Source organism: Spirillospora sp. NPDC029432 (genome assembly GCF_040703975.1).
Classification (GTDB): domain Bacteria; phylum Actinomycetota; class Actinomycetes; order Streptosporangiales; family Streptosporangiaceae; genus Spirillospora.
In genome coordinates this window covers 1-56,605 of the sequence record NZ_JBEZWH010000014.1, presented here as the reverse complement: position 1 = coordinate 56,605, position 56,605 = coordinate 1, and the positions used below count along the sequence as shown (strand labels likewise).

Sequence of the window (56,605 nt, the reverse complement as noted above, 5' to 3'; positions counted from 1 at the left end):
GCCGGGCATGCATCCTGGCCGCCTTGCAGACCCGGGCGGACGCGGCCGGGCTGATCGGCTGGGAGGTGACATCGATTCCGCCATCGTGCGCGCCCACCAGCACGCCGCCGGTGCCAGGCGGCGGGGGATCTGCAGTGGGAGCCACCCGGCGGGGTGGCCACCGAGCCCGACGATCACGCGATGGCCGCTCTCGCGGCGGGGGTGTCGACCAAGGTGCATCTGGCGTGTGAACAAGGCCAGAAGCCGTTGTCGCCGGTGGTGACGGCCGGGCAGCGCGGGGACGCTCCGCAGTTCGAGGCGGTGATGGCCGGCATCCGCATCGCCCGGCCCGCACGGGGCCGTCCCCGGACACGGCCCGATCGGGTCCGGGGCGACAAGGCCTACTCCTCCCGGGCGATCCGTGCTCACCTGCGCAGACGCGGGATCGCGGCCACGATCCCGGTGCCAGACGACCAGGCCGGCCACCGGCACCGGCGAGGCAACTGTGGCGGCCGTCCACCGGCTTTCGACCCGATCGACTACCGCGGCCGCCACGCCGTCGAGTGCGGCATCAACCGTCTCAAGCGCCACCGGGCCGTGGCCACCAGGTACGTATGAGAAGCCTTCGTTCAAGCGCTGGTGAATAAGGCAGGCTGCGAGAGCGGGGGTACCGTCCGCGCGCCGTGGCGCCTACGGGGCACAGCAGGTGGTCGCTACCGGTAGGTATGCCGAGGGATCACGTGGCGGCCTTCCCTAGATCGATGTCCTCCTTGAGCCTGTTGCCCACGCTGTAGCCGAGGTGTCCGTCGCGCTGCATACGGCCGACGACGATACCTGGAGCTATGCCGATCTCCATCGCGAAGCGCCGCACCTCGTCGAGCGACGCCAGTGACGACAGTCGCGATGCCTTCGTGGGCGGGATCAGGAGGTCCCGCGCGAAACTGTCGGCCTCCTGTTCGGAGGGGTCTTCTCGGTTCTGGCTGTTCTCGATCCAGACGTCCTTCTTGCTGTGCTTGATGACGTGGCCGAGCTCGTGGAAGAAGGTGAACCACAGCTGGTCGTTCTTCTTGTAGCGGCCGCTGAGCATGACCATGGCCTTGTCCGGCGACAGCCATTTGGTCGCCCCGCACGCGCGGGCTCCTGTGATCTCCGGGATCACCACGACCGCGATGCCGTTGGCCGCGCAGATGTCCCGGGTGAGTCTGAAGAAAATCTCCGAGGGCTGCACGGTCAACTGCCTGAGCTGAGGGAGAGCGGCTTCGATGCCGGCCTTGCTGTACGGCTCGCAGCGGACGTCCTGAGCCGCCAGTTCGCCCAGGCGTAGCCATGCGGCGACCGCGCCGGGCTCGGCCTTGAACGCCTTGCTCTGTCGGAAATCCGCGGCTGGTGACTCGTACAGCTCCCGGTAGGTCTCCAGGTGCGCCACGCCGAAGAACGCCAGTACCTGTTGGACGCGGCTGGTCGGGTCCTTGGGGGTGCTCGGCAGTGCGCCCCGCTTGACGAGTTCCTTCACCGGGATCTCGTTCTGGACCCACGCCGCGAGTTCGGCGAAGTCCTGTCGCTGCCGCAGGCGGGTGAGGGTGGTCTGGTAGTCGGCCTCCAGGCGGTTCCACATCCGTGCCGACATCCCGGTTACCAGTTCCAGCCGGGCGGCGACGTCGGGGGACAGTGGCACCAGCCCCTGGATGAGCTGGTTGACGTGCTTGGGAGTGAGGCCGAGCCGAGCGGCCAACTGCCGCTGCGTCATGCCCAGATCGTCCAGGAACTCGCGGACGGTCTCACCTGGCGGCACGGCATAGTCCGGCTCGGTGGCCGGGTGCATCTCCTGGGACGTCGCCATCGTTCTCACTCCTTCCCCAGTCCGGTTCGGTCAGCCACGGTGGTAATCGATGATCTCAATGACCAGCGCGGCCGAGTCATCCGGGATGTCCTGCTCCTCTCTCTCCTCGGCCGTCAACAATCGGAACACCAGGCGCATACCCCCGTGGAGGCAGAAGGCGTAACACCCCTTGTACTCGTGATCGAGCGGGTGGCACCGGCCTGGTGCGCGCATGAGATCGTCGAGGCTCTCCGCCGCGTCGAAAGCCCTGAGCCGCACCCCGATCTTCTTGGCGCAATCGGCGCCGAACCTCCTGCGGAGCTCCCGGTCGGATGCGCAGAGGTCGCGTAGGGCTGGGTCGGCATACCGCACCTCCAATCGCGTTCCCCCCTCTGAGTATTAACCAATCAGGTAAACGCTGTCCCCCCATACCGGGAAAACTCTGCCACAGCCCGATCAAGATCGCTTGCTCGCTGAGCGAGATGGGGGCTTTGTACTGGGGTGATGTGCTCGAAACGTGGCAAAGTACCAGTTCGCTGTCCAGGGTCGGCCACCAAGTGCTAGCTAGCTGGTACGGGACCGACACTTCAGGTGACGGGCTCGCTTGCGGCAGTCGTGCCGCGACCGCCCACCGTGCCCGGAGTAAGCTCTGTCCCCGGCCACCGGTGGCCGCACTCGACCAGGGCGTCGATCTCGTCCCGGGGAGAGGACGCGCTGCTTGCCCTCCTAAAGTGCCCAACCGGCGGGCATCGACCAGCAGGTGCGCCCTGTTGCTGCCGGCATCCGGCTGGTGCTATTCCTGAGGCTCCAGATCATCGCCGGGTCAGGACGATGATCTACTGCTACGTCCGTGGCGCCGACGCCGGTCGTTCCTGTGCCAACCTGGTGGTTCAACTCGTCAGCGACCGTACCCGTGGCATCGTGGACGTGTGGCGCAGGCGGAGAAAGAGGCGGCGGGTTCGTTCGGTCTGTGGTTGGCCGGGCTGAGCCAGAAGGAGCTGGCCGGGCTGCTGGCCGAGCGTCCGGAAACGATGGCCGCCCCGGAGCCGTTGACGCTGGGCGAACTGGCGGAGCGGCTGTCCGGTGCTCACGGGGTCCTGGTGGCACTGGCCACGTGCGATCTGCCGTCGTTGCAGCTCGCGGAGGCTCTCGCGGCTCTCGGCGGTACTGCGGCGACGGCCGATGTCGAGGAATTGCTGGATGCCGAGCGGGGCGACTTCGAGAACGTGCGGAACGGTCTGTCCCGCCGCGGCCTCGTGTGGCCGGAGGGCGATCTGCTGCATCTCGCGGAGGCGCTGAGGCAGTGGCCGCTCGGGAACGGACCGCTCGGTCTGGGGCCGCCGTCCGCCGTTGTGCTGCCGCTTCTGAGAGCCGATGACCTGCGCCGGATCGTCCGCGGACTGGGCGTCGAGGCGCTCGGAAAGCGCAAGGCCGAGCTGCTGGACGCGGCGCTGGCGGGCCTGGGAGACGCGGACCGGGTGCGGCGAGTCGTCGCCGCAGCACCGCAGCGGGAGAGGCGTCAGCTAGAGAAGGTCGCGCGCGATGGCCACATAGACGGCCACGAGGGCATCTATCTCTTCGGTCGTGAGGGACCGTACACCTGGGCGCTGGAGAGGGGGCTTCTCGTCCAGCCTGACTGGCTGGGGCCGGTCATGCCGGCGGAGGTGGCGATGGCGCTGCGCGGCCCGTCCTACCGGGCGCCTTTCATGCCGTCCGCGCCGTCGGTCGGTACGGACAAGGTGCCCGAGAGCGTGGTGGCGGCGGAGTTCGCCGCGATGTCGGCATGCGCTGTGGAGGAGATGAGCGTGGTCCTCCGGTCCTGCGCCTCGCAACCGCCGGCCCGTCTCAAGACCGGTGGCGTCGGCGTCCGGGAGCTGCGGCGGATGGCGAAGCGGACAGGGGGATCGGAGGACGCGGCCCGGCTCTGGTTTGAGCTGGCCGTGGCCGAGGGCCTGCTGGACTGGCGGGACGGTGCGCTCGTTCCGGCCGCCGAAGGCGACGAACCGCCGGCGGCCGAGCGCCTGGCGTCGATGCTGCGTACCTGGGTGCGGATGCCGCGCCTGCCGCTCCTGGAGGATCCTGAGCAGGGCCGTGGAGCGCCGCTGCATCCTCGGGGGCACGATCCGGCGGCTCCGCGCCTTCGCGCCGCCGTACTGCAGAGCCTCGCGGACCTTCCTCCCGGACACGGCGCCGACGGACCCGGGCAACTGGTCGCGGCGGTGACGTGGCGGCGCCCGCTTCTCTTCGAGGATGCCGAGCTGGCACCGCCTTACCTCAAGGCCGTCTGGCAGGAGGCCGAGCTGCTCGGCGTCCTTGCTCGCGGCGCGCTCACCCCGACCGGCCTCGCACTGGCCGACGTCAACAGCCCGACATCGCTGGATGCAGCCGCTGCGGACGCACTACAAGCGGCATGCGACGAGGTGCTCCTGCAGGCAGACCTCACCGCCGTGGTCCCCGGCCCGCCCTCGCCGCGGCTGGCCGCCCTCCTTGACTCGGCCGCCGATCGGGAGTCCCGGGGCACCGCCTCGGTCTGGAGATTCAGCCCGGCGAGCGTGCGCCGTGCCCTGGACGCGGGCCGTTCCGCAGGAGGGCTCCGCGCCGATCTGCTGGCGGCGGGCACCGACCTGCCGCAGCCTTTGGCGTATCTGATCGACGATGTCGCCCGCAGACACGGCGAGGTCACCGTCACCGCACTCGCCTGCGCGGTCTGCTGCTCCCGTCCCGCCCTGCTCGTCGAGATCCTGGCGCACCGCGGACTGCGCAGGCTCGGACTCCGCGAGCTGGCGCCCACGGTGCTGGCCAGCGCCGAGCCGGTGGACGAGACTCTGGACGCCCTCCGGGAGGCCGGATACCTACCGGTCGGGACCGGCGGCGGCCCACCCGTGATCGAACGTGCGGCGCCCCGCCCGTCGCGCCGCAGGAAGCGTCCGGCCCCTTCGGCCGGACGCTCTCGGCCGAGCACCCCGATCGACCTGGCCGCCCGGCTACACGGAACCTCCTTGGGGGTGCCGGCCGGGACGGACGACGTCGCGGCGGGCTTGGCGGAGCTCGCCCCGCACCTATCGGCCTCCGAACGGCGCATCCTGGCACATGCGGTGGAGACGGGCACCGCCATCTGCATCGACTACGTCAACGGCGAGGCAACCCGTCCACCCGCGTGATCGAGAGGGCCCGGCTCGACGCCCCCTTCCTCACCGCCTGGTGCCGGCTCCGCGACGATGACAGGGTGTTCCATGCCGGTCGGATCCAGGCCGTGGCCCCGGCCTTCCTCACATCCTGAAACAAGCCGTCGGCTCAGTGTCATAGGGGACTCTGCGGTGCGGGCCCGCATCCGCCGAACATCCGGTTCGTCCCGACCGTCCAGGGCCGGTCATCGTGTCTCGTGGTCAGGCACCCCAGCGCCGGTACGCCTCGATCCATTCGGCGCCCTCCGGCGGCGGCGTGGGCAGCGGGAGGTCCAGGATGCCGATCGCCTGGCGATGCCGTCCTCGGGCGCAGATCGCGACGATGCCGCTGCCGGGCAGCAGATCGATCCCCACGGCGGTCACCTCGACGCCCAGGACGGTGGTACGGAAGGGCACTCCGAGGTTGTCCCCGATCACGACGTGGAAGGCCGCGAGCTGCTCGTACTCGTCGTAGGCGTCCACGATCGCCTCATCAACAAAGGCGTCCAGCTCGGCCCTGCTCAAACGCGCCATGGCCCGGCGCCCGGTGAAGCGGCGACCGTCCTGGAAGCCGTGGCGGCATCTGGTCGTGTGGACGCGCGATATCGCTGGACACCAAGCCGTCCGCGGCGTGACGCGACGAGATCCCGATCAGGCAGCCCCGGCCATGCCGGGTGAAGACCGGTCCATTGATCGCTCACGGCCCGGTGGTGTGGGCGGAAGCGATCCACGCCGGTCACGGGCCGGGCCTACCGGTCTGAGTGTTGTCGGAGGCGCGGGCCCGGCGGGGTGGAGTGACCCCCGGAACGACATCGAGGTCCAGATGCTCTTTGATCAGATGCTTGAGCTCAGCGCCGTTGATGAGCTTGATGCGGTTGCGCTGCGCGAACTGTTCGCTGGCGCGCCCGAACCACGATGTCGTCACCAGGACACCGGTGGTGGCGTTGTGATCGGCCATGACGCCGGTGAGAGCATGTACGGCTTCCAAACCCACCACATTGGACCACCGTTTGGCCTGGATCAGGCATACGCCGCCGAAGAACATGTTCCTGCTGGTGGCGACCGCGTCGACGCCGCCGTCCTTGGACGGGATGGTGGTCCAAGCCTCGGCGCCCATCGCGATGAACAGCTGGCGGACGAGGTGCTCGAACTCCGTCGGTGACAGCTTGACGAGGTTGCGCCGGGAATCCAGGTTCGAGACCACGTCCATGTCCTCGCTGAACCGGAAGCGCTTGAGGTCGAAGGTGATGAACGGCTCGATGGCCTCCAGATCGAAGGGATTGGGCGACACCAGCGCGTTGAGCCGCTTCAAGCATGCCGCCGGGTCGACCTTGGCCAGTACGAGGTCCTCGAAGACGCCGCGTTCGGCCTCCACGCTGAGAAGATGGAGCCGTACCGTCTTGCCGGTGGCGCGGTCGACCGTGGTGAGTCGTCCGTTGAAGACCACCGCCTCCACCACCGCAGGCGGCGTCGCGCCGAAGATCTCGTGCAGACTACGAAGCGTGATCTGGGCGATGAGCTGCGCGTACCACTTCTTGGTCTCAGCGACCGGACGGGGAAGGGGATCGATGGCGTCACGTGTCTTGACGTACTTGTAGCCCCGGACACTTGGGACCGTGGTATTGGGCGGGAACTCGAAGTCCACCACGACATCGCGATTCTCCGGCCGGTAGGCGATCTGGACGCGGCGAGGGAAGTCGTCCGGGTACCGGGAGGCCTGCAGCACCTGATCGACGAACCACTCGACCGCCTCGACCTCCCCGGCGTCCAGACCGGCTCGACGCCGGCCCAGTTCGGCGTTCGCGGCCTCTGCCCGTGCCTTCAACGCCTGCACACGGCCGGTGTGCTCGGCTCGTGCCCGATCCAGCGCACCGAGCCGCTGCGACTCGCGTTGCCCGTGGGCGGCGAGATCTTGCTCGTACCTTCGTTGCGCATCCGCGCGGGCCTGCTCGTAGCGGTTGGCGCCGCCGAGAAGCCGTCCCACCCGCCCCGGCGGTGCAGGCGAATAGTCGTCCCATTCGGGAGCGGGCTCCGCCAGCGCGAGACGGCCCGGGCTGAAGGACGGGAGACGCGGCGTGACGAGCAGGTCGTCAACGCGCAGCGGCTTCTTCGAGAGGGCGTCAGCGAGGATCGACCCGAGTTGCCCGACGCGTTGATCGATTTCCGTCGTCTTGTGTTCGGCCAGTTCCTGCTGGGCCGTGATGTGCTGCTCCTTGCGGCGCTTCTCGGCTTCCTTCTCCTGCCGTACTCGCTCGCGCTCTGCCCGCTCGGCCTCGCGCCGCATCGCCGCCTGCCGCCGTTCCCACTCCGAGCGACCGCCCCCACGCTGCGCCACGCCACGACCCCCAGTCAGTCCCTGACCAAAGCCCCTGACCACTGTAAGTTGATGTCTCCCGCAGAGGAAGAGGTGAGTAGCACACCACCCCGCGGCGGCTCTTCAGAAAGCAGCGACCGGGCTCGGCGCACAGCGCTCCCCCCCCGGCCACGGTGGCGCAGCGGCCAGCCGCCGAGGTCAGACTGGACAGATGCTGATCGTGCGTGCGACCAAGAAGCTGCGTGACCGTGTCGGCGGGCAGAGCCTGAAAGAGGGCGACGAGCCCACGACCGTGCTGGGCCAGTGGTACGCGACGGCGCTGTTCTGGCAACCCCAGGTGGCGCTGTTGGTCAACGAGCCGACGCTGCTGCCGGTGCTCATGCCGCTGGCTCCCGCTGCGACGCTGCTGATCCGGTTCCCCGATCACCTCGCCACTGTGCTGGCCGCGCATGGAGTGCAAGAGACGTTCATCAACGAGGAGGCGCGGCGAATGAAGCGCGGCAATCGTGTGGGCAAGACCGCCAACCGCAGCGTCGTGGGCATCATGAACGAGTTCAGCCACCTGGCCGAGGCCTACCGCGGCCGTACCGAAGCACCGGACCTGCTTGAGATGGCGCTGCGCCTGGCGGCCACCCCGTGCAGCCCCCTCAACCGCAGGCACGTCAGCCCCGACCGGGAACTTCACGCGCACCTGAGCCGCGCGCAAGGCTGATAACGAGTGCCAGGAACTCATGGCACGTCCGCGGGGAGCAGCGAGGCGGTGAACCGCCTCGGCAGGTGGATCGGCGAGCCGCAGAACTGGGGACCATCCCCGCGCGCGGGGAGCAGCACTCATCTCGCGTTCGATCCGCTTCATGTGGGGGACCATCCCCGCGTGCGCGGGGAGCAGTCGCCGTAGGCGGCGGCGCGCGCCTCCATCGGGGGACCATCCCCGCGTGCGCGGGGAGCAGGCTGCCTGACCTGGTGTTCTACCGGCGAGTAACACGATTTTGGAGCGCTTTGGGAGAGTTGGACATTTCGGGCATCGGGTTTGTGTGGCGGCTGCGTCTCCTGGACTTGTGCGGCGTCCAAGGTCCGCGCAGGACTGGCCGGTACTGGGCCGGTCCTCTGTCCGCTCATACGCCGGAATGCTCCCATGTCGCGGGTGGTGAGGTCGATGTCGCCGGTGGGGCGCAGCCAGGGAATCCCGCGGGTAGGACGTTGACGACGGTTCCTTCCTGAAGGCCGCGACGAGGTCGCTTGCGCGTGCCGACGTCTGCTGATGCGGTGGAGGATCGGCTGTTGCCGCCTTGGCCGGCGCAGACCCAGATGGGCCTCCTGTACGGCTTGTCCTGGTCGCAAGGGCCAGCACGGTTCTTTGGTCTGATGGCCGCGGGAAACCTTGCTCTGGCCGTGAGGGCGCTGTGCGTCGATCTGCCGGTCCGGCGTCGCTGCCGTTCGGCTGCTGGCCGTGCCCTCGGAACCGCTGATGCCGACCATCTCGGGGAGGCGTCAGGTAGACCTGCGGCTTCGCCGCACCGTTTTGCTCGGGGTGAGGATTCCGGTGGCCTTGCCTGGCTTGCTGGGCGACGGCGTTGTACAGGGCGCCCCCCGGCGCAGTGTCCGCTGCGTCGATCCGGGCGGGCGGTGGTGGCCTGCGTAGCGGCGTGCTGGTGCCGGTGGGGGCATGATCGTCCCCGGTTTGGCCCCGCGAGCCAACATCGAGCCAACACGGGAACGAAGCGGGACGAAACCGGCGGGAGACCTACCCGGGCAAACTCGCGTTTGCGCAGGTCAAGCGTGGTGGGTCGCGTGGGACTCGAACCCACAACCTACGGATTAAAAGTCCGGAGCTCTGCCAATTGAGCTAGCGACCCGCACGGTAAGGGTATCGAGATCGTCCAGTGGTTCGCATCGGGGTTCTTCGCGGGCCAGGGGCGGGGCTTGGAGACAGCGCTCGGTGGAGGGATCGTCCACGGTGAGCGGTACGCCGTGGCCTTGATGGGGTGGATGGACCAGTCGGAGCTGGGCGGTGGCGGGTCCAGATGTCGAGGGCGGCAGGCCCGACGATCTCGCCTTGTGGGTTGTGGAGGAAGGTGCGGGCGGCGGGATGGGGTAGCGGGGGGTGAGTCTTTGACGTGATCGTCGTGGTCGCTGAGGAGGTGGAGCGGTTGTAGGTCGACGACCTACGGGCTGTTCGACGACGGTGGCAGGTAGGTCAGCGACGTTCGGAACAGCGCAGTCAGCCGGGCTTGCCTGGGGTGGAGAAAGCTCCTTGCGAACGGGGCTTGGCGTCGTGTCGTCGCCGTAGCGGGTTCCTGGGTTGAGGTTGTGATCTGGTGAGTGCGGGCGGGGACCGTGCGAGCTGATCAGTGAATCGCCATCGGACGGCTGGGGGCTGGAGTGGCCAGAAGCGGACGGGGGAGGGCCGCGGTCGGAGGGGCGCACTCTCGAGCTTGCTGAGGTTGGGGCGGGGCGGGCGCTTGTACTGGGGAATTCTGCGGGACGGTTGGGGTCGAACCTTGGCAAGGTGCGGGGGTTGGGGGCCGGGGACGCTCGCGGGGTGAGTGTGCGGTTCTCGCGCAGTTGGCGATTGAGCGAGATCGGCCGCCGAGCCGCTCGGTCGGGCGCCGGTACGGCCGGGAGCGGAACGCGCGTCGCCGCGCCAGCCGTACCTGGTCCGGTCGGTCGGAGAGGTGGCGTTTCGTCCGGTTGCGGGGGCGGTGCCGCGGGCGGCGCCGCGCCATCCGTCGTCGGCGAAGGGCTGCCGGACGTTACCGGCTCGCGGAACCGCCGGGCCGGGACGATACGGGTTCGCGGTGGCAGGGGTTCCAAGCCGGGGCCACGCGCCGCGGCCACCGCCGGGGACCGGCCCGCCCCGGACGAAGCCGAGCCCGCCCCGGCGCCCCTCGCCGGCCCGCCACCCGTAGCCTCGCGACCACGAAGATCTGTCGAGCTTCTCCGCCTTGTCGACGGTCTTGAGGACGTTCAGATTGGCCCGGGTCAGGCGGGCGTTCGCCGCCCTGCGCGCGGCGGGGGTGCCGGCGCGGTCCGCCGCCGCCCGCGCGGCGTCCAGGCGTGCCCAGGCCCTGGGCAGTGCCGTCCTGATCCGGGCGATGTGCGCTCGGCGCGCCCGGTCCAGGGCACGGTTGGCCGCGACGAGCTCCCCCTGCGCCATCTGCCTGGCCCAGGGACTCTTGTCCTGCGCTTGGATCACCTGCCGCCGGGCGCTGAGGACACGCTGCTCGGCGCGCGCCAGGTCGGTCTTCCAGCCCGTTTCCTTCATGGCCTTGTAGAGCTCCCCGGACGCCACGAGGGCCCTCGCCGCGTTCCCGACGTTGCGGTTGAGCATGAAGGCGCGCAGCGCCGATTCCAGGGTGGCGGCCTTGTCACCGGCCACGAAGACCGGAAGCGACGCCGCCCGGTGCTGGAGCAGGTACCACTGCTGCTTCAGCGGGCCGATCGTTCTCGGCTCGCGGCTCAGCGGCGGGGGCGGGGGCAGGGCGGGCCCGCGCCCGATCGGCGGGGACCGGCGCGGCGCCGGCTCTCGGCCGCCCGGCTCGGTCCCCGGTGCGGGGCGGGCGAGGGGACCGGGGGTCCGCGGCGCCCCGGACGGCCGGTCGTCGCCGCTGCCGGGGCTGGACGCGTTCGTCCGCCCCGGCCCGGGGACGACGACGGGCACGCCGGTGATCGGGGGGAGGACCGGGGGCGTCGGGGTGCTCGGAGCCAGGGGACGGCGCACGGGAGGCACCAGAGGCACGGGACCGTCCGGCCTGTCGTCACTCCCTGGCCGCTTGGGCTGGGCGGGTTCCGGCGCGGGCCGTTCGGGGGCGGGCCGCCGGGGTCGCGTTCGTTCCTGGGATCGCGGCGCCGGACGGCTCTTCGGCGTCGAACGGGACTTGGGCGGGGACGAGCGGGGCTCCGTTGACTGCTTGCGCTGCGTGGCCGGCTGCTCGGCCCGCGGCCGGGGCGGCGGCTTCGGGTTCTTCGGAATCCAGTGATGCGGGTCGCAGTACTCCGCGGGAAACCAGGGTTGTCGCTGGCAGCCGGGCTTCGGTGCCGCGTGCGCTTCCCCGGCGGTGAGCGTGTCGTAGACCAATCCGCCGAATACGGCGAGGGAGAGGCCCCCCACGGAGGTGAGCCCCACTCGGGCGAGTCTGATCATGGCGCCCACAGTAAGACAGCAGTGTCTATATGAGAATTGCCATCGGAAGTGTTCGAGCGCCGTTAACGACCGCGTCACCGCACGCAGCTGCCCGCAGTCCTCTGGTCAGGTCTCCGGGTGGACCATGAGGAGGACGGCGCGGTTGTGCTCGGCGTGTCCCTGGTAGAGGTGCGGGCGGGCGGCGTCGAACCGGATGGAGTCGCGTTCGGCCAGGTCGGCGGGGGAAGCGGCCGGTCCGGCGGTGACGCTTCCGCGGGTGACTACGAGGCATTCCTCGACGCCGGGCAGGTGGGCTTCGGAGTGCTGCGTGTTCTGGGCGATGGCGATGTCGTAGACCTCCACGGTGCCGCGCAGGCTGATGCGGTGCAGCAGGCGTGCACTGACCGCGTCGCCCTCGACCTGCGGCCGCGTGTCGTCGAGGCGTACCACCTCGACAGTGGAGGCGGGCGTTTCCAGCAGTTCGCCGAGGGACGCCTTCAGTGCCGTGGCCAGGGCCCACAGGGTGCTCAGGGTCGGGTTGCCCTGGCCCTGCTCTATGCCGTGCAACGTGGTCTTGCTGATGCCGCTGGCGGACGCCAGGTCCGCCAGGGACGTTCCGGCCGCGGTTCGCAGTCGGTGCACGTTCTGCCCGACCACTTGCGTGAGGTCCATGCGTATCAGCATAGTGATATGTACGTACCGGTAAAGTGTCCACGCTTGGAGGGCGACATGACGGTGACGCGGTTGCGCGACATCCCGGGCATCGGCGTGGACACCGTCGGCGACGCGGCCGACGCCGCGGGAGACCCGGAGTTCCTGCGCCTGGAGAACCTCGACACCGACCTGCGGCCGCCCGCCGTGGCCCTCGCCGCCACGCGCGCCGCGATCGACGACGACGCGGCCAACAGCTACCTCCCCTTCCACGGGCACCGCTCTCTTCGCGCGGCCGCCGCGGCGCACGTCGGGCGCGTCAGCGGACGGTCCTACGACGCCGACACCGAATGCGTCGGCGTGGCAGGCGGGCTCAACGGCATCCTCAACACGCTGCTGGCGACCGTGGAACCCGGCCAGGAGGTCGTACTGTGCGACCCCATCTATGCCGGCCTGGTCAACCGGGTCCGGCTGGCGGGCGGTGTCCCCCGTTTCGTTCCCGCACGGCCCGCCGCGGACGGCTGGACCGTCGACCCCGAACGGCTCGCCGGCGCCGTCGGACCCGGCACGGCGGCGGTCCTGATGATGGGGCCGGCCATGCCGACCGGTCTGGTCCTGGACGACCGCCACTGGTCCGCCCTCGCCGAGGCCTGCGAACGCCACGACGCGTGGGTGATCTATGACGCCGCGATGGAGCGCATCCGCTTCGACGGCCGTCCTCCCAGCCATCCGGCGGCCCATGACGGCCTGGCCCGGCGCACCATCACCGTGGGGTCGGCCTCCAAGGAGCTGCGGCTCATCGGCTGGCGCGTCGGCTGGGTCGCCGGCCCCGCCGGCATCGTCGCCGACATCCGCCTCGTCGGCCTGACCAATGTCGTCTGCCAGACCGGCCTGGCCCAGAACGCCGTCGCCGCCGCCCTGGACGCCCCCGGCGCCGACGCCGATGTCGCCGCAGCAACGGCCGAATGGCGGCGGCGCTGCGAGACGGTCATCGGGGAACTCGCCGGCTACCCGGTCGTCCGGCCGCACGGCGGGTGGTCGCTCCTCGTCGACGCCAGGCCGCTGGAGCTGCCGGCCGCCGAGCTGTCCCGGCGCCTGTTCGACCGGGCGAAGGTCGCCGCCACGCCCATGGACGGCTGGGGCCCCAGCGGTGAGCACTACCTGCGGATCGTGTTCGCCAACGAGCCCGTCGAACGCCTCACCGGCCTCGGCGAACGTTTCCGCCTGGCCCTTCGATGACCTGGAGCGAGGCCGGCGCGAGCGCGCCCGGAGGGGTCTGGACGTGAGTACGCGAGCTCTGCGCCCCGAGGACCCGCGTGCCATCGGCCCGTACCGGCTGCTGGCCAGGCTGGGCGCGGGCGGCATGGGCTCGGTGTTCGCGGGGCGTTCGGCGGGCGGCCGGACGGTGGCGATCAAGCTGGTGCATCCGGAACTGGCCCGCGATGCCGGGTTCCGCCGCCGCTTCCGGCAGGAGGTGGAGGCCGCGCGGCAGGTGGGCGGGGAGTTCACCGCCTCCGTCCTGGACGCCGATCCCGACGCCGATGTTCCGTGGCTGGCCACGGCGTACATCGCCGGCCCTTCCCTGCACGAGGTGGTGGACGGCGGGTACGGGCCGCTGCCCGAGCGTTCGCTGCGCCAGCTGGCCGCCGGGCTGGGCCGGGCACTGCGCGCGGTGCACGCCCGCGGGCTGGTGCACCGCGATCTCAAGCCCGCCAACGTGCTGCTCACCCTGGACGGGCCGCGCGTGATCGACTTCGGTATCGCGCGGGCCGTCGACTCCACCATCGCGACCCGTACCGGGGCGGTCGTCGGCACGCCGGCGTTCATGTCGCCCGAGCAGGTCCGGGGCGAGCGGGTGACACCGGCCGGGGACGTGTTCTCGCTGGGCTCGGTGCTGGCGTTCGCGGCGACGGGACGGCTGCCGTTCGCGGCCGGCGAGGGCGGCGTGCACGCGCTGATGATGCGGATCGTCTCGGCCGAGCCCGACCTGGCGGGCCTGGACGGTCCGCTGCGGGACCTGGTCGGGGCGTGCCTGGCGAAGCGGCCGGAGGAGCGTCCCTCACCAGAAGAGATCGTCGAACGGGCCGGCGACGGCGGCGGCCCGTGGCTTCCCGATGAGGTGGTGCACCGGATCGGGCGGCACGCGGTCGCGCTGCTCGACCTGGAGGGCCCCGAAGCTCCTGGTATGTCCGGCACCGGGCCGACCGGCGTTCCGGCGCCCGCGCTCCGGCAACCCTCCGGCTCGCCGCTCGGAACACCACCGGCTCCGCCGCCGTCCCCAGAGCGGCGCACAGAGTACTGGCCGACACAGCCGCCCAATCCTGGCAGCCCAGGCAGCACGGGCTTTCCGGTCGTTCCTGCGGTACTGGCGGCGGTCGCGTTGCTCGCGGTAGCCCTGATCATCGTGGTCGTCGCCGTGTCCCTGGAGACGGCGGATGGCACCCCGGCAGGTTCCCAGCCTTCGGCCGCGTCCGATGGGAGCACCAGCGCGACGCGGAGGTCCGCCGCCCCGCCGCCGGCCACCGGCGACGTCCGCCCGGACTTCATCGGCACCTGGCAGGGCCCGGCCGACGGGTCACGGAACGTTCAGCTGATCATCCGGCAGGGGCGACGGGGCGCGGACGTCGCCGCCGTCAGGGTCACCGGCCGGGGGTACGTCTGCCACGGAGTGGGACGGCTCGTCCGGGCCGAAGGCATGGGCCTCACCCTCGACACCCGCGTCACCCGGAGCGAGCCGCCGGGCCGCTGCGACGGCACCGGGGTGCTCACCGGCAGGCTGATCACCGACGACCTCATGTTCATCCGGGACGGCGGCCTCAAGGGCAATCTGCGCCGCCTGGACTGAGCATCGCCACGGCGGTGTCGACGACCTCCTCCAGGGAGGCGGTGGAAGCGCCGGCGGGCCGGCGGACGGCGCTCCACCACAGGCCGTCGAGGACGACCAGGATCAGTTCCGCCAGGGCTTCGGGGGAACGGTCGGAGATGACCTCGCCGGCCTGCCTGCCCTGGACGATGGCCGCGCGCAGGTTGGCACGCGCCTCGCCGTCGAGCGCGTCCAGCGACGCGGCGAAGGAAGGCCGTACGGCGGCCTCGGCGTAGAAGGCCGCCCAGACCCGGGCCTCGGCGAGCCGGCGGTCGTCGGTCGGCAGGAAGGCCAGCAGGGCACGCCGCAGCGCCTCGGGGAACGTCTGGCCGCCGGACTGCGGCCGGATCTCGCGCAGCCGGGCCCGGGCGGCCTGGACGGCCTGGTCGAACGCGAAGTGCAGCATCTCGTCCTTGGTCTGGAAGTAGCGCTGCACCGCGCCCAGGGACAGGCCCGCCTCGGTGGCGACCGTGCGCATGCTGACGCCGTCCAGGCCCTCGCGCGCGGCGATGCGGAACAGCGCGTCCGCCACGTCGAGGCGCCGCGCCTCCTTGTCCACCCGCCTCGGCACGGGCCTATTCTGCCGCACCCCATGGCGATACGATCGTATCGATACGATCGTATTCGGAGGTTGGTGATGGCTCCTTCCCTTCGGCCGGTACGGGCGGCCGTCCGCTTGGCCGTTCTCGCCGGTGCGACAGGTACGGCGGTGGTAGGCATCGCGGCGGCGGCGCTGACCGTCGTCCCCCCGCCTTCGTGGTCGGCATGGCAGTACGGTCTCCTGGTCACCGAGTTCGGGCTGCTGCTGGCGGCCCTGGCCGGTGCGGGGCTGCTGCTGTCGTTGTTCGCGCGACGGCGGCGCCGGGACTGTTCACGAGCAGTGGCGACGACCGCCGCGGTCGTCAACGCCGCGGTACTGGCGGGCGCGCTGCTCCCTGCCGCGAGCGCCTGGCGGGACGCGCGGGCGACCGGCATGGACCTGTCGCTCGGCGGCTACCACGCGGGCCTGGCCACCGGCACCGGCCGCGAGCCCACGACCGTCCGGTACGTCCGGCTCGACGGCACGGACCTGGAACTGGACGTCTGGCAGCCCCCGCGGCGCCGCGACCACCGGCCGCTTCCCAACGTGGTCAACGTGCACGGCGGTTCCGAGGACCTCCCGCAGAGCCTCCTCCCCCGCTGGGACGCCTGGCTCGCCGGCCTCGGGTACGTGGTGTTCGACGTCGACTACCGGATCGCGCCGCCCGGCCGGTGGCGGGTCCCGGCGGCCGACCTGAAGTGCGCGCTCGGCTGGATCGCCGCGCACGCCGCCGCGTACGGCGCCGACCCGAGCCGCATCGCGGTCATGGGCCAGTCCGCCGGCGGGCTCGCCACCCTGCTCGCGACCTACACCGACCCCGGCCGGATCGCCCCCAGCTGCCCCGCTGCCGGGGTGCCGGTGAAGGCGGTCGCCGCCTGGTACTCGATCACCGACCTGGCCGCGCCCGAGGTGCCGTGGCGGCAGCGCCACTCACCGATCGGCGACGAACTGGCCACGGCGACCCGCACCATGATGGGTGGCACGTTCCGGGAGCATCCCGACCGGTACCGGGCCGCCTCACCCGTGTCCCACGTACGCCCCGGCCTGCCCCCGACCCTGCTGATCCAGGGCGGCCGCGACCTGTTCGTACCGGTCGAGGACAACCGGCGGTTCGCCGCGCGGCTGGCCCGCGCCGGCGTACCGCACCGGCTGGTCGAGATCCGCCACGCCGACCACATGTTCGATCTGAACTGGGGCGGTTTCGCCAGCCAGTTCGCCCGGCAGGCGATCACCCGATTCCTGCGCGAACGGCTGTGACTCCCCCGCACCGGCGACGATGACCACGGCCTCGACCCCAACGGAAGCCCTCGGCTGTTTGTCCACGGAGTGACGGGCATGCTAACGACGGGGAACTGAGAAGGAGCGCTATGAACACCATCTCGGGGGAAGCGACGAGGCGGCGGCACGCGCCCGCGCCGCCGCAGGAACCGAAACCGGCGAGAGCGCTCGCGATCCACGCGCGCCGGCAGGGCCGCTGGGCGGTCCTCAGCCTGGACGGCGTGCTGGACCTGGTCACGGCACCCGCACTGGTACACGCGGTGACCAGGCTCTTCGCACTGCTGAACGCGCAGGGCACCGCACTCGCGCTGGCCCTGGACCTGCGGCGCCTGCGGTTCTGCGACTCCTCGGGCCTCAACGCCCTCGTCCGGATCTGGCGCATCACCACCGCCGCCAGAGGCGAACTGGTGATCCTGGATCCCGCCCCGCAACCAGCCCGCGTCCTGCGGACCACAGGCCTGGACCGGCGCCTGGACATCCGCCCCGCCCTGCCCTAGAGCACCCGCTCCCGGTAGGTCAGGACGACTTCACGGTGCCCGCGATCGCCGCCGCGGTCGCCGTCAGAACGCTGAAGATGACCGCCAGCGCCACGGCGACGCCGTCGCCGCCCTCGAAGCCGAAGACGAACTTGAGCTGGGCGCCCAGGCCCGTGCCCCGAAGCAGCGGCGCCACGAAGACCGTCGCCACCACGTAGAGCAGGCAAAGCGCGAACCAGACGAGCGCGCCGGCGGTGAGCAGCGCCAGGATCCCGGCACTCACTGCTGCTGCGGTGTTCGCCCTCGGCTTGGGCGGTGCCGCCCTTGGGCTCGGCCCGCCACTCCACGGCGCGGGCCCGCCGGCCATCGGCGGCCGACCGGGCTGAGGCAGCCCGGGCTGCGGTCGATCCGGCTGCATCCGCACTCCTCGCGCGTATCGGCGACTCGAACCTGCCGTCCAGCACAGTCCGCGATCATCGTAGCGACAGGTCTTGTTCCGTGGCCGGTCGGTGACAGCTCTTGCGGAAGGCGAAGCAGTGACCAGAAGGTCACGATCGCGGACCCTGGCGCCCGAGCGGATGGCTCCTCGGCGGCATCGGGGCCGGGGGTTAGATCGCGAGCTCAGCGGCGACAACGGCCGGTAGCCGAGCACTTGCCGAAAAACTTCCGAAGAAACTTCGTCGGCCATGTCGAAGACGCGGTGAGGGCTCCGACCACATGGTGAAGCCCCCACAAAGGGGGCCCTACCAGGGGAGCACGACCATGCGGAAGATCATCCACTTCGTCCACGTCTCGCTCGACGGCTACATCGAGGGCCCGAACGGCGAGTTCGACTGGCCCTCCATGGGGCCGGAGCTGTCGGAGCACTCCTTCGGCCTGCTGGAGCGGGCCGACACGCTGCTGTACGGGCGTCCGGTCTGGGAGATGATGGCCGGCTACTGGCCGAACGCCGAGTCCATCTCCGACGACCCCCACGACCTCAAGTTCGCCCCGATCTGGCGGAATACCCCGAAGGTGGTGTTCTCCCGCACGCTGCGCGAGCCCGGCCACGGCGCACGGGTCATCGACGGGGCGAACCTGACCGAGCAGGTCACCGCGCTCAAGGCCGAGCCGGGCAAGGACCTGCTGCTGATGGGCGGCGCATCTTTGGCGGCCGAGCTCACCGCCCACGGCCTGATCGACGAATACCAGGTGGTGGTGCACCCGGTCGTCCTCGGCGGCGGCAAGGCCCTGTTCCCCGAGAGCAAGCAGAGGCTCAACCTGCACCTCGTCGAATCGCGGACCTACGACTCCCGGGCCGTTCTGCTGGCCTACCGGCCCGCGTCCAGCTGACGACCGTCCCGAACGTCCACACAAGGCGACCGCCGGCGGCCAGTTAGGCCCGTGCTACTGGCCGCCGGGAAATGCCGATCGGCCGCTGCCCCTCAGCGGTCGCCAAGAATGCCAACAAAGGACGCACGCTCCTTTAGGGTGCCGGGATGGTCTCTCCCTATGAAGGACTCCTGGACCACGCCGAGCGCTACCTGGGTGCCGTCACCCACGGCGAGCCGCCGGACGTCCTCGGGTACAACCGCGGTTTCGCGATCGGCTTTCACCGGCATCCCGAGCACGACATGGTGTCCGCGGCCAGCACCGGCCTGCGGTTCCAGGACCTGGAGTTCGAGATCCCCGAAGAGATCGTGTGCTCCGCTCGTCCGGGCCAGGAACAGGAGGCGAGCTACCTCGTCCACGTCGGCGCCCAACTCGCACTGAAGAACGGCAGGGGCCTCGGCCATGGCGCCGGATACCGCAACGCCGAGCCGCTGATCCCCGAGACGCGGATTTCGAGCCTCGCCTTCTCCGCGCATCCTCGGCTGCCCGAAGAGTTCGACCATTACCGTGACGCCGACGGCGAGCCGGTGCTCAGATTCGTCACGCTCATCCCGATGACCGAGCCCGAGTTCCGCTTCGTCACGGACGAGAAGGAGGGCCTGCACGGGCTCATGGAGGTGTGGCGACTCAACCGCACCGACATCCTCGACCTGTACCGGGAGTCAGCCGTCTGAGCCGGGGGGACGGGCGCGCCGCACCTAACGTTCACCTTCACACCATTGCAATGAAGTATCGATCATTCGTTGCATTGAGCTTGAAAATGATCGCAACGATTTAACGGCTCTCACCTGCACACATGCCACCACCCGCACACCCAGAAGCTTGAACAAACTTTAAACACAACGTAGCGTTTCCTGCATCAGAAACAAAAGGCCGCAACATCAGGCGGCGGATCACGCCGTGAGCCTAAGAATGAAGGCAGGAACCATGAGAGAGGTCCCAACTCGTCCGGCCGCCCGCCGCAGGGCCTTCCGGCGCGTGGCGGTCACGGCACTGGCGTCCGTGCTGCTGGCCGGGACGGCCATGCCCGGCGTGGCCGCGGCGGACGGCGAGCAGGACCGCTCCGAGTTGCGGCAGGCCACGCAGGCGTTCGTGGACGCCGGTTTCACCGGGGTGCAGGTCCGCGTCCGCGATGAGCGGGGCGAGTGGGCCGGCAGTGCCGGGGTGCGCAAGCTGGGCCAGAGCGCCAAGCCGTCCACGAACGGCACGTTCTGGACGGGCAGCATCATCAAGCCCGTCACCGCGACCGTGGCACTGCAACTGGTGGCCGAGGACAGGATCGGGCTGGACGCCCCCGTGGCCGGCTACCTGCCCGGTCTCGGGCTGGACCGGCGCATCACGGTGCGGATGCTGCTGGAGCACACCAGCGGGTTGTTCAACTACACCGGCGACTTCGACCCCGACGGGACGTGGGTTCCGGGGATCTCCGCCTCGGGCAAGGAGTGGCTGAACGACCGGTTCCGCCACTACCGCCCCGAGGAGCTGGTTCGGTTGGCGCTGTCCAAGCCGCTGAGGTTCGAGCCCGGGACGGACCAGAGGTACGCCAACACCAACTACACGCTGGCCCTGCTGCTGATCGAGAAGGTCACCGGCCGCCCGTACGCCGAGGAGGTGGAGCGGCGGATCCTGCGCCCGCTCAAGATGCGGAGCACCATCGTGGCGGGCGACCGGACGCGGCTCCCCGGGCCGCACGCGCACGGCTACTACCGGTACGAGGAGGCCGGCCAGGAGAAGACCGTCGACATCTCGCGCCAGAACCTGTCCCTGCTGGCCGGCGCCGGTGACCTGATCTCGACCACCCGGGACCTCCAAACGTTCGCCTCCGCTCTGAACGGCGGCAGACTGCTGCCCGCATCGCTGCTGGCCGAGATGCGCAAGCCGAACCCGGCGATGGGCTACGGTCTCGGGCTGTTCGTGCAGGACCTGGGCCCGAACTGCGGCACCGTCTACCAGCACAACGGCAGCCCGCCGCACGGCTACGGGGCGTTCATGTACAGCTCGGCTGACGGCAAGAAGACCCTGACCGCTTCGGCGACCTGGGTGGACGACATCACGAGGGGCCCGGCCAAGGACTACGAGAAGCTGGTGAACGGGCTCGCCAAGACGGTGTTCTGCGGCGAGCGGACCGCGACCTGACGAGACCGTCCCCCAGCGAGACCCCGAACCGGGCCACGCCGAACCCACCGAGTTCGCCGTGGCCCGGCCGTCGTGCACAGCGGTGAAGCCGGGCACCGGCGCTTCATTCGGGCGTTGAGCCGGGGTTGCCCTTCAGCCGGGCGGCCAGGTCCCGGATCTGTTGTTTCAGCTGCTCGTCCTGGCTGTTGCGAGCCGCCGCCTCGTGGTGTTCCCTGCGCACACGGCGGTCTCGCTCATGTTCGTCCAGCAGGCGAAGCGCGTCGATTCGCGCCTGGACGTTCTGGGTCTTGGCGTGTTTGAGGAAGACCTCGTGCGTCTCCATGTCGGCGGCGGCATGGTCGGCCACCTGGCGGTCGTAGGTGCTGAGTCCGGCGAGGCGTTTGGTCAGGATCGGCAGGCAGTCCAGGGTGATCAGCGCGATGCGGAGCAGCCAGACGAAGACGAGGACCATCAGGTTCTCGCCCTGGAGGGCGAGGAGCGCGTCGTCCTCCTCCAGGATGCCGATCCTGCCCTCGGGACGGGGCAGCTGCTTGTCGATCTCCCGGGCGATCTCGGCCGAATAGCCGGCGTTGACCGCGCCCTGGGCCCCGACGGCGTCCTTGGCCCTGCGCTGGAGTTCGGCGAGCTGCGCCCGCCGTTCCGGGAGCTTGGACGTGCGCAGGAGCTCCGCCCGCTCGTTCCGGATCTGCCGGCAGTTCGGCCCTTCGCCGACGACCCCTGTGGTCTCGCCGCCGACCCGTTCGCCGCCGCATTCGGCGTGTCCCAGCCGCTCCAGCCTCCGCAGCGCGGCCAGGTCCTTCTCGATGGCCTTCGACAAGGTCGCCACTTGCCCGTCGAGCGACGCCACCGTGGCCGTCGCCGCCGCCGGGTTGGCGCGGACGGTGATGAGCAGCCTCCGGTCCCGGCACGACTTCAGGTCCTTCGCGGGCAGCGCCCGGTAGGGGACGGGATTGCAGGCCGTCAGCGCGCTGAGCTTGGCCGCCCGTTCCACCCTCCGGTCCTCGGCCACCTGCCGGTGGATCGCGGGCTCGAACATCTTGATCAGCAGCGGCTCGGCCACCACGAACCCGAGCACGACGGCGAGGAGCACCCGGGCGAGGAACACCCCGCGGCTGCTCTGCGTCCCGTGCGAGCTGGCGATCAGCCACCGGTCCACCGAGAAGACGATCCAGCCCCAGAACAAGGCGGCGAGCAGCTCCACGATGAGCGGCATGTCCGCGAACTTCTGCACCATGATGAACATGGACACGGCCGCGAGGGTCCCGGCGTTGACCACGATCAGGGCCATCGCCGTGTAGCGCCCGCGGTCGAGCGGGGCCATGCTCAGCACCGACTCGTCCACGCCGATCAGCGAGCGGAGCCACACGCCCGGCCCCTTCGGGCCATGCACCGGCCGCCGCGGCGGCTCCCCCTCGGTCTCGACGGCAGGGGCCGCCTGAACCGCCGTCATCAGAGGTCTTCCTCCCGGTACGGCACGTCGTCGGTGTCCTCGGGCTCAGGGGGCGCCTGCCGGGACTCGGGCTTCTCCCGGGCCGGCCCGGCCGCCGCCTCGATCTGCCTGCCGGTCTCCGCCGTGACCGGCAGGCCGGCCGCGTTCCCGGCGACGAGTTCGGTGAGGATGCCGTCGATCTCCTTGATGCCTCGCTCATCGAGGAGGCCCTTCCGCACCATCTCCTTGAAGACCTCGAGCCGCATCATGATGCCCTGCACCATGGTGTCGCGGGAGAGCTGCGCGTTCTGGACGGAGTCCTCGTAGGCGCGGTCCTCACGCAGCCGTTCCAGGGCGTTCAGCCGGTCCGCCTCCAGCTGGTGGGACTCGGCCAGCTCCTTGGCGCTGATCTCGCCCCGCTCGGCGGCGAGGGCGTGGGCCATCAGGGGGTTGTCGCCCACCGCGTCGGTGACCTTCGCGGCCTGGTCGATGCCGAAGGTCGTCTCCATGTCGCGCCGGCGGTGCGCGGCGGCCAGCGCCGCCTCCTCGTCCCGCTCCCGCTGCTCCTGCTTCAGCCGGTCGGCGCGGAGTTTGTTCAGCTCCTGCTCCGTGCCCAGCACCTCCAGCTTGAGCCTCTGCAACCTGGTCGCGGTCTCCTGCTCGGCGTGGATCCGGTCGTAGTGCCCGTCCCGCTCCAGCCCCGCGAGCCGGTCCTGGTGATCGAGATCGTCCCGGACGGACTTGCCCACGTAGTCCCTGACCTCCGACGGCGCGGGGATCTCGACGTTGCCCAAGGCCGCCGTCATCCCGGAAAGGTCGACCGGCACGTAGTGGTGGTACGCCTGCAGTTCCGCACGCACGTCCGCCCGGGCCGCCAGGAAATCGGCGAGCTTGTACTTGGCCCCTGCCTTGAAGACGTCGTCATGCGCCCGCAGATACGCGGCCAGAAAGTCCCGGATGTCCCCGAGTCCGGCCTCCACCACGGCCACGGGGTCGAGGACCCGGCAGGTGAAGTCTACGAGAACGGTGAACTCGCTCCCCTCCGCCGAGGGAACGGCGAACTCCACCCTTATCTGCTTGTTCTGCGTCATGTCCACGACGCTCACGTGCGTCGCCGCCAGGACGATCTCGTCGTTGAGGCCCAGCCGCCCGTTGTCCAGCACGTACCTGCCGTCCGAGCGGAGCACGAGGACCTGGCCCGCCGTCGGACGGGGGATCTCCGAGATGTCGCGGCTCCGGGAACGCAGCCCAAGGAACCCGGACTTGGGCACCGGCGCCAGGACGTTCTGCGAAATGATCGGATAGCTCACGCGTCTTCTCCCATGCGACGTTGTGCTCGTTCGATGGCCGCGAACAGGGCGGCCGTGACCGGGTTCGTCCCGCCGCGCCGGTTCGCGGGGCGTTCGGCGAACGCCGTGAAGTCCTCGGCCAGTTCGTCCTGCTGGTCCTTGGACAGGAGCCCGCCCAGGACGTCCCCGAGCCGCTGGGCGACCAGCTCCGGCTCGTCCGTGTGGTGCCGCAACGCGTCGAGATTGGCGTGCAGCGCGACCAGCGCGGCATGCCTGACCGGCCGGTTCACCAGAAGCACCGACCAGGTGTAGCCGGTGACGCCCGCCAGGCCGGGCCGGTCGCAGAGCAGCCGCGCCGCCAGCGGCCGGCCCTGCGGGTCGTCCGTCCGGTAGACGGCGAGCATCGCCCGCAGCGCGGTCTCGTACGCCTCGATCCGGCGGGCGTCTCCGCGCAGTTGCCGGATCTTGTCCGCCAGGAACCGGACGACGCGTTCGCGGCCGTCCGCGTCCTCCTGGGAAAGGAAGAGCCCGCCGAAGGCCTCGATCGCGAGCGGCCCCAGCACGGCTCCCCGGTTGCGCGACAGCCGCCAGAGGTTCTTCACGGCCTCGATCGGGTAGAGCCGCCCGAGCTCTCCCGAGAACGCGATGATCGCGTTGTACTTCTGCCCGGGCGTGCCGCCCCGCGCGGCCCAGCCCGCGGCGACTCCGAGCGCGACCGGTGCCAGGTCCTCGTCGAAGCACATGAACCACAGCACGTGAACGGTCGTCAGCCGCTTCTGCCGGGCGTGCGAACGGGCCGGCTCCCCGCGCCCCACCGCGACCGACCACGGCTCCAGGTAGGAGCCCTCGACCTCGTCGAAGCTCGACCCGGCCAGCCTGGCCAGGCCCGCCGCGATGTGGAGGGAGAACTCCGGCTTGATCAGGACGCTCTCGAGCCAGATCCGGACCGCGTCCCAGAAGTGCTCGTCGAACCGCCCCGTCATCTCGGCGAAGATGAAGCGCTGCGCCTCCGGCTCCCGCAGCTCGATCAGCCGCCGGGGCCGGCCGTCGACGATGACCCTCCTGATCCGGATCAGCGGGTTCTCCAGCTGCCTTCCCCTGGCCTGGGGGAAGGCCTCCTCCGCGGCGCCCGGCGGGCGTTCCGCGGGTTCGGCGTCCCGAGCGGACGGCTCGGGCACCATCTCCGCCAGCACTTCCTTCAGCGATTCCCGGCACTCCCCGAACCGCCGCTCGGAAAGGCCGGACAGGAAGGCGAGCACGGTGATGTCGAGAACCTGCTCCCGGTTCGGCCGCGTCTCGAACCAGTCGTGCACCTCCTTCTCCGCCACTTCGCTCAGGACCGCCGAGACCGCCTCCTGAGGCGGCAGGCCGCGGACGAGCAGGTCCGTGATCTCGATCAGGCACGCCATCGTCACGGCGTCCGGCAGCGCCTCGACCACTTCCGCGATGCCGGCGTCCGCCAGGCCGTCTCCCGCGTGCGCACGGATGATCGCGCCCCGGTCCTCGGGCGGCGCCCACGCGATCCTGGCGGTCATCGCCGTGCGCCGGTTCTCCTCCGAGGAGGTCACCACCAGGAACGAGCCCCGCTCGCGCAACCCGCCCTGGATCCGCTCCCAATGGTGTTCGGCCTCGTGGTCGATCGCGCCGAACCAGCCGGGCAGCAGGTAGCCGGTGCTCCCGTCGAACTTGTGGTCGGCCAGCTCCCTGAGGCTCCTGGTCAGGGAGAGCCTGACGATCGGCGCCCCCTCGCCGAGCACGCGGACGAGGAGGTTGACGGCGCCGGTGAGCTTCCCGCTGCCGTCCGGCCCGCACAGGGTGACCACCGTGTGCCTCCGCAGCGCCTCCAACGCGGCCTTGAACGACTCGGACTCCACGAATCGGCCGGTCAGCGCGTCCACCCGTTCCCTGGGCATCGGTCCGCTCACCGCCCGGCGGCTGGCCCGGCCCGCCGCCCCGCCGAGGCCGAAGTTCGCGCCCGACGCGTCCACATCGCTGTGGAAAACGTTGATCAACTGGTTGACCGGCACGTGTTCGGCGGGCGGAGTGGCCTCCTCGCGCCCGTTTGCTTCGGCAGGGTCGCCGACGGGCTGGAACGGCTGGCCGTCGTCCTCGGTGTACACCCCTTCGCCGGGGACCTCGTCGGGCACGGGATCAGCTCCGGAACCCGAAGTTGGCGCCTCTCGCGTCCACCCGCTCGTGGAACTCGTTGTGCACCGAAGCGGATTCCTTCGGCACCGGGCGGTCGCCCTCGGCCTTCGGCGCGGGCGCCTCGGCCGGCGGGAGGGCGAGGGTGAGGGAATGGACGTCGCGGCCCCGCGGGATCCAGAGCCAGGCACGCTCGCGGAACTCCTTGACCTCGACCTTCACCTCGCGGAAGTCCTCGGGGGCGACGGAGAGCGCGTGGCCGTGGCGGACGACGTCGGTGAAGATCCGGTCGGAGAGCATGACGGCCAGATCGGCCCGGGACTCCTTGAGGGCGGCGCGCAGCGGGGGGCTGTCGCAGAGCCGGGCGACCTCGACGGGGCCCTGCCCGCTGCGGCCGTTCACATCGGCGATGGCCGTGCCGTGGTGGACGGCCAGCCGGAGCCGGAGGCGGTTCTCCCACGGCGCGTCCCCGTTGCGCCGGTCCAGGAAGGCCGCGAGATGGCGGGGGAAGTCCCCGACCAGGCGCCCTTCGGCGGTCTGCGGGAGGAGGACCGAGAACTCCCCGTCGCCGGCGCCCTGCCGTTCCCAGCCGTCCCGGTCGAGTCCGGCCGAGGCCGCGGCCCGCTCCAGGACGTCGAGAAGTCCCGCCTGGATGTCCGCCTGCCGCTGGTCGTCGCCGCTTCCGTACCCCGTGGCGTCCACCGAGATCATCGGACGCCGTTCGAATGCCCCTGCCACCTTGTCCCCTTGGCATGTTGAAGTCGGGAAAGGGGATTCTTACACGCCGGACTCCACAAGAAGGGGTACAAATACCACTTTGCCTAGGTCGGCCAGATCACCCCTTCTTTTGGCATTAATACCAAATCTCGGAGTCTCCCGGCCGGTTCACTGCGATCAAGCAAAGATCCGCAAGCTAGGACTGAGTGCTGTTTCCGAAACCCTCGCCCACAGCACCGCGAAGCGACACGATGGTCTGCCGGGACCACCGCGAGAAGCGTTCATGGATGCCTGCCGACGGCCGCGCCGAAACACCGCAGCACGGTCCGGCTCCGGACAGCACTGTCCACAATGCCTGCTTTTACCGAAATCTTCTGGTGTTCGATCAGCGGCCGGCCATCGCGAAGGCCTTCAACCCGTCGAGATCGGTCACCACGATGCGCCGGTAACCCGTCCTGATCAGCCCGGCCCCGCGCATCTGCTTGACGGCCTTCACCGCCGACTCCTTCGCGGCACCGACCAGCTTGCCCAGCTCTTCCTGGGTGAGCTCGATCCCGATGTCGATGCCGTCCCCGACCGGATGGCCATGGCGTTCGGCGAGTTGCGCGACCACCCGGGCCAGCCGCTGGTCGACCGGGTAGCCCGCGAAGTCCAGGCGCCGCTGGTTGGCCCAGTCGAGCCGGTCGCCGAGCATGGTCGCGAGCAGCCTCCACGCCTCGGGATGCCGGTCGAGGAACCCCAGGAACCGCTCCTTCGGCAGCCGATGGACCGCCCCGTCCGTGCACGCGATCACGGTCGCGGAGCGGCCGGTGTCACGGATCGCCGCCAGCTCGCCCACCAGATCCCCGCTGACCCTGATCCCGTAGAGGGCCTCCGTGCCGTTCTCCAGGCTCCCGACCACCTTCACGCACGCCGGCGACCTGCTGCCCCGCGCCCTGAGCACCAGCACCTGGTCGGTGGACGCCCCCTGCGTCATCAACGTCTGCCCTGCACTCATGCGCTGCTCCGGAGCGATCGCCAGCAGCTCGCTCCGAAGCGACGCCTTCAATCCCGACAGGAACGTTCCGTGGGGCCAGTCTTCTCTCCCTGTTTCGACCACGTCCCCACTATCCCCGGACGCGCCCACCACGGGACATCTCACTCGGTGTGAAAGGCGACCTTCCACGAAGCTCCGCCCATCCACCGTTCCCGGTCGTCGCGGGGCCGTCCGCCGATCGCCGCAGCTCGTGGAACGGGAGTGTTGTCTTGGTGTCTCCGGCCGGCACCGGCGAGCATCTGCTCGGCCTGCTGACGATGCTGGTCGAGGCGATCGGTGGACAGGTGGCCGATGCCTGCTGTCAAGGCAGCAGGATTTGGCCGAAGCCTCCGTTCGGACGTTGGGTCAGGCCCAGTTGGGCGCCGCTGATGGTCGTGGCGCCCCGGGGGCGGCCGCCGGGCAGGAGGTAGACGCGGCCGCCGGCCCGGGTCGACCATTCAGGTGCCCCGACGGTGAGTTCGGGCTTGCCGTCCCCGGTCAGGTCGCCGGTCGACAGGCCGTCGCCGATCCAGCGGGGAGGGCCCTGCGGCAGGTCGTCCCTGGTGATGATGGTGGCCTCGCCGGGCCGGACGCCGCCGCGGCCGCCGGGCAGGATGGCGATCTTGCCGGCCGCGGCGACGGTGACCTCCGCGATACGGTCGCCGGTCACGTCGCCGACGGTGAAGCCGGGTGCCGCCTCCAGGGACGCGGCCTGGTCCGGGGACCTGTCCCTTGAGGCGACCTCGATGGGGATGGTGAACGCTCGCGGGGCGCCGAGCCCGGTGGAGGTTCCCGGCGCCACGAACATCGTCCGCTTCTCGGTACGGAAATCATCGCCCATGACCAGGTCGGGCCGGCCGTCGCCGGTGACATCGCCCGCCATCGACCGGAGCCCGATCCGGTCCCGGCCGAACACGGTGGCGCGGTCGCTCAGGCCCTTCGGGCCGCCGAGCCGCAGCTCGCCCCACTTCTCGTCCTTCTCGCCCTGGGTCATCCAGTGGGCCATCACCACGAGGTCGGAGCGGCCGTCGGCGTTGAAGTCGGCGACCTGAAGGGATTGGAACGAGTCCTCGGCCCCGCGCCCGTGCGGCGGCCTCTTCACCGGCCCGCTCCGCTCGGCGGCGACGGGACGGTCCACCACGTTGCGAAAGAAGTACAGATCCTCGCGCGAGCTCGTGGTGGCGACGATGTCGAGCTCGCCGTTGCCGCCGAAGTCCCCGATCGCCAGATTGGAGAAGTATCCGCGCACCGTGTCCGAGACCAGTTCCACCGTGCGGCTCGTGAGCCCGTTCGCGCTGCCGTAGACGATCGCCACGATGGAACGCCCCTGGCCGTTGAACCCTCCGTCCAGCCCGCCGACCACCAGGTCGTCGTACCCGTCGTGGTCGAAGTCGGCCGAACCGAGCGTCGTGCCGAACACGTAGTTCGGCTTGTCGCGGGTCGGCACGTCCAGGCAGTCATGAGTGATGATCTGCCGCCTGGACGGATCCGGGCCCTGGGGGCCGCTGTGGACGACGGCGACGTACGCGCCCGACCAGGTTCCGCGCAGCGTGCTGTCAGGCGTCTCCGTCGTGCGGAAGGGCACGGCGACGGCGGTGTCGCGGCGGCCGTCTCCGTTGAAGTCGCCGCCGCGATCGGTCGCGCGGGAGGGATGGCCGGAACGGTGCGGCGCCTTCGTGATGGGCGACGGCGCCCTGCCGGTGGGGAGCGGGCCGGCACAGGTTGCCCCGGGCTTGGCGTTCCGCGCGATCGGGTCACCGGGGGTGACGTCGTCGGCGGCGACGAGTAAGACCGCGGCCGCCGTGACGGACGCTGCGGTCAGCGCGCTTTTCACTCGCGGGCTCGTCCGCCGAGAACGCTTCGCCTGGCTCGGCTTTCGTGCCGGATTTTTCATGACGAAGAGCATGAAGCATGCGGTGCCGATCCGCGGTCTCGGCGTCGGGACGGCGGAACTCTCGGAAGCGGCAGCGTTTGTGCGCTGCCTTACCGCGGTCGGCCCGCGTCCTGCCGGGGCTAGCGGGCCGACGTGTCGTCGTAGTCGCGCCGGGACCGTTCGACCTGGTCGAGGTGGGCGTCCGCCCAGTCGGCGAGGTGGGCGAACAGGGGGGCGAGGCTGCGGCCGAGGTCGCTGATCTCGTACTCGACGCGGGGCGGGACCTCGGGGTGGTACGTGCGCACGACCAGGCCGTCGCGTTCGAGCTGGCGCAGGCGCTGGGTCAGCACCTTCGGGGTGATCGCGGTGATCCGCCGCTGCAGCTCGACGAAGCGCTGCCGGCCGTGCTCGTTGAGGGTCCACAGGATCGGGGTGGTCCACCGGCTGAAGACGATGTCGACCACCGGAGCGATCGGGCAGGCCAGCGCCGGATCGGTCGGCGCCGTCGCGGCCTTCCAGGTCGTGCCGCCCATACGGTCCCTCCGAGGTAGTCACTTTCTCCTAGGTACCTACTATACCCAGGCTGTTAGCGTCGCCCGCGTCGAGGACGAACCGCTCGTTCGAGCGGATGAGACAGCTGGAGACCGACCATGATCGTTGTGACCGGAGCCACCGGGAATGTCGGGCGCTCGCTCGTGCGGGTGCTCGCGGCGGCGGGCGAGAACGTGACCGCCACATCCCGGAACATCTCGGAATCGGACGTGCCCGAGGGCCTCCTGTACCGGCGGGCCGACCTGGCCGACGCGGACGGCCTGCGCCCGGTGCTCGACGGCGCCGACGCCCTGTTCCTGCAGAGCGGCGGTGCGAGCGCTCACACGCTCGACGTGGAGGCCATCCTGGACGCCGCCAAGGCGGGCGGCGTCCGGCGGGTGGTGCTGCTGTCTTCGATCGGGGTGGCGACCCGGCCGGATTCGGCATCGCACGGGGTGGTGATGCGCTCCATCGAAGACGCGGTGCGCGGAGCGGGCCTGGACTGGACGATCCTGCGGCCGGGCAACTTCGCCTCCAACACCTACGCCTGGGCCGCGCCGGTCCGCGAGGAGCGGACCGTCGCCGCGCCCTTCGCCGGCGTCGGTCTGCCGACGATCGACCCGGGCGACATCGCCGAGGTCGCCGCGGCGGCACTCCGGGAACTCGGCCACACCGGGCAGGTGTACGAGCTGACCGGCCCCGCCCTGATGGCTCCCCGGGAGCAGGCCGAGGCGATCGGCGCGGCACTGGGCGAGCCGGTCCGGTTCGTGGAGCTGACCCGGGACCAGGCGCGGGCGCGGATGCTGGACTTCATGCCGGCGGACGTGGTGGACACGACCCTGGACGTCCTGGGCGAGCCCACCCCAGCCGAGCTGCGGATCTCTCCGGACGTGGAGAAGGTGCTGGGGCGCGGGCCGCGCACGTACGCCGAGTGGGCCCGGGCCAACGTCGCCGCCTTCCGCTGAGCGGCCCCTGAGAACCAGGACGGTGATCCGCTCGCCGTCGGCGGCGGCCAGGTCGGCGTGGCCGTCGCCGTCGATGTCACCCGCGGGGATCCTGGTGGCCGACAGCTTCGCGCTGTCGTAGCCGGCGGCGTCTTTGGTCGATGAATTCGAGCGTCCGCTGATATCCCGGCCGCCGCATTCATGCGTTTGCCTCTCCCCCTCAGGTGTGAGTCGCGGGCTCCCCATGCAGGACGATGCGTGGTCGATCTCCCGCCGTTCAAACTTCCGTACATGAATCCGGCGCCGAAAAGAAGGCCCGGCTGTTCTTCGATATCCGGAGCTTCGAGCTCTATCGCCCGCCTCGACGCATCCTGCGGCCGGCCCGATCCGATGCAATTTCCCGAGATCCAGGAGAGGTTCATGGGTTCGACAGAAGAGAAGCCGGCCACGGACGAGTTGCTGCGTTTGCAGGACGTCGGCAAGGTGTACGGGCGGTCGCGCAACAGGGTGGCGGCGCTGGCGGGCGTGTCGCTCGGATTCCAGCGCCGCACGTTCACCGCCGTGATGGGGCCCTCCGGGTCCGGGAAGAGCACTTTCCTGCACTGCGCCGCCCTTCTGGATCGACCGACGTCCGGCAGGGTCTTCCTGGGGGGGGAAGGATCTGACGGCGTTGAACGAGCGCGCGCTGACCAAGCTGCGCAGGAATCGGATCGGGTTCGTCTTCCAGAGTTTCAATCTGCTGCCCGCGCTGAACGTGGTGGACAACGTGACGCTGCCGCTGCGGCTGGCGGGTGAGCGGCCCGATCGCGGGCTGGTGGACGAGGTCATCGAGCGCACCGGGCTCGCGTCCCGCCGCGGGCACCGTCCGGGCGAGCTCTCCGGCGGTCAGCAGCAGCGCGTGGCGATCGCCCGCGCCCTGGTCACCCGGCCGGTCCTGCTGTTCGGGGACGAGCCGACCGGCGCCCTGGACACCCAGACCGCGCTGGAGATCCTGGGGCTGCTGCGCGAGGCGGTGGACGCCGGGGAGCAGACCGCGGTGGTCGTGACGCACGATCCGGTGGTTGCGTCGCACGCCGACCGCGTGGTGTTCCTGGTGGACGGCCAGGTGGGCGCAGACCTCGAACGGCCGTCCGTCCAGGAGGTGGCCGAGCGCATGACCCGGCTCGGCGCGTGGGCACGGACGCGGCGGCCCGCGGGTGCGGGACGGGTGGGCTGATGCTGCGTCTCGCGCTGAAGACCCTGCGGTTCCGCAAGGGCGGGTTCCTGGCGTCGCTGGTCGCGCTGTTCGTCGGCGCCGTCGTCGTGCAGGGCTGCGGCGGCCTGCTGGAGACGGGCATCCGCGCCGATGTCGGGGCCGAGCGGCTGGCGGCGGCGCCCGTCGTGGTGACCGGGAGCCAGGACTATCCCGGCCATGCGGTCGGCGCCGCGAACGACCCGCTGACCGAGCGGGTGCCGCTCGACGAGAACCTGATGGACGTCGTCGCCGGGGTCCCCGGTGTCGCCGCGGCCGTGCCGGACGTCTCGGTGCCGGTCACCGCGCTGGCCGGCCGGCCGATGTCCGCGTCCGGGCACGGCTGGTCCAGCGCGCCGCTCTCGCCGTACAGGCTGGTCGCGGGCGCCGGGCCGGCCGCGTCCGGCGACGTCGTGCTGGACGGCGCCACCGCGCGGCGGCTGGGCGTTCGGCCGGGCGCGCGGCTGGAGGCGTCGGTGCGCGGCGTCCCGCACGCCTTCCGGGTCAGCGGAATCGCCGAGAACCGGAACGCCACCGGCTCCGTGCTGCTGTTCTCCGACGGCGAGGCCGCCCGGCTGTACGACCGGCCCGGAAAGATCGACGGCATCGGGGTGCTCGCCGCACCGGGCACCGCCCCGGCGAAGCTCGCCAAGGCGATCGATGACGCCCTCCCGGACGGCGGTGCCCGGGTCCTCCAGGGCGACGACCGGGGGATCGCCGAGTTCCCGGACATGATCAGCGGCCGGCGGAACCTGATCCCGGTCGCGGGCGCGTTCGGCGGCCTGGCCACCATGGTCGCGATCTTCGTGGTGGGCAGCACCGTGGGCATGTCGATGCAGCAGCGCCGCCGGGAGATGGCGCTGCTGCGCGCGACCGGGGTCACGCCGGGGCAGCTGCGCCGCATGGTGATGGCGGAGACGTTCATGATCGCGGTGCTCGCCGCCGGCCTGTCGCTGGCGCCGGGGCTCGCGTTCGGCCGCTTCCTGTACGGCGTCCTCGTCGGGCAGGGCCTGATCCCGGGCGAGATGGTCTTCGTCCAGGGGTACGTTCCGCGGCTCGCCGGCTTCGGCGCGACGCTGGTCGCGGCGCTGGCCGCCGCGTTCATCGCCTCCCGCCGGGTGTCGCGGGTCCGGCCGACCGAGGCGATGGCCGAGGCGACGCTGCAGGGCCGCTGGGTCAGCCCGATCCGCGTGATCCTGGCGGTCGTCGTCCTGGGCGGCGCGACCGCGCTGGCGATCGTGACGGCGTCGGTGATGACCGGGCCGATCGCGGCGAGCACGGCCGGGCCCGCAGCGATGCTGTGGGCGGTCGGGATCGCCCTGGTGTCCCCGGGCCTGTGCCGCTGGCTGGCGGCCGTGCTGCGCCGGCCGGTCGGCCTGCTGAGCGGGTTGCCGGGACGGATGGCGATGCTGAACGCGTCGGCCCGCAAGGTCCGCCTGGCCTCGGCGGTCATCCCGATCATGCTGGTGACCGGGCTGGCCACGGCACTGATCTACCTGCAGACCAGCCAGGACGGCGCCGCCGACCGGATGTTCGCCGACGGCCTGCGGGCGGACGCCGTGGTCGGTTCGCGGAGCGGCGCGCTCCCGCCGTCGCTCGTGGACGCGATCTCCCGCCTGCCGCAGGTCGCCGGAGCGTCCGCCTCGGTGTCCGGCGAGGGCAGTCTGGAGACCCTCCTCGGCCCGGGCGAGGACGACGACGGCGTGATGGTGGACCGCAGGGTCAGGCCGAGCCGGATCGACCTGCGGGGGGTCACGGCGTCCGGGGCGCGGCAGACGGTCGGGTACCCGGCGGTGCGGGGCGACTACGGGCGCCTGACCGGCGACAGCATCGTGCTGCCCGCCGGCGTGCTGCGCGACAGCGGCAAGCGCGTGGGCGACCGGGTGAGGCTGCGCTGGGGCAACGGGGACGTGAGCACGATGACGGTCGTCGCGTCGTTCACCCCGCCGCGCGGATTCGAGTACGCGATGGTGCCCGCGACCGCGCTGCTGCCCCGTACCACGGCCGGCGTACTGCCGCAGATCATGGTGAGGGCCGAGCCGGGGGTGTCTCCCCCGGCGCTGGTGGCGGCGGTGCGGAAGGCGGCGGCCGGTGTCCCCGGAAGCACCGTCGTGAGCCGCGCGGAGGCGGACGCGGCGCACGCCGGGCGCGACGGGACCGGCCGGGTGGCGAGCTTCCTGCTGGCCGCGGTGGTGGTCGGCTACGCGGTGATCGCGCTGGTCAACGCGCTGATCGTGGCGACCGCCGAGCGGCGCGGCGAGTTCGCGCTGCAGCGGCTGATCGGCTCGACCCGCGGCCAGGTGATGTGGATGGTGTCGGTCGAGGCGCTGGTGACGGCGCTGGTCGGGATCGTGCTCGGCACCGCGGTGGCCGCCGGGGCGCTGGTCCCGTTCGGGCTGGCGCTGGACGGATCGGTGCTGCCCGGCGGGCCTGCGTGGATCTACCTGGCGATCGTCGGAGCCGCGGTGGCGCTGACGTTCGCGACGATCCTGCTTCCGGCGGCGGTCGCGCTGCGGGCGCGCCCCGTGGAGGCCGCCGTCGCTCCGTAACGCCGGGCCGCGCCCGTTCGGGGCACTCCCCTCGTCGGCCTCCGGTGAAGATCAGATACAACTGACCTGGGGTTATACGCCCACCCTCGGCCTACCGGGGCAGGGACGCCGCCTGTCTCACCCCAGGATGTCCGCTTCGCCGTCGGTCGGCCTGGGGGCAGGCGCTCACGGAAAGGAAGAACGCTGTGGCAGATCTCAGCTTGCAGGGGAAGTCGGCCATCGTCACCGGCGGCGCGTCCGGTATCGGCGGCGCCATCACGAGGCTGTTCGTCGCCCGTGGTGCCCGGGTCGTCGTCGTGGACCTGCAGCGCGAGGCCGGTGAGGGGCTCGCCAGCGAGCTGGGCGATGCCGTGGTATTCCTGTCCGGCGACGTCTCCGACCCGGCCGTCGCGCGCGCGGCCGTCGCGGCCGCCGTCGAACGTTTCGGCAAGCTCGACGTCCTGGTCAACAACGCCAGCGCGTCGCGGCAGAAGGCGTTCGAGGAGCAGACCGATGACGACTGGAACCTGGCGATGGACACCGGTCTGTACGCCACCCGCAACTTCATGCTCGCCGCCCTGCCGGAGTTGAAGAAGGCCGGCGGCGCGTCGGTCGTCAACTTCGGTTCCGGTGCCGGGCTCGACGGCCAGCCCAACCAGGCCTCGTACGCGGCGGCGAAGGAGGCCATCCGGGGGCTGAGCCGGGTGGTCGCCAACGAGTGGGCGCCACTGAACATCCGCGTCAACGTGGTCTGCCCGATGGCCCTCACCGCCGGGGTGGCCCAGTGGGCCGAGGCGCGTCCCGAGCAGTACGCCCAGTCCGCGGCCAAGGTGCCCCTGGGCCGTTTCGGGGACCCCGAGAAGGACGTCGCCCCCATCGTCGCCTTCCTCGCGAGCGACGACGCCCAGTACATGACCGGGCAGACCGTCATGGCCGACGGCGGCGCGATCAAACTGCGCTGAGACGTACGGGAGCGGGAAAGGCTCCCGCGGCCGGGAATGCATTTCTTCGGTGTCGCCATCGCGCCCCCCATTCCGTCGTGGCGAGTGTCACCCCATGACGTTTCCCAGCCACCGCGGAAAACGATGAGTTCCTTCTCGTAGCGGCTATCGAGTGGCTCGCCGGTGCCGTACGACACCGGCGGCGGCCGCTCCCCGTACCGCCGCAAGGAGCGCCTACCGCGCTCGGCGCAGACCTTCGCCCAGGCCGACCGGATCCCGGCGACACTCACCGGCCATCCGGTCGGCTACCAGGCGATCCATCCCGCCTGACCCCGTCACGGTCGGGCGCGCTACCTGCCCGCAGGCTTACGATCACCTCATTACGCAGCGTGACTATCGTCACATATTCAGGCTGATCGACATGAGCCTGGCCCTGCCTTACCTCCTGGCGTATCGCGCCTGAGAACGGGCGATGCGAGCATCCGCCGCCGCCTATCCCGCCCCCTCTGCGGCCATCGGTCTCCGACGCTTCTTCGCAGTTCGGCGCCTACCCTTCTCACCGGATGAGAATCGGCCCTTTTATCGCCGATCGCGCGATTCATAGAGTGACCCGGCCCCAGACGGCACTGCGGCGTGGACCGGGTGAGGAGGACACATGGCCGGACGGGCGGAAGCCGCGAGCAACGGCGGGCGGACCGCCAACCGACTGCTCCAGGTCCTGCGCCTCTTCGCCCGCGAGGAGTCGCTGACCGCCGAGCGCATCGCCGAGCGGACCGGCATCCCGGTGAGCACCGTCTACCGGCTGCTCGCCCACCTCACCGAGTTCGACTTCGTACGCCGCTCGCCCGCCGGGCCGATGTACGCGGCGGGCCCGGTGGCGGTCCAGTTCGCCGAGCGGTACCGCAGCGAGGCGCTGCTGCGCACCACGATCGGGCCGCGCCTGGCGCGGCTGTCCCAGGAGTCCGGCGAGCTGGCCGCCTACCTGGTCCCGGTCGGGACCGAGGCCCTGTGCGTGGACGCGGTCGAGGGGCTCCGCCTCCTCCGCTGCTGCTACAGCCGCGGCGCCACGCAGCCGCTGCTGCGCGGCGCCACCGCCCAGGCGATCCTCGCGTGCCTTCCCGAAGAGCGAAGGCAGGCCGTGTACGCCGCCTACGACCTGTCCCCCGAGCAGGTCGGCGACCTGGAGGCCGAGCACGAGCAGGTGCGCCGGGAGGGCGTCGCCGTCAGCGAGGGCGCGCTGGACGAGGGCGTGTGGGGCGCGAGCTCGCCCGTGCTCGACGCCGACGGGGTGCTCGGAGGCGCCGTCACCGTGATGGCGCCGGCGGCACGGAGCACGCACCACCGGCGCTACTACGTCCGCCTCGTCAGGGAGGCGGCCCGCGATCTCAGTGGAGGAACGTTTTGACCAGGGTGGATCCCCCCGAGTGGACCGGACGCGACGACGGGCCCGGACCCGAGCACCTGCGCTGGCACCGCGCCGTGCGTCCGCTGCCCGCGGCGGACCGGCCCGGGACCGCCCTCATCGGGTTCGCCAGCGACGAGGGCGTCCGCCGGAACAAGGGCCGCACCGGGGCCGTCGAGGGCCCGGCGGCGCTGCGCCGGGCCCTGGCCCCGCTGGCCCTGCACGCGCCCGCCGTCCTGTACGACGCCGGTGACGTGCGCGTCGACGACGGCGATCTGGAGAGCGGCCAGGCCGAGCTGGGCCGGACCGTCGCCGCCGCCATGAACGACGGCCACTTCCCCGTCGTCCTGGGCGGCGGCCACGAGGTCGCCTGGGCCAGCTATCTCGGCCTCGACAGCGGCCTCGGCGCCGACCGCACCCGCACGCTGGGCGTGCTCAACCTCGACGCGCACTTCGACCTGCGCCAGGAGGCGGTACCGACCTCCGGCACCGGGTTCCTGCAGATCGCCGAGAACGAGCAGGCGCGCGGCCGCCCGTTCCGCTACGCCGTCGCGGGCATCAGCGAGACCGGGAACAGCCGCGTGCTCTTCGACCGCGCCGACCGCCTCGGGGTGCGCTACCTGACCGACACCGAGTGCTCCCCGGCGGCCCTGGAATCGGTGCTGGACTTCGTACGCGAGTTCGTCGCCTCGGTGGACGACGTGTACCTCACCCTCGATCTCGACGTGCTGCCCGCGTGGGTGGCGCCCGGGGTGAGCGCCCCGGCCGCCATGGGAGTCGCCCCCGAGGTCGTGCAGGCGGTGATCGACACGGTCGCCGCCTCGGGCCGGCTCGCCCTCTTCGACGTCGCCGAACTCAACCCCGCCCTCGACATCGACGGCCGCACCGCCCGGGTCGCCGCCCGCATGATCGACCGCGTCGTGACCCGAAGGAACGCGCAGTGAACCTCGAACTGAGCCTGGACCTGGTCCAGAGCAGCGCGCTGGCCGGCCTGCTGCTCGTCCTGGGCGAGTCCGCCCGCCGCCGGATCGGGTTCCTCCAGCGGTTCAGCATCCCCGGCCCGGTCGTCGGCGGGTTCCTGTTCGCGCTGCTCCTGCTGGTGCTGCGCCAGACCCACGTGGCCACCGTGGAGTTCGACACCACGCTGCAGGAACCGGCGATGATCGCCTTCTTCACCACGATCGGCCTGACCGGCAGCCTGGCGCTGGTGCGCAAGGGCGGCCGGCTGCTGATCGTCTACCTGCTGGCCTGCTGGACGCTGGCGGTCATGCAGAACCTCGTCGGCATCGGCCTGGCCGAGGCGCTCCACCTGGACCCGCTGCTGGGCATCATGGCCGGCGCGGTGAGCCTTGAGGGCGGGCACGGCGCCGCGGCGGCGTTCGGCCCGACCGCCGAGTCCATGGGCGCCGACGGCGCCACCGCCGTCGCCATCGCCGCGGCGACGTTCGGCCTGCTGGCGGCCGGCCTGCTCGGCGGCCCGCTGGCCGGCTGGCTGATGAAGCGGTACGACGTCGCGGTCCCGGCCGCCGCGTCCGCGGACCCGGCCGGCGGCACGGATCGGGAGCCGGAGCAGAGCGACGCCGCCGGCTACCGCCAGCTGCTGCCCACCCTGGTCCTGATCGGCGTGATCATGGTGCTCGGCACGCTGCTGAGCACCTGGTTCAGCGACACGACCGGCTTCGTGCTGCCGGGGTACGTGGGCGCGATGGTGGTCGCGGTCGTGTTCCGCAACCTCAACGACAGGTTCGGGTGGGTGCGGCTGCATCCCGGGTCCGTCAACCTGGTCTCCGGGCTGACCCTGGGGTTCTTCCTGACCATGGCCATGATGAGCCTCAAGATCTGGGACCTGTACGAGCTGGCCCTGCCGCTGGTCGTGATCCTCGCGGTGCAGGTCCTGGTGCTCGCGCTGTTCGTCTCCTTCGTGGTCGTACCGCTGCTGGGCCGCGACTACGACGCGGTCACGATGGCGGCCGGGATGATGGGCCACGGCCTGGGCGGCACCCCCAACGCGATGGCCAACATGGACGCCTTCAACAGCCGGTTCGGCGTACGTTCGGAACGCGCGTTCCTGGTGGTTCCGCTGGCCGGCGCGGTGCTCATCGACCTGGTCGGACTCCCGTGGATCGTATGGTGCATGAACTGGGTCGGCGGAGGCTGACCCCCGGTGGCGGTCGTGGGAAACCGGAGGTCGATCCTCGCCTCCTTCCTCCCGTCGCCGGACGGTCTGAAGACGGCGTCTCCCGCATAGCGGGGACAGGGGGTCATGGCGTCCGGGTGTTGCCGGTGAACAGCCTGTCCAGGTGTAGATCGATCGCGGTGAGCGCGTCCTGGGGTGCGATCACGTCCAGTTCGATCAGGGGGGTGAAGCCGGTGAGGGCGAGGAGCAGGTCGGTCTCGGTCGCCGGGTCGCGGTCCGGGGCGATGTGCCCGTCGGCGATCGCACGGCGGACCAGGTCCTCGACGAGGGCCCGCCCCTGGACGAGGCCGCGGCGCGCCTGCTCGTGGACGGCCTCGTCGTGCAGCGCCTCCAGGACGTAGGCGGCGCTCATCCGGCTGGTCGCGCGGGCGTCGGCATGCAAAGGGAGCATCTCCGCGAGCACCACTCGCAGCACGTCACGGGGGTGCGGCCGGTCACCGAGCTTGTCGAGGCCTTGGCCGACGCGCAGCGAGGTCTGCTCGGACGCGAAGTCCATGGCGAAGGAGAGCATGGCGGCCCGGGAGGCGAAGTAGTGCTGCAGCTGCCCGAGGGAGATGCCCGCCTCCCGCGCCACCACGCGCATCGTCAGATGCGCGACGCCGCGCTGCTCCACCACCCGCCACAGCGCGCGGGCGATCGCTTCGCGGCGCTCGCGGTGATCCACCTGTTTCGGCATCGCCGGCCTCTCCTCCCGGTTTTCCAATACGGTTGACATAATACAGTTGACCTATAAAGCTGGGGGCCGTTCGAGGAGGGGATCGCCATGTTTGAGCACCCGAGGGTCCGGACCACGGAAGGTGTGGTGCAGGGGCGCCGCCGGCGGGGGCACGCGGTGTTCCGCGGTGTCCCGTACGCCCAGCCTCCGGTGGGGACGCTGCGCTTCGCCGCGCCCGCACCGCCACTCCCCTGGGACGGGACGAGGCAGGCGGCGGAGTTCGGCCCCGTGATGCCGCTGTCCCTGCCGATCGACCTGGGACCGCCGCAGGGCACGGACTGGCTGACGCTCGACATCGGCACTCCGGATCCGGGCGCGGCGGGGCTGCCGGTGCTGGTGTGGATCCCCGTGGGCGGCTACGTCTCGGCGGCGTCGAGCGACCCGATGTACGACCCGGCGGCCCTGGCCGAGGCGGGGATCGTCGTGGTGACGATCAACTGCCGCGTGGGCGCGGAGGGGTTCGCGTTCCTCGACGACGCACCGCCCAACCGCGGGTTCCTCGACCAGATCGCGGCGCTGGAGTGGATACAGCGGAACATCGCCGCCTTCGGAGGCGACCCCGGCCAGGTCACCGTGGGCGGAGTGTCCGCCGGGGCGGGGTCGGTCGCCGCCCTTCTGACGATGAAGCGGGCGCGCGGCCTGTTCCGGCGGGCCATGACCCATTCCGTACCGGGGCTGCACAGCACCCCCGCGCTGGCACGGCAGGCCACCGCCGCGTTCGCGGAACGGCTCGGCGCGGCGGCCCCCACCGCCGCGGCCCTGCGCGACATCGACCCGTGGCGTCTGGCCGCGGAGCTCACCTCGTTCAACGCCGGTCTCCACGCGCACCGGGAGAGCTGGGGACGGCTCACGGAGACCGGCACCGCCCTGTGCCCCGTCGTCGACGGCGAGGTCCTCCCCGAAACGCCCTGGCCCGCGCTGGCCGGCGCGCGAGCGAGCGGGACCGAGCTGCTCGTCGGCCACACCCGGGACGAGTTCCGTTTCTTCAGCGTCATGAGCGGACGGCGGGGCACCTTCACCGAGCACGACGCCCGCGCGACCCTGGAGCTGCTCGCCCCGCGGCCGCACGGCGCGGACGCGTACCGTGCCGCGTTTCCGCAGGCCGGTCCGGAGGAGCTGGTGGAGACGGTGTACTCCGACGCCCTGTTCCGCATGCCGTCGCAGAAGCTCGCCGAGGCGAACGCCGCGGCCGGCGGCACCTCGTACCTGTTCGAACTGTGCTGGACCGCCCCTGCCCTCGGCGGCGCCCTGGGCGCCTGCCACAGCCTCGACATCCCCCTGGCGTTCGGGACGCTGGACAGCCCCGTCGGCGCGCAGCTCATCGGCGACGAGCCCACCGCCGAGGCCTTCGCCCTCTCCCGCGAGATCCAGGGGACATGGCTCCGCTTCGTCACCACCGGCGACGCGGGCTGGGCCCCTCACCGGCCCGGCGAGCGGCTCACCCGCGTCTGGGACGCCGAGCCGGAGACCCTGCCGTACCCCGAACAGGCCTCCCGCCGGATCTGGGAAGGCCACTTCCCCGCGCCCTTCGATCTGCCGCAGCGGGTCGGCCTGGGCGGGCGAGGCCGTCCGGAATAGGTGAGGCCTCGCGTTCAGTCGAGGAAGAGCGCCGCGAGCCGTGGGAGGCGGCGGCGCATCTCCTCGTCGTCCTCGACGTCCCAGTCCTCGCCGGTCGGCTTTTCGGGACGCGCCATCGCCCGTACACCGGCTTCCACGGCCGCGTCGAAAGAATCGGTCTCGCCCTGGGACCTCTGGTACGCGTCCTTGATCGGATACCCCAGCGACTCGAAGCCGACCCAGCCGCTCTCCTCGCGGCTCATCCGGCCGACCACGGGCAGGTCCGCCAGGGAGTCCGGGTCCGCCACGGCACGGGTGAACGTGGCCCGGCCCAGCAGGACCAGCCCGTCGCGGAAGTCCATGAAACCGTCGTCCCCGCAGCCTCCCTCGATGAGGTAGGCGGCATTCCACAGTGGATACCGGTACGCGGAATCGGTCACCTCGACCGCCTTCAGGTAGAAGTCGACGATCTCCGCCGGCTCCAGCGCGGCCAGTACGTCCGTCAGCGCGCCGGGCAGGGGGTCATCGGGCGGGTTCCTGTCATCGGCCCGGTGGCCGACCGTGGTGCGCGCCCGCTCGATGAGGCTCCACCATTCGTCGATCCGCATGGCCAGGGAGCCTAGCCTCGCTCCTGGATGTCCGAATCGAGCGGGCCGGCCGCGGCCGCCTCTATGATTGCGCGATGTCGCTCGCAGTGCGCTGGATTCGGCTGCTGATGGTGGTATCGGCGGCCGGCTTCGCCGGCGCGGCCTACGCCACCCGCGCCATCATGGACGGGCCCATCGAGCAGTACTCGGGCGCCGCCTTTTCCGCGGCCATCGTCTACACGATAGTGATTTTCATATGGCCGCGGCTCTCCCCCCTGGTCGCCGGCGGCGCCGTGATCGCATACTGCTGGTTCATCGAATTCGCGCAGCTCACGCCCGTGCCCGGGGCGATCTCCCAACGCAGCTGGTTCGCGCGCCAGCTGCTGGGCGCCCAGTTCGACCTCGTTGACGTCGTCTGGTACCCCGTCGGCGCCATCTCATTGGTCGCCGCGCATTGGCTCCTCCGGACTCGCGCGCGTTCCCGTTCGCACCCGTCGCCCGCCGAGTCTTAGCGGTCGGCCGCGCAGGAGCACCGTCGAGCAGGACACGTCCTGCGCGGTGCGGCGCGCATCGACGCGGCTCCGCTGGTCGAGCCGGCGGAGGCTCTGGTCGAGCTGGCCGCCGGCACCCTCCCTCCCGCCCGCTTGAGCTACTTGGTGTTGCTAGATACCGGTAGTCAGTGTTACTTTGTACTGGTAGCTAGCGACACCGAATAGCAGAAGGGGGTGTTCCATGGGCAAGCAGGTGACGGAGATGCTCAAGGGAACGCTGGAGGGCGTCGTCCTGGCGATCCTGTCCGACCGGCCCGCGTACGGCTACGAGATCACGGCGTGGCTGCGCGACCAGGGCTTCACCGACATCGCCGAGGGCACCATCTACGCGCTGCTGGTCCGGGTCGAGCGGCGCGGTCTCGTCGACGTGGAGAAGGTCCCGTCCGAGAAGGGGCCGCCGCGCAAGGTGTACTCCCTCAACGCGCAGGGCCGGGAATATCTCGAAGAATTCTGGAAGACCTGGACCTTCCTCGCGGAACGTCTCGAACAGCTCCGCAAGGGAGGCAGATGACCACGGCCGGCACCGAGCGGGGCATCGCGGAACGGAACGGCGAGTTCGAGGAGGGTGGGCGATGAAAATCTGGGAGACCCTGACAGGCAGCGACCTCACCAGGGAATGGAAGGCGTTCGAGGCCCGGGCCGAGGCCCTGCCGGCCGACTACCGGGCGGCATGGGAAGAGATCAAGGGAAATCTCTTCCCCTACTCGGACTTCACCGGCCGGAACCTGATGCCGATCCTCGACGGCGCGCTCGGGCTGCTCGAAGAGTCGGCGGCCGACGGGCAGAGCATTCAGGAGGTGCTGGGCGACGACGTCAAGGGCTTCTGCGCGGCGCTGGCCGGCGGAGAGGGCGCCCGGAACTATCGCGACCGGTGGCGCGAGCAGCTGAACAGGAACGTCGCGAGGAAACTGGGCCGGCTGGGAGGCTGACGTGAGCATCCGGGACATCATCGAAGGCAAGAAGCAGTGGCGGGCGCACATGGCGCGGGTCAAGGCGCTCCCGCCGGACTACGAGATCGTCTACAAGGAGATCCAGAAGTACCTCTTCAAGGTCGGGCCGGTCGACCTGCATGACGGGCGCCTGCTGGGAGAGATCCTCGACTTCTTCGAGCAGGGCGCCGCGGCCGGAAAGGGCGTCCTGGAACTCCTCGGCGACGATGTCGCCGCCTTCTGCGACGACCTGATCAAGGACTCGCCCACCTTCGCGGAGATCTACCAGGAGTCCGTCCGCGGGAAATCCGGCACGGCCGAGAAGTAACTCCCGCCGACCGAGAACCTCGGCCCCTGACACGCCGCGCGTCCCGCGGAAGCGGTGAGATCCGCGCACGCGACCATCTGGAACGGCGTCCCGCCCTGCCGGCCTGAGCCCGCGGCCCGGCGGTGACCTGCCACGACGCCGACATCCCGACCGGAGCCGCCGCCGAGCGGCTCCGGTCCCCCGGACGCCCGCCGCGTCCGCGACACCCCATGCCCTCAGGGACGGCGGCGCCGCCGTGCCCGCATTCCGGGCGGCCACCTCTCGCGGCGGCATCGCCGTCCGCTGCCACAGATCCGCAGCCACGAAGGAGCACCCTCAATGACCAGCGCGAATCCCCCGGCGATCGCGGTCACCGGACTGCGCAAGTCCTACGGCGACAACGTCGTGCTCGACGGCATCGACCTGCGCGTCGCCGAAGGAACGATCTTCTCGCTGCTCGGCCCGAACGGCGCCGGCAAGACCACCGCCGTCCAGATCCTGTCCACGCTGATCGGCGCCGACGCCGGCGACATCCGGGTGGCGGGCCACGACCTGGCCGCCGAGCCGCAGGCGGTCCGCGCGTCCATCGGCGTCACCGGTCAGTACTCCGCGGTCGACAAGCTGCTGACCGGGGAGGAGAACCTGCTGCTGATGGCGGACCTGCACCACCTGTCCCGCAAGGACGGGAAGCGCAAGGCCGCCGAGCTGCTGCAGCGCTTCGACCTGGTGGAGGCCGCCAAGAAGCCGGCGTCCACCTACTCGGGCGGCATGGCCCGCCGGCTGGACCTGGCGATGACGCTGGTCGGCGAGCCGCGGCTGATCTTCCTGGACGAGCCCACCACCGGACTGGACCCGCGCAGCCGCCGCACCATGTGGCAGATCGTCCGCGACCTGGCCGGCGGCGGCGTCACGATCTTCCTGACCACGCAGTACCTGGAGGAGGCCGACCAGCTCGCCGACCGGATCGCGCTGCTCGACCACGGGACGCTGATCGCCGAAGGGACCCCCGAGGAGCTCAAGCGCCGCATCCCGGGCGGCCACGTGTCCCTGCGGTTCACCGACGACACCGCGCTCGACGGCGCACTCGGCGCGCTCGGCGCCGGCTTCGTGGACACCTCCGACGACGACCGGCTGACGCTGCAGGTCCCGTCCGACGGCGGCGTCGCCTCGCTGCGCGACCTGCTGGCCCGCCTGGACGCGGCCGGGATCGAACCGGCCGACCTGTCGATCCACACCCCCGACCTCGACGACGTCTTCCTCACCCTCACCGGCGACCCCAAGGACAAGGACGCAGTTCGATGAGCACCGCCACCGCCGTACGCACGCACACCCTGGCCGACTCGGCGACGATGATCCGCCGGCGCCTGAAGCACATGCTGCGCTATCCGGCCATGACCGTCCAGCTCATCGGCATGCCGGTCGTCTTCCTGCTGCTGTTCGTGTACGTCTTCGGCGGCACGCTCGGGGACGGGATCGCCGGCGGCGGGGGCCGCGGCCGGTACCTCGACTACGTGACCCCCGGCATCATCCTGATGACCACGGTCGGCGCCGCCACCAGCACCGCCATCTCGGTGGCCCTGGACATGGCCGAGGGGATCGTCGCCCGGTTCCGGACCATGGCCGTCTCCCGGGCGTCGATCCTCGTCGGGCATGTCATCGGCAGCATGATCTCCATTGCGATCAGCATCGTGGTCGTCGTCGGCGTCGCCCTGGCCATCGGCTTCCGGCCGAACGCCGGTGCGGTCGAGTGGCTGGCCGCCGCGGGCTTCCTGGCGCTGTTCGTCTTCTCGCTCACCTGGCTGGCGGTCGCGCTCGGCCTGGTGGCCAAGAACCCCGAGGGCGCCAGCAACGCGCCGCTGCTGCTGATGCTCCTGCCGTTCTTCGGCAGCGGCTTCGTGCCCACCGACTCGATGCCGGCCGCCCTGCGCTGGTTCGCCGAGTACCAGCCGTTCACCCCCGCCATCGAGACCCTGCGCGGCCTGCTGATGGGGGACGCGATCGGGAGCAGCGCCTACCAGGCCGTCGCCTGGTCCGTGGGCATCACCCTGGTCGGCTTCCTCTGGTCGATGAAGCTGTTCGGCCGCGACCCGAGCCGCTGACCATGCCAGGAACCGGCCGCGGCCGCCAGACCAGTGGGTCTGGCGGCCGCGAGTCCGTTCGCGGGCCGGTCACCCGCGGAGCCCGCGGCGGATCAGCGTGTCGAGTCGCCGCCATGCCGGCGACGAGGCGTTGACGGCCCGCTGGATGAGTTCGGGGATGTCGGAGGCGGGCTCCTGGCCGGGCAGGCCGGCGGCACCGTACCGGTCTCGGGTGGCGCGGACGATGCGGTCGGCCAGGTCCTGGAGGTACGGGTCGCCGGGGTCGAGGCCGTGGGCTCGGTCGTAGTCGTGGAACAGCGCCCGCAGGGCGGGGTCGGCGAGGATGCCGGCCTGGTCGTCCAGCGACTCGGCCGCGGTCCGCGGATGGGTGGTGAAGAGGAGGAGCCACAGGTCGGCCTGCAGGTTCACCCAGCGGGGGCTGAACCCGTACGCGCGGAGCCGGTCGAGGTAGGCGCCGACACCGGGAGGCAGCAGGCCGGCGTCGCCGCCGGCGAGACGCCGCAGCCGTTGCTGTGTCCGGCGAAGGTCGCGGATGCGGGCCGTGAGGGCGAGGTCGGCCTCGTGGAGGGCGGCGCGCAGGTCGGTGTCGGGGTCGGCGCGGAGTTCCCGGATACGGGCGAGCGGGACGCCCGCCTCGGCAAGCGTACGGATCTTGATGAGGTCGATGGCGTGCTGGGCGGTGTAGCGCCGGTAGCCCGAGGCGTCGCGTTCGGGTTCGGGGAGGAGCCCCTTGGCGTGGTAGACGCGGATGGTCTTGGTCGTCACCCCCGCGTACTGGGCCAGCCGGCCGATGGTGATCACCCGTCCATTCTGCTCCGCTTGACCTTGCCCTAAGGGCAAGGTCGCACCATGTGGCCATGACGGATGTGACCCCGGATCGGGAGACCCTGCGCGCGCTGGCCGACGAGGGCAACGAACCGGCCCTGGACCGCCTGGCCGACCTCGCCGACGCCCGCGGCGATCTGGACGAGCTGAACGAGCTGCTGGACGAGGGCAGCCAGCGGGCGGGACGGCTGCTCACCCGCCGCGCCGTGGCGGCCGGAGACCTGCGCGCGTTGCAGCGGCTGTCGGACGCGGGAGCGGAGGAGGCCGACGACGAGCTCCAGCGGCTCCTGTCCCCCGCGCCCGAAAGCGACGGCTGAACGAGCGGAAGGCGCTCGAACACCCTCTTCTTCGGGGACGCGGCCGGAACGCGATCTGACGCTGTAATCTCCTCGGCTCGCCTGTCAGATCGGACGTCCCCGCTGTTCGGACCTGCGCGGCGGACAACCTGACAACAACGATCTTCTTGTGGACGCGCGGAGCGATTCGCGACGGTGGTTCTCCCGCCACGGGCCTCACCGCCCGGCTCCCGCCACGAGGAGAATCGATGAAGCTCCCTCTCTGCGCCGCCGCGTTCACGGCGGCCGCCCTGCTCGCATCGCTGACCGGAGCGTCCGGAACGCCGGCGCGGGCGGCCGGCGCCGGGGCGCTGCCGACCGTGAACATGGAGGCCGCCGTCAAGGCGGCCCAGATCGACCCGCGGCGGCCCGACGACACGCTGACCCCGGGCGCCAAGGCCGCCGTGCTCCTCGTCGAGCGAGCGCTGCGCGACCGGAAGCTGCTCGACGCGAAGTGGGTGGACGGCTACTTCGGCACCACGACGGTCGCCGCGTACGCGAAGTACCAGCGGTCGCTCGGCTACACCGGCGCCGGCGCCAACGGCCTCCCGGGCAAGAGGTCCCTCACCGCGCTCGGATCCGGCCGCTTCAAGGTCGCCCACGCCATCGGCCCGGGTGCCCGCGTGTCCACCGGCGGCGTCGTCGTCAACACCCGTACGCGGGACATGCTGGCCGAGGCGGAACGGCTGGCCGGCCGCGACCTCGTGCTGGATCAGGGGTCGTACAACCCGGGCGGCGACCCCACGTCCGCCGGCACCCACGACGGCGGCGGTGTCGTCGACATCTCGGTGCGGGGGATGGACTCCGCCACCCGTACCGCGGTCGCCCGCGCGCTGCGCCGCGTCGGCTTCGCGGCCTGGGTGCGCAGCCCCCGGCAGGGCGACTGGCCGTGGCACATCCACGCCGCCGCCATCAGCGACACCGATCTCTCCGGGCAGGCCCAGCACCAGACCGGCGACTACTACCTCGGCCTGAACGGGCTCGCCGACCAGGGTCCGGACGACGGCCCGAAGGTCCCCATCCGCACCTGGGAGGAGTACCAGCGCCGCTGACCCCGGGTCCGAAAGCCCGGCTTCGCAGACAGGACAGGCTCCGTGTACAGAAAGGGAACAGCAATGCGTACGCTCAGCAAGGTTCTCACCGTGTCGACCGCCGCGATCGCGCTCGGCGGGGCGGTCTCCGCCCTCATGGCGCCCGCCTCGGCCGCAGCCCGTAACGGCGTGTGCGAGAACGGCGAGTTCTGCTACTACTTCAACAGCGGCAACAAGGGATCGGTGTCCGATTTCACCGGCTCGGTCGCCGACTACGGCACGACCCAACCTTCCTGCTACGACTTCAAAGGCGCGGGAGCCGGTAAGGGCAAGTGCGTCAAGAACCAGGCCGCCTCGGTCTGGAACCGCAGCGGCAAAACCGTCCGCGTCCACTACAACAGCAACTACGGCGGCCCGCACCAGGACTTCAAGGCCGGAGCCAAAGGCAACCTCAACTCCAGCCTGAAGAACCAGAACGCCTCGCACCAGTTCTCGCCGTCGTCGCGCACGAAGATGACGAGCGGGCTGTACAAGGCGAGCGGCGGCCGGATCACCTGCGGCTTCGACGGCTACACCACCACTCCCGGCCGGCACGAGGGCATCGACATCGCCCGCGGCGTCGGCTCGGACGTGCACGCCCTCGTGAGCGGCAAGGTCATCTACATCGCGCGCGGCGCCAACGGCAGCGGCGGCCTGTCCACGATCTCCATCTACAACTCCTCGCTGAACAAGACCGTGATCTACCTGCACTCCGCGCCGCGGTCCTCGCTGGCGGTGGGCCAGTCGGTCAGCCGCGGCCAGATCATCGCGGATGAGGCGTGGCGGGGCGTGTCGTCCAGCTCGGGGGCGCACACCCACGTCGAGATGCGGCTCGGACGGCAGACGCGCGCGGCCAAGAGCGTCAACGACCCGCACCTGGACAACCCGAACCCGACCTCGTTCTGGCACTCCCAGAACTACACCATCGGTTAGCCCGCGGCGGCCCAGGAGAGGAGGACGGCTGTGTCGACACGAACCGCGCGGCTGGTGCCGCGGCTCGCCGCGGCGACCGCCGCGGTGGCGCTCGGCGGGACGACCCTCATCGCGGCGATGCCCGCCTCGGCGGCGGCGCGCAACGGCGTGTGCGAGAACGGCGAGTTCTGCTACTACTTCAACAGCGGCAACAAGGGATCGGTGTCCGACTTCACCGGCTCGGTCGCCGACTACGGCACCACCCAACCTTCCTGCTACGACTTCAAAGGAGCAGGCGCCGGTAAGGGCAAGTGCGTCAAGAACCAGGCCGCCTCGGTCTGGAACCGCAGCGGCAAAACCGTCCGCGTCCACTACAACAGCAACTACGGCGGCCCGCACCAGGACTTCAAGGCCGGAGCCAAAGGCAACCTCAACTCCAGCCTGAAGAACCAGAACGCCTCGCACCAGTTCCTGGGCTCCACGCCGCCTACCGGCTGCAAGACCGACGGCACGCACAGCAGGCCGCCCACGACGATCCTGGTGTACCGGGTCTCGCTGGACCGGGTGGACCGCGTGGCGTTCAAGACCTACGTCAAGAACGTCCTGCCCAACGAGTGGGTGACGAGCTGGCCGGGCGAGTCGCTCAAGGCCGGGGCGATGGCCGTCAAGAGCTACGGCTGGTACTGGGCGCTGCACTCGACGCGGAAGACGCCGGACGGCCGGTGCTTCGACGTCTACGACACCACGTCCAGCCAGGTGTACGTGCCCGGCTCGGCGACGGCGTCGACGAGCGCCGCCGTGGACGCCACCTGGGGCACCCGCATGACCCGCGGAGGGAAGATCCTCCAGGCCCACTACTGCGCCACGACGACGGCGTGCGGCGGCTGGGTCACCGGGGACTGGATGTCCCAGTACGGCTCGCGCGACAAGGCCGGCGCGGGCTGGAGCCACTCCAGGATCCTCAAGGCCTACTACAGCGGGATCGCGCTCTCCTGAACCCGCGTCCGTGATGCCGGCTCTCCGCCGCGGCGGGGGGCCGGTGTCATTCGACGATGACCTGGAAATTGACCGGCCGGCTTCCGGGGAAGGCGACCTTCCCCGAGGCGTCCACCATCTTGAACCGCACGTAGCACAGGCCCGGCCTCCGCGGCGTGGTGATGTCGGCCCTGACATCGACCATCGCGCCCGGCCGCGTGTCCTTGATCGGCACGTCCGAGATGGTCTGGCACTGGTCGGCCCGCTGCGGAAGGTCGAGACGGCGCAGCGAGTACCCCTCCCACGGCACCTTCCCGGCGTTCTTGAGCCGCCACACCTTGGTGACGGTCCGGCCGGGGGCGACGCGCGTGCAGTCGGGCAGCGTGATGTCCGCGATGAACGCGGCGGAATCGCCCTTGTGCGCCGGCGGCGCCGGGGCGGGGTTGGTCGCCCGCACCGGGCAGTCGGCCGGCGCCGGCGCGGCCTTCGCCGGGCGGGCGGCGGCCGTCCCGCCGTCGCCCTCGGACCGGGTGTCGCGGTTGACGGCGATCACGATCAGGACGACCGTCCCCACGCCGACGGCCGCCGTCGCCAGCGCGACCGCGGCCGGGCGGGCCCGCCGGAACCGTTCCCGGCCCGCCGGCCGCCCGGGGACGGCCGGCCGCTCTCCGCCCGCGAGCCCGCCGGGCGGGATCGCCGGCGCGGGCACGACCGCCGAGGCCTCGCCGCCCGGGGGGCCGATGTCGAGGTGCATGGCCTGCCGTTCGGCGGCGCTCGCCGCGGAGGCCGGGAGGCCGGCGGGCGGCCGGGCGGGACGGGCCTCGGCGCCGCCCGCGACGTTCGCGGGCTCCGCGTGATCCCCGGCGCTCGCCGTTCGGACCGCCTGGTTCGCCCGCTCCCAGCGTTCGCGGTAATCGTCCGGATCCGCTCCGCACGCCTTGACGAACTCGGCGGTGGTCCCCCAACTCGGAAGCCTGTTACCCTTCGTGGCTTCGTGCAACGTTGTGTGTGAAATGGCCCCTGACCTGCCGGACATCTCCCGGAAGGAAGGGTTCCCAACCGATTTACGCAGTTCTCGCAGGGTCTCTGCGAAGTCCGCGATCGCCGCCGCATGTGCACGCATGTCGTCCACCGGGTGAAGCTAACAGCGCCCGCCGCCTCCGCTCAACCTCGAACGGATATCAGCACCCCCAACACATGATCAACTAGCGTCCTCCCATTTCTCGCCCGGTATCGCCCTACGGCCGCGCCTTCGACTATCACCTGGAGCCCGAATTGGAATTGCTCCGAGAACGCCGAGATGGGCCGGGCCGGGGAGAACCGCTAATTCACATACCTTTTGCGGGCGCGCTACCCCGCCAGCGGCCGGCACGGCCGCCGGCCGGCGGGACCCCGTGGCCTCAGGATTCCGGGACGGGCGGCGGCGCGATCCGGTAGCCGGCACCGGGGGTGGTGGTGATGATCGGCGGTTCGCCCAGTTTGCGGCGGAGGCGGCCGATGGTGACCGTGACGGTGTTGGTGAGCGGGTTGGCGTGCTCGTCCCACACCTGTTCGAGCAGGTCCTCGGCGCTGAGCAGCGCGGGGGCGGCGTGGAGGAGCGCTTCGAGCAGGGCGAACTCCTTGACCGACAGGTCCAGGTGGCGGCCGTCGCGGGTGGCGGTACGGCGCGCCGGATCGAGTTCGATGCCGGCCGCGCGGAGCGTGCGGGGGCGCGCGGAGGGGCGGCGGCGGGCCAGGGAGCGGATGCGCAGGACCAGTTCGGGGAAGTGGAACGGCTTGGCCAGGTAGTCGTCGGCCCCCAGGGTCAGGCCCGTGACCCGGTCGACCGGTGAGTCGGCGGCCGTGAGCATGATGACCATGGCGCGGTCGTCGCGGTCGGTGATCATCTGGCAGAGCGTGTCGCCGTGGAGGCCCGGCAGGTCCCGGTCGAGGACGACGACCTCGTACGCGTTCAGGTCGAGCTTGGCCGCGGCCTCCAGCCCGTCGTACGCCACGTCCACGGCCATGCCCTGATCGCTCAGCCCTTCGGCCAGGACGTCGGCCAGGGAACGGGCGTCCTCGACCACGAGCACCCTCACGCCGGCACCCCGGCCGAGGGCAGTGCGATCGCGACGGTGAGCCCGCCTTCCGGCCGGGCCCGCAGGCGCAGGGTGCCGCCGTGCGCCGCGGCGACGGCGGCGACGATCGACAGGCCCAGGCCGGAGCCGTCGCCGGAACCGGTACGGTCGGCGGCCAGGCGCTGGAAGGGCATGGCCAGCCGGTCGGCCTGTTCCTGGGAGAGGACGGGTCCGCTGGTCTCCACGACGAGTTCGGCCGTCGCGCCGCCGGTGGTGGCGGAGAGCCGGATCCAGCCGCCGTCCTGGTTGTGGACGACCGCGTTGTCGACCACGTTGTCGACCATGCGGGCCAGGAGCGTGCCGTTCCCCCTGGTCCGCGCGGCGGCGGCGAGGCCCGCGGACTCGACGGTGAGGCCCTTGGCGGTGATGGCGGCGGCCCTGGCGTCCAGCGCCTCGGCGGCCAGGTCGCCGAGCGCGAGCGTCGTACGGCCGGTCAGGGAGGCGTGCTGCGCGCGGGCGAGGGAGAGCAGCCCTTCGAGGAGGCGGTCGACCTGGTCGAGTTCGGTACGGAGCCGGCCCGCCAGCACGGCGGTCTGCGCCGGGACGGGCCCGGGCTTGGCCATGGCCACGTCCAGCGAGGCGCGCATGGTGGCCAGCGGGGTGCGCAGCTCGTGCGAGGCGTCGGCCACGAAGCGGCGCTGTGCGGAGAAGGAGGCCTCCAGCCGTTCCAGCAGGTCGTCGATGGTGTCGGCGAGATCCTTGACCTCGTCGTCCGGGCCCGGGACGGCCAGCCGCTCGTGCAGGCTGTCGGCGGTGATCCGGCGGGTCGCCGCGGTGATCGTCCGCAGCGGGCGCAGCACGCGCCCCGCGACGACCCGGCCCTGCACGATCGCCACCAGGCCCATGACCGCGAGCGCCACCGCCGAGGCGATCAGCAGCCGGTTCGTGTACGCGGCCTGGGACTCGGCCAGCTGGGCCTGGAGTGATGCGATCTGCCGGGCGGCGGCCGGCATCATCGGCTCCTCCGGAGGCGTGGCGGCGGGCGCCGACTGGCTGACCCTCGTCCCGCTCAGGCCCACGGCGTTGGTGATGGCCAGCAGTCCGGCGGCCGAAAGCAGGAACATTCCCCCGTACAGGGCGGTGAGGCGCACGCGTACGGTGTGCCTCCGGCGTCGCCACGTTCTCATGGCCTCAAGGATGCCCGGCCTGGCCTAACAGCGAGATGACAGCGTCCGTTCGGGCCGTTTTAGCGGCGGGCCCGTACAACCGGTCGCATGGCAGAGATCATCGAAGTCGGCGGGCTGCGCAAGCGGTTCGGAACGGCCATGGCGCTGGACGGCATGGCGTTCACCGTCCGGCCCGGCCTGGTCACCGGGCTCGTGGGGCCGAACGGGGCGGGCAAGTCCACCACGATGCGGGTCATCCTCGGGCTCGACGCGCCCGACGAGGGCCGGGCCCTGATCGGCGGGCGGCCGTACGCGAGCCTGCGCGAGCCCCTGCGCCATGTGGGGGCGCTCCTGGACGCCGGGGCGCTGCAACCGGGCCGCACCGCGCGGAACCACCTGCTGTGGCTGGCCCGTTCTCAGGGGCTGCCGGCCAGGCGGGTGGACGAGGTGCTCGACCAGGTCGGGATGCGGCCGGCCGCCCGGCGCAGAGCGGGCGGCCTCTCCCTGGGCATGCGGCAGCGGCTCGGCATCGCCGCCGCCCTCCTCGGCGACCCGCCCGTACTGATCCTGGACGAGCCGGTCAACGGCCTCGATCCCGAAGGCATCGTCTGGATGCGCCGCCTGCTGCGTTCGCTGGCCGGCGAGGGGCGCGCCGTGCTGCTGTCCAGCCATCTGATGCGCGAGCTGGAGGGCACCGCCGACCAGCTGGTGGTGGTGGGCAGGGGCCGCGTCATCGCCGACACCGGCGTGACCGAGCTGATCGCGGCCGCGTCCCGCGGCCGGGTCACGCTGCGGACCCCGGAGCCCGCCGCGGCGGCGGCCGCGCTGGGCCGCGCCGGCGCCGCCGCGCGGCCGGACGATCACGGCGCCCTCGCCGTCACCGGGCTGCCCGCCGAGCGGATCGTGGCCGCGCTGACCGCCGCCGCGGTGCCGTTCTCCGAGGTGGCGGCGTACCGGGCGACGCTGGAGCAGGCCTACATGGACCTCACCGGCGACGCCGTCGAGTACCGGGGGGCGGCACGATGAGCGGCGTCCCGCGCGAGTTCGGCAGGCTCCTGCGCGCCGAGTGGACCAAGTTCAGGACGGTACGCGGCTGGACGGCCGCCGCCATCGCGGCGGCGCTGGTCACCGTGGGGCTCGGGTTGTTCTCCGCCGCCGGCAGCCACTCCTCCTGCGGCACCGGCCCCGTCGAGGTCGCCTGCCCGCCGCCGCCGACGGCACCGACCGGCGAGGCGGTCAACGACAAGTTCTACTTCGTCCACCGCACGCTGACCGGGGACGGCGCCATCACCGTCCGGCTCACCTCCATGACCGGCCGGATCCGCAAGCCGGACGTCAAGCCCGGCGAACGGAACCTGGTGGCCGGGGTGGTGCCGTGGGCCAAGGCCGGCGTCATGATCAAGGAGAGCACCCGGCAGGGCGCGCCCTACGCGGCGGTGATGATGACCGGCGAGCACGGCGTGCGCATGCAGCACGACTTCACCCGCGACGTGGCCGGCCGCCACCGCGACGTCTCCGAACGGTCGCCGCTGTGGCTGCGGCTGACCCGCTCCGGCGGCACGCTCACCGGGTACGAGTCCGCCGACGGCCGCACCTGGACCCGGATCGGCACCGCGTCCCCGGCCGGGCTGCCGCGCAGCGTCCGGATCGGCATGTTCGCGACGTCCCCCGGCGACCTGACCGTCACGCGGGCGGACCTCGGCGGAACCGTCGCCGCGGAGCGCTTCACCGAGACGACCGGCGAGTTCGACCAGGTCACGGTGGTGGGCACCGCGCCGGGCGGCTGGCGCCACGACGACATCGGCGTCACGATCGGCCCCGACGGGGCGCCCCACCATCCCGGCCGCGCCGTCCGGTCCGGCGGCGCGTTCGCCGTGACCGGCGTCGGCGACATCGGGCCCGCCACGGAGGGCATGCGGGCCGAGGCCCCGCTCGCCGGGGCGCCGGCCGGGCTGGTCCTGGTGATCGTGGTGGCGGTCCTGTTCGTCACCGCCGAGTACCGGCACGGCCTGATCCGTACCACCCTGCTGGCCGCTCCCCGGCGCGGCCGGGCCCTGGCGGCCAAGGCCCTCACGGCCGGCCTGGCCACGTTCGCGGTCGCGCTGCCCGCCGCCACGGCCGCGTTCGTGCTCGGCGGAAGGATCCTGCGCGCCAACGGCAACGCCGTCCTCCCCGTACCGCCGCTCACGCAGGTGCGCGTCGTGGTCGGCATTGCGGTGCTGTTCGCGCTGGCCGCGGTGCTCGCCCTGGCTCTGGGCGCGCTGCTGAGGCGCGGCGTCGCGGCCGTCATCACCGCCATCGCGGCGATCGTGGTCCCGCACATCGTGGCGACCACGTCGGTCCTGCCCGAGAGCGCGGCGGGATGGCTGCTGACCGTGACACCGGCGGCCGCCTTCGCCGTCCAGCAGAGCGTCCCCGAGTACCCCCAGATGCTCGGCCATTACTCACCCCTCGCCGGGTTCTACCCGCTGCCGCCCCTGGCGGGGCTCGGCGTCCTGGCCGGTTACGCCGCCCTCGCCCTCGGCCTGGCCGCTCTCCGGCTCCGGCGGGCGGACGCGTGAGCGACCACCCGCGAGCCTTTCCGTCGAAGACGACCCTCTACGCGGAGTGGACGAAACTCCGCACCCTGCCCGTGACCGGCCGGCTGCTCCTCGCGAGCATCGCGCTTACCGTCCTCACCGGGGCCGCCGCGTCCGCCCTCGTCACCTGCGGTACGGAAGCCTGCGGCCACGATCCCGCCGAGATCAGCCTCTTCGGCGTGCAGGCCGGGCAGTCGCTCGTCGCCGTCCTGGCCGTACTGGCGATCTCCGGCGAGTACGGCACCGGCATGATCCGCCTCACCCTGACCGCCATGCCCCGCCGCACCGGCGTGCTGGCCGCCAAGGCCGCCGTCCTGACCGGCCTGACCCTGGGCGCCGCGAGCGTCGCCGTGCTCGGCTCCGTACTGGCCACCCGCCCCATCCTGCTCCGCAACGGATTCCCACCCGACCCGCTCACCAGCGGCTCCATGCTCCGCGCCGCCACCGGCTCGGTCCTGTACCTGACGCTCATCGCCCTGCTCAGCCTGGGCGTCGCCACCGCCGTACGCGACTCCGCCACCGCCATCGCGACCGTCCTGGGACTGCTCTACACCTTCCCCGTCCTCATCCTTCTGGTCTCCGACGACGAGTGGCAGCGGATGCTGTGGCGGCTCTCCCCCATGAACGCGGGACTGGCCGTCCAATCCACCACCGGCCTCGCCGCCCTCCCCCTCTCCCCCTGGCAGGGCCTGGGCGTTCTGTCCGCCTGGGCCCTGGCGGCACTACTGGCCGGCGGACTGCTGCTACGGAAGCGCGACGCATGAACGGCCGGCGCTTCGGCGTTCGCCCGCGTCCCGGGACGGAGATGGAAGCGGCGTCCGTCCCGGGACCCGGCGGTTGGGGGCTATTCGGCCGTGCGCCACTGCTCGGACGGCGAGACGCCCGGGAGCGGCCGGCCGATGAGGGCCAGCGGGATGAAGAAGTTGACCTGCCCGATCACCATGG

The 56,605-nt window shown here is 71.4% G+C and carries 52 protein-coding genes, 1 tRNA gene and 1 pseudogene (1 of these 54 cut by a window edge); 33 read left to right on the top strand and 21 right to left on the bottom strand.

All coding sequences use genetic code 11. The annotated features are described in order from the left end of the window. Positions 1-594 (top strand): annotated as a pseudogene (locus tag AB0881_RS14025) (IS5 family transposase) (its annotated part extends 256 nt beyond the left edge of the window); the annotation flags it as partial. 121 nt (positions 595-715) lie between these two features. Here AB0881_RS14025 and AB0881_RS14020 read toward each other — a convergent pair. Further along, entirely contained in the window at positions 716-1,819 is a 1,104-nt protein-coding gene (locus AB0881_RS14020; protein ID WP_366617061.1) for a HigA family addiction module antitoxin, read from the bottom strand. A gap of 30 nt (positions 1,820-1,849) precedes the next feature. Next, complete coding sequence (locus tag AB0881_RS14015) at positions 1,850-2,176, bottom strand: hypothetical protein (RefSeq protein WP_366617059.1); 327 nt, start codon at positions 2,174-2,176, stop codon at positions 1,850-1,852. Positions 2,177-2,727: 551 nt separating this feature from the next. Here AB0881_RS14015 and AB0881_RS14010 point away from each other — a divergent pair. Continuing rightward, positions 2,728-4,959, top strand: a complete 2,232-nt coding sequence (locus tag AB0881_RS14010; protein WP_366617058.1) for a helicase-associated domain-containing protein — start codon at positions 2,728-2,730, stop codon at positions 4,957-4,959. Between the two features lie 225 nt (positions 4,960-5,184). On the opposite strand, the gene AB0881_RS14005 is transcribed toward AB0881_RS14010, so the two are convergent. Together AB0881_RS14005 and AB0881_RS14000 are read right to left on the bottom strand one after the other, a co-directional pair. Further along, complete coding sequence (locus AB0881_RS14005) at positions 5,185-5,496, bottom strand: hypothetical protein (protein ID WP_366617056.1); 312 nt, start codon at positions 5,494-5,496, stop codon at positions 5,185-5,187. A 202-nt stretch (positions 5,497-5,698) separates the two neighbouring features. Then, entirely contained in the window at positions 5,699-7,297 is a 1,599-nt protein-coding gene (locus AB0881_RS14000) for a restriction endonuclease (protein WP_366617054.1), read from the bottom strand. A gap of 190 nt (positions 7,298-7,487) precedes the next feature. On the opposite strand from AB0881_RS14000, the gene AB0881_RS13995 reads away from it, so the two are divergent. Further along, entirely contained in the window at positions 7,488-7,988 is a 501-nt protein-coding gene (locus AB0881_RS13995; RefSeq protein ID WP_366617053.1) for a hypothetical protein, read from the top strand. Positions 7,989-9,056: 1,068 nt separating this feature from the next. Here AB0881_RS13995 and AB0881_RS13990 read toward each other — a convergent pair. Further along, positions 9,057-9,132: transfer RNA gene (locus AB0881_RS13990), tRNA-Lys, on the bottom strand. Between the two features lie 2,393 nt (positions 9,133-11,525). Next, the gene (locus tag AB0881_RS13985; protein WP_366617051.1) at positions 11,526-12,071 is read right to left on the bottom strand and encodes an XRE family transcriptional regulator; all 546 of its coding nucleotides are present in this window, start codon (positions 12,069-12,071) and stop codon (positions 11,526-11,528) included. Positions 12,072-12,128: 57 nt separating this feature from the next. Here AB0881_RS13985 and AB0881_RS13980 point away from each other — a divergent pair, with 57 nt between their 5' ends. Both AB0881_RS13980 and AB0881_RS13975 read left to right on the top strand, forming a co-directional pair. Then, complete coding sequence (locus AB0881_RS13980) at positions 12,129-13,289, top strand: pyridoxal phosphate-dependent aminotransferase (RefSeq protein ID WP_366617049.1); 1,161 nt, start codon at positions 12,129-12,131, stop codon at positions 13,287-13,289. A 43-nt stretch (positions 13,290-13,332) separates the two neighbouring features. Further along, a complete protein-coding gene (locus tag AB0881_RS13975) occupies positions 13,333-14,895 on the top strand; it encodes a serine/threonine-protein kinase (protein WP_366617047.1) in 1,563 nt (520 codons plus the stop codon). Here the strand turns inward: AB0881_RS13975 and AB0881_RS13970 are convergent. Beyond that, the gene (locus AB0881_RS13970) at positions 14,867-15,484 is read right to left on the bottom strand and encodes a TetR family transcriptional regulator C-terminal domain-containing protein (protein ID WP_366617045.1); all 618 of its coding nucleotides are present in this window, start codon (positions 15,482-15,484) and stop codon (positions 14,867-14,869) included. The two genes, AB0881_RS13975 and AB0881_RS13970, sit on opposite strands and share 29 nt — an antisense overlap. A 138-nt stretch (positions 15,485-15,622) precedes the next feature. Here AB0881_RS13970 and AB0881_RS13965 point away from each other — a divergent pair, with 138 nt between their 5' ends. After that, positions 15,623-16,750 carry an alpha/beta hydrolase gene (locus tag AB0881_RS13965; RefSeq protein WP_366617043.1) on the top strand — a complete coding sequence of 376 codons (1,128 nt, stop codon included), beginning with the start codon at positions 15,623-15,625 and terminating at the stop codon, positions 16,748-16,750. Between the two features lie 110 nt (positions 16,751-16,860). Continuing rightward, positions 16,861-17,268 (top strand): STAS domain-containing protein, encoded by a 408-nt coding sequence (locus AB0881_RS13960; RefSeq protein ID WP_366617041.1) that lies wholly within the window; start codon positions 16,861-16,863, stop codon positions 17,266-17,268. A gap of 19 nt (positions 17,269-17,287) precedes the next feature. Here the strand turns inward: AB0881_RS13960 and AB0881_RS13955 are convergent, their stop codons facing one another. Further along, positions 17,288-17,530 (bottom strand): hypothetical protein, encoded by a 243-nt coding sequence (locus AB0881_RS13955; protein ID WP_366617040.1) that lies wholly within the window; start codon positions 17,528-17,530, stop codon positions 17,288-17,290. Positions 17,531-18,009: 479 nt separating this feature from the next. Between AB0881_RS13955 and AB0881_RS13950 the strand changes: the two genes are divergently transcribed. The 3 genes from AB0881_RS13950 (at position 18,010) to AB0881_RS13940 (ending at position 20,754) form a co-directional block, all read left to right on the top strand. Then, positions 18,010-18,579 (top strand): dihydrofolate reductase family protein, encoded by a 570-nt coding sequence (locus AB0881_RS13950; RefSeq protein ID WP_366617038.1) that lies wholly within the window; start codon positions 18,010-18,012, stop codon positions 18,577-18,579. A 146-nt stretch (positions 18,580-18,725) separates the two neighbouring features. Further along, positions 18,726-19,292 (top strand): suppressor of fused domain protein, encoded by a 567-nt coding sequence (locus AB0881_RS13945; RefSeq protein WP_366617036.1) that lies wholly within the window; start codon positions 18,726-18,728, stop codon positions 19,290-19,292. A 253-nt stretch (positions 19,293-19,545) separates the two neighbouring features. Next, a complete protein-coding gene (locus AB0881_RS13940; protein WP_366617035.1) occupies positions 19,546-20,754 on the top strand; it encodes a serine hydrolase domain-containing protein in 1,209 nt (402 codons plus the stop codon). A 103-nt stretch (positions 20,755-20,857) separates the two neighbouring features. On the opposite strand, the gene AB0881_RS13935 is transcribed toward AB0881_RS13940, so the two are convergent. The 7 genes from AB0881_RS13935 to AB0881_RS13905 all read right to left on the bottom strand — a co-directional run bounded on the left by AB0881_RS13935 (position 20,858) and on the right by AB0881_RS13905 (position 29,755). Next, entirely contained in the window at positions 20,858-22,204 is a 1,347-nt protein-coding gene (locus tag AB0881_RS13935; RefSeq protein WP_366617033.1) for a DUF4407 domain-containing protein, read from the bottom strand. Continuing rightward, the gene (locus AB0881_RS13930; protein ID WP_366617031.1) at positions 22,204-23,493 is read right to left on the bottom strand and encodes a hypothetical protein; all 1,290 of its coding nucleotides are present in this window, start codon (positions 23,491-23,493) and stop codon (positions 22,204-22,206) included. The genes AB0881_RS13935 and AB0881_RS13930 overlap by 1 nt, the downstream gene beginning before the upstream one ends. Then, positions 23,490-25,619, bottom strand: a complete 2,130-nt coding sequence (locus tag AB0881_RS13925; RefSeq protein ID WP_366617029.1) for a hypothetical protein — start codon at positions 25,617-25,619, stop codon at positions 23,490-23,492. The genes AB0881_RS13930 and AB0881_RS13925 overlap by 4 nt, the downstream gene beginning before the upstream one ends. A 4-nt stretch (positions 25,620-25,623) precedes the next feature. After that, positions 25,624-26,355: a hypothetical protein gene (locus AB0881_RS13920; RefSeq protein ID WP_366617028.1), complete on the bottom strand. Its 732-nt coding sequence runs from the start codon at positions 26,353-26,355 to the stop codon at positions 25,624-25,626. A 364-nt stretch (positions 26,356-26,719) separates the two neighbouring features. After that, a complete protein-coding gene (locus AB0881_RS13915; protein WP_366617026.1) occupies positions 26,720-27,331 on the bottom strand; it encodes a Crp/Fnr family transcriptional regulator in 612 nt (203 codons plus the stop codon). A gap of 340 nt (positions 27,332-27,671) precedes the next feature. Then, positions 27,672-29,183: an FG-GAP repeat protein gene (locus tag AB0881_RS13910; RefSeq protein ID WP_366617024.1), complete on the bottom strand. Its 1,512-nt coding sequence runs from the start codon at positions 29,181-29,183 to the stop codon at positions 27,672-27,674. 179 nt (positions 29,184-29,362) lie between these two features. Continuing rightward, complete coding sequence (locus tag AB0881_RS13905; RefSeq protein WP_366617022.1) at positions 29,363-29,755, bottom strand: helix-turn-helix domain-containing protein; 393 nt, start codon at positions 29,753-29,755, stop codon at positions 29,363-29,365. Positions 29,756-29,872: 117 nt separating this feature from the next. Here AB0881_RS13905 and AB0881_RS13900 point away from each other — a divergent pair, with 117 nt between their 5' ends. The 9 genes from AB0881_RS13900 (at position 29,873) to gltS (ending at position 38,957) form a co-directional block, all read left to right on the top strand. Next, entirely contained in the window at positions 29,873-30,718 is an 846-nt protein-coding gene (locus AB0881_RS13900; RefSeq protein WP_366617020.1) for an NAD(P)H-binding protein, read from the top strand. Between the two features lie 180 nt (positions 30,719-30,898). After that, the gene (locus AB0881_RS13895; protein WP_366617018.1) at positions 30,899-31,492 is read left to right on the top strand and encodes an ATP-binding cassette domain-containing protein; all 594 of its coding nucleotides are present in this window, start codon (positions 30,899-30,901) and stop codon (positions 31,490-31,492) included. Further along, entirely contained in the window at positions 31,383-31,913 is a 531-nt protein-coding gene (locus AB0881_RS13890; protein ID WP_366617198.1) for an ABC transporter ATP-binding protein, read from the top strand. The genes AB0881_RS13895 and AB0881_RS13890 overlap by 110 nt, the downstream gene beginning before the upstream one ends. After that, entirely contained in the window at positions 31,913-34,477 is a 2,565-nt protein-coding gene (locus AB0881_RS13885) for an FtsX-like permease family protein (protein ID WP_366617016.1), read from the top strand. Before AB0881_RS13890 ends, AB0881_RS13885 begins: the two co-directional genes overlap by 1 nt. Before the next feature lie 185 nt (positions 34,478-34,662). Beyond that, on the top strand, positions 34,663-35,418 hold the full coding sequence (locus tag AB0881_RS13880) for an SDR family oxidoreductase (RefSeq protein ID WP_366617014.1): 756 nt from the start codon (positions 34,663-34,665) through the stop codon (positions 35,416-35,418). 162 nt (positions 35,419-35,580) lie between these two features. Continuing rightward, entirely contained in the window at positions 35,581-35,727 is a 147-nt protein-coding gene (locus tag AB0881_RS13875) for a hypothetical protein (protein ID WP_366617013.1), read from the top strand. 325 nt (positions 35,728-36,052) lie between these two features. Next, a complete protein-coding gene (locus AB0881_RS13870; RefSeq protein ID WP_366617011.1) occupies positions 36,053-36,802 on the top strand; it encodes an IclR family transcriptional regulator in 750 nt (249 codons plus the stop codon). 5 nt (positions 36,803-36,807) lie between these two features. Then, a complete protein-coding gene (gene hutG / locus AB0881_RS13865) occupies positions 36,808-37,743 on the top strand; it encodes a formimidoylglutamase (protein WP_366617196.1) in 936 nt (311 codons plus the stop codon). Continuing rightward, positions 37,740-38,957 carry a sodium/glutamate symporter gene (gltS, locus tag AB0881_RS13860; RefSeq protein ID WP_366617009.1) on the top strand — a complete coding sequence of 406 codons (1,218 nt, stop codon included), beginning with the start codon at positions 37,740-37,742 and terminating at the stop codon, positions 38,955-38,957. Before hutG ends, gltS begins: the two co-directional genes overlap by 4 nt. A gap of 103 nt (positions 38,958-39,060) precedes the next feature. On the opposite strand, the gene AB0881_RS13855 is transcribed toward gltS, so the two are convergent. Further along, the gene (locus AB0881_RS13855; RefSeq protein WP_366617007.1) at positions 39,061-39,672 is read right to left on the bottom strand and encodes a TetR family transcriptional regulator C-terminal domain-containing protein; all 612 of its coding nucleotides are present in this window, start codon (positions 39,670-39,672) and stop codon (positions 39,061-39,063) included. A gap of 87 nt (positions 39,673-39,759) precedes the next feature. On the opposite strand from AB0881_RS13855, the gene AB0881_RS13850 reads away from it, so the two are divergent. Then, on the top strand, positions 39,760-41,289 hold the full coding sequence (locus tag AB0881_RS13850; RefSeq protein ID WP_366617005.1) for a carboxylesterase family protein: 1,530 nt from the start codon (positions 39,760-39,762) through the stop codon (positions 41,287-41,289). A gap of 14 nt (positions 41,290-41,303) precedes the next feature. Here the strand turns inward: AB0881_RS13850 and AB0881_RS13845 are convergent, their stop codons facing one another. Further along, positions 41,304-41,876: a DUF4240 domain-containing protein gene (locus tag AB0881_RS13845; RefSeq protein WP_366617004.1), complete on the bottom strand. Its 573-nt coding sequence runs from the start codon at positions 41,874-41,876 to the stop codon at positions 41,304-41,306. 74 nt (positions 41,877-41,950) lie between these two features. Between AB0881_RS13845 and AB0881_RS13840 the strand changes: the two genes are divergently transcribed. The 6 genes from AB0881_RS13840 (at position 41,951) to AB0881_RS13815 (ending at position 45,741) form a co-directional block, all read left to right on the top strand. Continuing rightward, the gene (locus AB0881_RS13840; protein WP_366617002.1) at positions 41,951-42,367 is read left to right on the top strand and encodes a DUF2809 domain-containing protein; all 417 of its coding nucleotides are present in this window, start codon (positions 41,951-41,953) and stop codon (positions 42,365-42,367) included. Positions 42,368-42,587: 220 nt separating this feature from the next. Beyond that, positions 42,588-42,917, top strand: coding sequence for a PadR family transcriptional regulator (locus AB0881_RS13835; protein ID WP_366617000.1), 330 nt, complete (start codon positions 42,588-42,590; stop codon positions 42,915-42,917). Positions 42,918-42,978: 61 nt separating this feature from the next. After that, positions 42,979-43,335 (top strand): DUF1048 domain-containing protein, encoded by a 357-nt coding sequence (locus tag AB0881_RS13830; RefSeq protein WP_366616998.1) that lies wholly within the window; start codon positions 42,979-42,981, stop codon positions 43,333-43,335. A gap of 1 nt (position 43,336) precedes the next feature. After that, positions 43,337-43,663, top strand: coding sequence for a DUF1048 domain-containing protein (locus tag AB0881_RS13825; protein ID WP_366616997.1), 327 nt, complete (start codon positions 43,337-43,339; stop codon positions 43,661-43,663). Positions 43,664-43,981: 318 nt separating this feature from the next. Beyond that, the gene (locus AB0881_RS13820) at positions 43,982-44,944 is read left to right on the top strand and encodes an ATP-binding cassette domain-containing protein (protein WP_366616995.1); all 963 of its coding nucleotides are present in this window, start codon (positions 43,982-43,984) and stop codon (positions 44,942-44,944) included. Then, positions 44,941-45,741, top strand: coding sequence for an ABC transporter permease (locus AB0881_RS13815; RefSeq protein ID WP_366616993.1), 801 nt, complete (start codon positions 44,941-44,943; stop codon positions 45,739-45,741). Before AB0881_RS13820 ends, AB0881_RS13815 begins: the two co-directional genes overlap by 4 nt. 69 nt (positions 45,742-45,810) lie before the next feature. Here the strand turns inward: AB0881_RS13815 and AB0881_RS13810 are convergent, their stop codons facing one another. Further along, positions 45,811-46,542: a MerR family transcriptional regulator gene (locus tag AB0881_RS13810; RefSeq protein WP_366616992.1), complete on the bottom strand. Its 732-nt coding sequence runs from the start codon at positions 46,540-46,542 to the stop codon at positions 45,811-45,813. Positions 46,543-46,598: 56 nt separating this feature from the next. Here AB0881_RS13810 and AB0881_RS13805 point away from each other — a divergent pair, with 56 nt between their 5' ends. From AB0881_RS13805 to AB0881_RS13790, 4 genes are all read left to right on the top strand, one after another. Then, entirely contained in the window at positions 46,599-46,883 is a 285-nt protein-coding gene (locus tag AB0881_RS13805; RefSeq protein WP_366616991.1) for a hypothetical protein, read from the top strand. A 227-nt stretch (positions 46,884-47,110) separates the two neighbouring features. After that, complete coding sequence (locus tag AB0881_RS13800; protein WP_366616989.1) at positions 47,111-47,953, top strand: peptidoglycan-binding protein; 843 nt, start codon at positions 47,111-47,113, stop codon at positions 47,951-47,953. A gap of 63 nt (positions 47,954-48,016) precedes the next feature. After that, positions 48,017-48,904 (top strand): peptidase inhibitor family I36 protein, encoded by an 888-nt coding sequence (locus AB0881_RS13795; RefSeq protein WP_366616987.1) that lies wholly within the window; start codon positions 48,017-48,019, stop codon positions 48,902-48,904. A gap of 30 nt (positions 48,905-48,934) precedes the next feature. Beyond that, positions 48,935-49,879, top strand: coding sequence for a SpoIID/LytB domain-containing protein (locus tag AB0881_RS13790; RefSeq protein ID WP_366616985.1), 945 nt, complete (start codon positions 48,935-48,937; stop codon positions 49,877-49,879). Positions 49,880-49,925: 46 nt separating this feature from the next. On the opposite strand, the gene AB0881_RS13785 is transcribed toward AB0881_RS13790, so the two are convergent. From AB0881_RS13785 to AB0881_RS13775, 3 genes are all read right to left on the bottom strand, one after another. Continuing rightward, positions 49,926-50,858, bottom strand: coding sequence for an NBR1-Ig-like domain-containing protein (locus tag AB0881_RS13785; RefSeq protein ID WP_366616984.1), 933 nt, complete (start codon positions 50,856-50,858; stop codon positions 49,926-49,928). 400 nt (positions 50,859-51,258) lie between these two features. After that, positions 51,259-51,936 carry a response regulator transcription factor gene (locus tag AB0881_RS13780; RefSeq protein WP_366616982.1) on the bottom strand — a complete coding sequence of 226 codons (678 nt, stop codon included), beginning with the start codon at positions 51,934-51,936 and terminating at the stop codon, positions 51,259-51,261. Then, positions 51,933-53,102 carry an ATP-binding protein gene (locus tag AB0881_RS13775; protein ID WP_366616980.1) on the bottom strand — a complete coding sequence of 390 codons (1,170 nt, stop codon included), beginning with the start codon at positions 53,100-53,102 and terminating at the stop codon, positions 51,933-51,935. The genes AB0881_RS13780 and AB0881_RS13775 overlap by 4 nt, the downstream gene beginning before the upstream one ends. 87 nt (positions 53,103-53,189) lie before the next feature. Between AB0881_RS13775 and AB0881_RS13770 the strand changes: the two genes are divergently transcribed. The 3 genes from AB0881_RS13770 to AB0881_RS13760 are packed head-to-tail and all read left to right on the top strand — an operon-like array spanning position 53,190 to position 56,424. After that, on the top strand, positions 53,190-54,107 hold the full coding sequence (locus AB0881_RS13770; RefSeq protein WP_366616979.1) for an ATP-binding cassette domain-containing protein: 918 nt from the start codon (positions 53,190-53,192) through the stop codon (positions 54,105-54,107). Beyond that, positions 54,104-55,642: a hypothetical protein gene (locus AB0881_RS13765; RefSeq protein ID WP_366616977.1), complete on the top strand. Its 1,539-nt coding sequence runs from the start codon at positions 54,104-54,106 to the stop codon at positions 55,640-55,642. Before AB0881_RS13770 ends, AB0881_RS13765 begins: the two co-directional genes overlap by 4 nt. Further along, positions 55,639-56,424 carry an ABC transporter permease gene (locus AB0881_RS13760; protein WP_366616975.1) on the top strand — a complete coding sequence of 262 codons (786 nt, stop codon included), beginning with the start codon at positions 55,639-55,641 and terminating at the stop codon, positions 56,422-56,424. Before AB0881_RS13765 ends, AB0881_RS13760 begins: the two co-directional genes overlap by 4 nt. The last annotated feature ends 181 nt before the right edge of the window (positions 56,425-56,605 follow it).

Bases quoted from the DNA above. Each gene is read 5' to 3' on its own strand.
- AB0881_RS14020 (WP_366617061.1), bottom strand. From the start codon at position 1,819: ATGGCGACGTCCCAGGAGATGCACCCGGCCACCGAGCCGGACTATGCC.
- AB0881_RS14005 (WP_366617056.1), bottom strand. From the start codon at position 5,496: ATGGCGCGTTTGAGCAGGGCCGAGCTGGACGCCTTTGTTGATGAGGCG.
- AB0881_RS13995 (WP_366617053.1), top strand. From the start codon at position 7,488: ATGCTGATCGTGCGTGCGACCAAGAAGCTGCGTGACCGTGTCGGCGGG.
- AB0881_RS13985 (WP_366617051.1), bottom strand. From the start codon at position 12,071: ATGGACCTCACGCAAGTGGTCGGGCAGAACGTGCACCGACTGCGAACC.
- AB0881_RS13980 (WP_366617049.1), top strand. From the start codon at position 12,129: ATGACGGTGACGCGGTTGCGCGACATCCCGGGCATCGGCGTGGACACC.
- AB0881_RS13960 (WP_366617041.1), top strand. From the start codon at position 16,861: ATGAACACCATCTCGGGGGAAGCGACGAGGCGGCGGCACGCGCCCGCG.
- AB0881_RS13950 (WP_366617038.1), top strand. From the start codon at position 18,010: ATGCGGAAGATCATCCACTTCGTCCACGTCTCGCTCGACGGCTACATC.
- AB0881_RS13945 (WP_366617036.1), top strand. From the start codon at position 18,726: ATGGTCTCTCCCTATGAAGGACTCCTGGACCACGCCGAGCGCTACCTG.
- AB0881_RS13940 (WP_366617035.1), top strand. From the start codon at position 19,546: ATGAGAGAGGTCCCAACTCGTCCGGCCGCCCGCCGCAGGGCCTTCCGG.
- AB0881_RS13935 (WP_366617033.1), bottom strand. From the start codon at position 22,204: ATGACGGCGGTTCAGGCGGCCCCTGCCGTCGAGACCGAGGGGGAGCCG.
- AB0881_RS13915 (WP_366617026.1), bottom strand. From the start codon at position 27,331: ATGAGTGCAGGGCAGACGTTGATGACGCAGGGGGCGTCCACCGACCAG.
- AB0881_RS13905 (WP_366617022.1), bottom strand. From the start codon at position 29,755: ATGGGCGGCACGACCTGGAAGGCCGCGACGGCGCCGACCGATCCGGCG.
- AB0881_RS13900 (WP_366617020.1), top strand. From the start codon at position 29,873: ATGATCGTTGTGACCGGAGCCACCGGGAATGTCGGGCGCTCGCTCGTG.
- AB0881_RS13895 (WP_366617018.1), top strand. From the start codon at position 30,899: ATGCGTTTGCCTCTCCCCCTCAGGTGTGAGTCGCGGGCTCCCCATGCA.
- AB0881_RS13885 (WP_366617016.1), top strand. From the start codon at position 31,913: ATGCTGCGTCTCGCGCTGAAGACCCTGCGGTTCCGCAAGGGCGGGTTC.
- AB0881_RS13870 (WP_366617011.1), top strand. From the start codon at position 36,053: ATGGCCGGACGGGCGGAAGCCGCGAGCAACGGCGGGCGGACCGCCAAC.
- AB0881_RS13855 (WP_366617007.1), bottom strand. From the start codon at position 39,672: ATGCCGAAACAGGTGGATCACCGCGAGCGCCGCGAAGCGATCGCCCGC.
- AB0881_RS13850 (WP_366617005.1), top strand. From the start codon at position 39,760: ATGTTTGAGCACCCGAGGGTCCGGACCACGGAAGGTGTGGTGCAGGGG.
- AB0881_RS13845 (WP_366617004.1), bottom strand. From the start codon at position 41,876: ATGCGGATCGACGAATGGTGGAGCCTCATCGAGCGGGCGCGCACCACG.
- AB0881_RS13840 (WP_366617002.1), top strand. From the start codon at position 41,951: ATGTCGCTCGCAGTGCGCTGGATTCGGCTGCTGATGGTGGTATCGGCG.
- AB0881_RS13835 (WP_366617000.1), top strand. From the start codon at position 42,588: ATGGGCAAGCAGGTGACGGAGATGCTCAAGGGAACGCTGGAGGGCGTC.
- AB0881_RS13830 (WP_366616998.1), top strand. From the start codon at position 42,979: ATGAAAATCTGGGAGACCCTGACAGGCAGCGACCTCACCAGGGAATGG.
- AB0881_RS13820 (WP_366616995.1), top strand. From the start codon at position 43,982: ATGACCAGCGCGAATCCCCCGGCGATCGCGGTCACCGGACTGCGCAAG.
- AB0881_RS13815 (WP_366616993.1), top strand. From the start codon at position 44,941: ATGAGCACCGCCACCGCCGTACGCACGCACACCCTGGCCGACTCGGCG.
- AB0881_RS13805 (WP_366616991.1), top strand. From the start codon at position 46,599: ATGACGGATGTGACCCCGGATCGGGAGACCCTGCGCGCGCTGGCCGAC.
- AB0881_RS13800 (WP_366616989.1), top strand. From the start codon at position 47,111: ATGAAGCTCCCTCTCTGCGCCGCCGCGTTCACGGCGGCCGCCCTGCTC.
- AB0881_RS13795 (WP_366616987.1), top strand. From the start codon at position 48,017: ATGCGTACGCTCAGCAAGGTTCTCACCGTGTCGACCGCCGCGATCGCG.
- AB0881_RS13775 (WP_366616980.1), bottom strand. From the start codon at position 53,102: ATGAGAACGTGGCGACGCCGGAGGCACACCGTACGCGTGCGCCTCACC.
- AB0881_RS13770 (WP_366616979.1), top strand. From the start codon at position 53,190: ATGGCAGAGATCATCGAAGTCGGCGGGCTGCGCAAGCGGTTCGGAACG.
- AB0881_RS13765 (WP_366616977.1), top strand. From the start codon at position 54,104: ATGAGCGGCGTCCCGCGCGAGTTCGGCAGGCTCCTGCGCGCCGAGTGG.